We start from the raw sequence: 57,256 nt of genomic DNA on the forward strand, positions 1-57,256 counted from the left end.
CGAGTGCACAGGCGGCCGCGGCGAGGCCGCCCTTCATGTCCACGGATCCGCGACCGTGAAGGGCGTTGCCGTCGGAAGCGCCGCTCAGCGGGTCACGGGTCCACCGGTCAGGGTCCCCGACGGGCACGGTGTCGGTGTGACAGGCGATCAGGGGCACGGGGGTGCCCGTCGGTCCGAGGGAGATCAGCGTCCAGGGTCGTTCCTCGCCGCCGGCGGAGACGCGCGCGTCGGGCGCTCCGGACCGGATCGCATCCACCACGTGCTGCTGGACTGCGCGCATGCCATCTGCATCGCCCGAGGGGCTCGAGATGCGGATCAGGTCGCGGGCGAGGGAAAGGGAGTCGGCCACTGGGGGTCCTTTCGGGCGTCGGTCGATGTCGGCCATTGTGCCCGGTGCGATCGCCGCAGCAGGTCGAGGTCGTCAGCCCACGTCCTCCCACGCCCGCATGCCCACCACATGCGCGGCGGGCGCGCCGTTGGTCTCCTCGACGACGAGCCGCAGGGCAGCGGTCCGCAGTGGTGCCGGGAGGCGGATGCGGCGCAGACGCTGACGATTGTCCTCGAGGTGAGCGACCTGGTGCCAGGCGCCGTCGGTCCATGCTTCCAGGCGCGCGTCGCGCACCAGGGTGGGCATGGCCTCGTCCTCCGTGCGGTGGTGATGGAGGTTGATGAGGTCCACGTTGACGTCGTCGTCCAGGACCAGGTCGATCTGAGCGATGCGCTGCGGGCGCCCCCAGGTCGCGGCGAGCCAGGGCTGCGGGTCCTCGCTCGTAGGGGCCGAGACCCACATCTGCGGCCCGCCGTATGGGCGGGCATGGCCACCGCGGGCGCGGTCCGGCGCATAGACGGCGGTCCCCGGTGCGGCGCGAAAGCAGATGCCCTCGCCGTGCAGCGTCTCCTTCCACTCACGCCACTGCTCGGTGTGCTTCTCATCAGCGGGCATGTCTCGTCGGCGCATGGTCACGGTGCCGGGCTCGACGCCACGTCCCCGGTGGACGCGCAGCGCAGAATTCGCCCGCAGAACGGCGAAGACGTTGCGGGGCGCATCGGGCGCGTAGTCGAGCTGCGCGTGCGCCCAGCTGCGGCCGGCGGGGACGGTCATCTCGAGCGTGCGGACCCGCTCGTGGGGCAGGTAGTTCTGCGGCTTGCCGGTGGTGAAGAGCTCGAGGACCAGGGTGGTGTCCCGATCGGCGTCCAGCAGCAGGTCCAGCCCTTCCAACGACGCTCCGACGGGCAGCACGATCCCCAGGTCGGTCTCGAGGGGGAACTGCCCGGCGCTCGCCGTCGAGGCGAGGGATGTCTTGGTCGAAGAGGCCGTGAACTCGGCCTGGAGTGCGAGGTCCGCCGGGTCCTCATGGGGTGCGCCAAGGACCGATGCGTCCGCCCGCACCAGCGCGCGCCGCAGCGCTGTGAGATGACCGGCGGCGAGCTCGCGCGGCGCGACCCCGAGCCTGCCGGCGAGGGCGGAGGCGATGCCCGCCGCTTCCCCGAGCACGGCGCAGGTCGCCATCACGCGCGTGGAGCCGAAGGCCACATGGCTCGCGCTGATGTCGCGCCCGGCCATCCACAGGTTCGTGACGTTGCGGGAGAACAGGGAGCGCAGGGGGATGTGGTAGTTCCCGTCGGGATGCCAGTGCCGGGAGCCTCGCTCCGAGGCGTAGACGCCGCCCACGGGGTGCAGATCGATCGACCAGCCGCCGAAGGCCACCCGATCCTCGAACTCGGTCTGTCCCAGCACGTCGTGCTGGGTGAGCACGTGGTCGCCCACGAAGCGTCGGTACTCGCGCTTGCCCGGCACCGCGCCGATCCACTCGAGCGAGAGGTTCTCGGCGTCGAAGCGGCCGGAGTTCTTGATGTGGTCCCAGATGCCGTAGCAGACGGCCTGCAGCTCGTCGCGGATCCGCTCGTTGTCGCGCACGATGTCCAGGTCGCCGCCCCATTCGATCCACCAGTAGTCGCAGCCGTTCATGCTCTGGCGGATCACACGGTTCTCGGGGATCGAGGTCTTCTCGATGTCGACCGCGAAGGAGGGGGCGACGAACCTCTGCGGATGGCCGACGTCCTTCGTGTAGAAGAGGATCGTCGAGCCGAGCATGTCGTCCTCGGGATTCTCCGGCGCCCAGGACTCCCCGTAGGTCTCGCGGTCCTCGCTGCCGCGCATGGAGTCGGCTCCGGCGAGGTGTCCGACGAGCCCGTCGCCGCTGCAGTCGATGAACGCGGGCGCGGTGAAGCGGATCCGCCGCTCGGATCCGCTCATCCACCCGGTGACCGATCGGACCGTGCGGCGGTCGGCCGGGCCGTCGGCCTCGACCTCGGTGACATCGGTGTTCAGGAAGAGCGAGATGTTCTGCTCCGCGCGCACGGTCTCGAGCAGCAGGAGGTCCCAGTAGTAGGGGTTGCCGTCGGGGTTGCGGTACTGGTTCTCGACGAACAGCTCGCCCATGATGCCGGTCTCGCGGGCGAACATGTGCACGCCGTGGGCGGTCGCCCCGCACACCCAGACCCGGACCTCGCTCGAGGAGTTTCCTCCCAGCACGGGCCGGTTCTGCACGAGGGCGACGCGGCTGCCCTGCCGGGCGGCGCCGACGGCGGCGCAGATCCCGGCGAGGCCGCCGCCCACCACGACGATGTCCGCCGTGACGGTCTCGGTCGGGATCCTGGGCTCCCTGCGGAGTCCTGCGTCCTCGGGCGGCACCGTGTCGGCGGCGCCCGTCGTCGGGTCGGTCGTGGTCGGGTCCGTGCTCATCGCGCGTTGGTCCTCTCGGGAGCGTCGGGGGCGTCGGGAGCGTCGGGCTCCTCGGGGTCTGCGGGAGCGACGGGGCCTGCGAAGGTGCCGTCGTCGACGTAGCGCTTGGTCGGGTCGACGGACCGATGCTGGGCGACGAGCAGCCACAGCAGGCTGGTGGCGAGGATGTCGCTCGCGCGGCCGGCGTAGTACTGGGTCCAGACGGTGCCGTTGCGGATCCCGGAGTACAGCGGGAGGTCCGCGGCCTCGGCGAGGGGCGAGTCGGGATCACCGTGCAGCGCGATCGTGTCGGCTCCGGCGGTCCGGGCCCGACGCAGGAAGTCCAGAGTCGCCGCGTCGGTGCCGGAGCGGCCCAGCACGATCACGGCGTCGCGCTCGGTGAGCGTGTTGGCGACGGCCCGCAGGGTGTGGCCGCCCGCCTCGTGGAACCAGGCGGCGATGCCGATGCGCAGCAGCCGCATCTGCAGCTCGCGCAGGGCGATCGCATCGCCCCACTCGCCGTGGAGATGGACGTGGTCGGCGCGGGCGATGGTCCGAGCCGCTCTCTCGAAGGCGCGGACGTCGATGGTGTCCGCAGCCTCCCGCAGGGAGCGCGCGGCGGTGCCCGCGAGGGTGTCCAGGACGGTCTCGGGGGAGTCGGACGGGGTGATGGCGGAGCCGATGTCTCGCTCCCAGCCGGACTGGGTGGCGCGTCCGTTCTCCAGGGCGATCGCGGAGCGGAAGGCGGGGAAACCGGGGTAGCCGAGCTTCGAGGCGAGCCGGGAGACGGTCGCGGCGGATGCCTCGGACGCCGCTGCGAGGTCCGTGATCGAGGCGCTCTGGGCCCGCAGCGGATCGGCGAGGATCACCTCGGCGACGCGCTGTGCTGTCGGGTTCAGCCGCGGCGCGAGGTCGCGGAGCCGCTGGAGGGCGGAGGGCTCTCGTGTCATTTCAGGGCGCTCTCGGTCATCGCGCGGATGAAGCGGCGCTGGAAGATCAGGAACACGAGGAGGATCGGGATGATCGAGATGACGGCGGCCGCCATCGAGAGCGCCGGGGCCATCGCGCCCGTCTCGTCGACGAAGTTCGTCAGCCCCAGGGGCAGGGTGAAGTGCTCGGGGTCGGAGATGAACACCAGCGGCGTCTCGTAGTCGTTCCACGACCACACGAAGGTGAGGATCGCCAGCGCGCTGATCATGGGGATCGCGTTGGGGAGGTAGATGCGGAAGAAGATCTGGAACTCCCGCGCGCCGTCCAGGCGCGCGGCCTCGGCGAACTCGTCGGGCTGGGCGATGAAGTACTGGCGCATGAGGAAGGTGCCCAGCACGGTGAACATGCCGGGCAGGATCAGAGCCCACAGGGTGTCGTAGAGCCCGAGCTGCTGGAAGTAGACGAAGCGCGGCACCAGCAGCAGCTGCGCGGGGATCAGGGAGGTCGCGAGGTAGGCGATGAAGATCTTGTTGCGCCCGGGGAAGCGGAGCTTGGCGAAGGCGTACCCGGCCAGGGTCGCCGTGGCCAGCTCGCCCAGCACGCGCACGACCGCGACCAGCACCGAGTTCAGGAACGCGGGCAGGATCGACGCCTCGCCGAAGAGCACCTCGCGGTAGTTCTCCCAGCGGGCCTGGTCCGGGATCCACTGCATCGGGATCAGGAAGGCCTCGGAGTCGGGCTTCAGCGAGGTGGAGATCATCCACGCGAAGGGGAGCAGGAAGAGCAGGGCGAGGATCCACAGCGGGATGCCCCAGGCGAGCCGGCGGATGCGACGGCGCCGCCGATGCTGCACCCTGCGCGCCGTGAACGTGGCCTCCGGGGACACCGCTTGGCCGACGGATGCGGCCCGAGGGGTGCGTGCGCTCTCAGTCATTCAGGGCCCTCCCGCGCTGGGCTCGCCACATGATCAGCATGATGGCGAAGATGCCGACGAACGTCACCAGCCCGACCGCGGAGGCGTAGCCGAAGCGGTAGAACTGGAAGCTGGTCTGGTACATGTAGAACGACAGCGTGGTGGTCGAGTCGCCCGGGCCGCCATTGGTGATCAGGGCGATCATCCCGAAGGTCTGCGAGATGCCCACGAACAGCGTGACCAGCAGGAAGATCGTCGTCGGCAGCAGGGAGGGCCAGGTGATGGTGCGGAAGGCGCGCCACCTGCCCGCGCCGTCGATCTGCGCGGCCTCGTAGAGCTGGGCGGGGGCGTCCTGGAGGGCCGAGAGGTAGATGAGGTTGGCGTAGCCGGCCTGCGCCCACACGGTGACCAGGATCAGCGCCGGCAGCGCCCAGTGCGAGGAGGCGAACCACTGGGGGAGATGCTCGAGGCCGAACATCCCCAGGAACTGGTTCATCACGCCGGCCGACGGGTCCAGCAGCATCTGCCACGTCATCCCGATCGCCACGATGTTCACGATGTAGGGCACGAAGAAGGCCGCGCGCAGCAGGCCCCGCGCAGGGACGTCCCGGTTCAGGGCGAGGGCGAGACCGAGCCCGACGGCGAGCGTGAGCGGCACGGCGGCTCCCGCGTAGATGATCGTGAGGACCATCGCGTGCCAGAACGACGGGTCCTTGAGCACCGCGAGGAAGTTCCCGAGGCCCACGAACCGGATGCCGCCGAAGCCCGAGACCAGGTCCCACTCGGTGAAGGACAGGAGGATCACCGAGACCAGCGGGATGAAGGTGAAGGCCAGCACCCCCAGCAGGTTCGGTGCGATGAACAGCCACCCCACGAGGGGCTTCGGATCGGAGGGCGCGAGCCCTGGTCTGCGCCCGGTGCGGCGGGGCGGGGCGGAGTCGTCGGCGGGCGGGGCCGACGGCGCGAGGGCGGTGCTCTGCGTCTGCATGTCAGGCCTCCTCGTAGCGGTCGATGAGGGCCTGCGCGTTCTCGTCGATGGTGTCGATCGCCTTCTGCGGGCTGCGCTCGAGCAGCCAGCACACGTCCCTCTGCTGCTCGTACTTCTGCGTGATCTCGCTGTAGGCCGTGAGGTCCGTGTCCATGTGCAGACGGGGACGGACGTCGAACAGCGCGTGCTTGAAGGACTCGAGGTCGAAGTACTCCTCGGCTCCCTCGCCCATGATCCCGGAGAGGATGTCGTCCTCGTCCACGTCGCTGATGATCGACATGTAGCCGGCCTTGAGCAGGTCCGGGGCGCCCTCGAGCTGCCAGAACCTGCAGAACTCCCAGGCCATCTCCTGCTTCTCGCTCTTGGCGTTGACCTGGATGAATGCCCCGTACTCGCCGGTGTTCCAGTCGTTCCCGTCGACGGTCGGCATCGGCGCGGCCGAGACCGTGAAGTCGTGCGGGTACGCCTCCTGATCGCTGAGGAAGCGCAGGGAGTAGGGCGCGGTCATCCAGGAGACGAAGTCCTCGGCGATGAAGTTGTTCTGCTGGTAGGCCTCGACGTGGCGGGCGAGCGCCTGCGACCACGGGTAGAGGGTGCCGCTGCGGATCAGGTCCGAGGAGAGCTCGAGGTGGCGCAGGAACGCCGGGTTCTCGAAGTTCGAGTCGCCGGAGTCGGTGAAGCGGTAGTTCGGGCCGAGCTCGATGCGCGCGAGGTCCGGGAGCGTGTAGGACCCGTGGTGGCCCGTGCTCGCGAGCCGATCGAGAACGTCGAGGTACTCCTCGAGATCCCAGGACGAGGGGAGGTCCACGCCGGCCTTCGTGCGCAGGTCGTCGTTGAACAGGATCATGTTGGGGATCCTCGTCGTGGCGAGGGCGGAGATCCTGTCGCCGTCGATCAGCGCCATCGGCTCCTCGGTGTCCAGGAAGCCGGAGAGCTCCGGGGTCTCGCGGACACGCTTCCCCAGATCGGCGGCGAGCTCCGGGCCAGAGCGCATGGCGAGGTTCTCGATGCCGTAGGTGAAGAAGACATCGATGTCGACGTCGCCCTGCAGAGCGGTGTTCACCTTGAGGTTGCCGCGATCGTCATTGACGTACCGGGTGTAGACGACGGGGATGTCCGGGTGCTTCTTCTGGAAGCGGTCCACGACCTGCTGCGGGCCGCTCTCGGCGGGGACGCCGCCCCAGACCTGCAGGGTGTGCGGGTCCTTCGAGGAGCTCGCGCCGCAGCCCGCCAGGGCGGTGGTGGCAGCAGCGGCACCGAGGCCGCCGAACTGCCTGCGGCTGAGCCGCGGGGATGGACGTGCGTGCATGAGTGACCTTCCGACGCGACGGTGCGTGGGGTTGGCAGGTAGCGCATGCACAACATTTGCGCAATCGCGCACTCACGTCAAGGCTTCACGCAAATCCTATGCGCGAAGAGGAGGCCTCTGCTCGGGCAGAGGCCGCCCGAGCAGGGTTCGCTTAGGCATGCCTCTTGCCGCGGAGGGTCAGCCGTCCGAGCGCGAGAACCGGTTCGTCATCAGGTTGGACGCTGTGAACAGCACCGAGCCGAGCAGCTGATCGGTCTCAGTCCGGATCTGCTCGGCGATGTGCGTGTTGGCTTCCGCGAGCAGAGCGGGAACCGAACCCTCTGGCGCGCCCGCCGCGATCTGCTCGTCGGCCACATGCACGGCCGCGTGGCCGAGGGCGAGGGTCTTCTGCTGGTAGCGCTCGATCGTGGGGATGATCTGCGCGAAGTGCGCGTCGGCCAGGGCGGCGATCAGGCGCGAGGACCAGTAGAAGCTGTCCGTGCTGACCTCGGGCGGGGTCGTCGCCAGGTACGCCGGTGCCTCATCCACGTTCGTGAACATGGGGATCAGGGTGTTGAACGGGTTCGAGGCGAAGGAGATCCACTGCAGCGCCCGCGAGGACTCGGGCAGGTCGGGGCGGATCTGGAGGATCGCCAGCGCGTTGTGCCGATTGATGCCGATGGGGCGGAAGGCGCGACGCTCGGCGTCGGTGCCGCGCGGGGAGTACGGGTCGTAGACGGTGCCCTGATAGTGGGAGCTGAGCACGTCCTTGACGTCCTCGACCGTCAGCTTCCGTTCGGGCCGGCGGCTCCACGGCAGGTCGTCCGAGTCCGGGCGGTGCGGGGCATCCGGGGCGTCCCAGTCCTCGCTCGTGGGGTTCAGCGTGCGCTGCATGAACCAGGCGCGGGGCGTGTTGTACATGTGGTCGTGCTCGGTGTGGGAGCCGAAGGCCTCGCGCGGGTTGAAGGTGCTGCCGGCCCCGTCGGACCCCGTCGAGCCGGAGCGGCGCACGGTGAGATCCAGGTGATGGGTCGCGAGGAAGGTGCGCAGGTCGGGGCTCGCGAGGGGGTCGCGGCCCGCGCCCTCGGCGTCCTCGAGGTCGAAGGAGTCGATGCCGAGCTGGTTCGGCATGGTCACGTAGTGGTCCTCGGGCACACGCCGCGCGATCCAGTGGTGGCCGCCCACGGTCTCGAGCCACCAGATGTCCTGGGCGTCGGAGAACGCGATGCCGTTCATCTCGTAGGTGCCGTGCTCGGTGAGCAGGGCGCCCATCCGCTCGACGCCCTCACGGGCCGAGCGGATGTACGGCAGGACCAGCGTCACGAAGTCCTCCTCGCCGAAGCCGCCCGGCTGCTCCGGCCGATGCCCGGGCTCTCCCTCGGCGCCGACGGCGGGGACGAGCTCCACGAGCGGGTCCGCGCCCAGCACCCGAGGGTTGGAGGTGAGGGTCTCGGTCGCGCTCATCGCGACGTTCGCCGCGTTGATCCCTGCGCAGCCCCAGATGCCCTCGTCGGGCAGGGCGTTGGGGACGGACGTGTACCGCAGCGGATCGTCGGGCAGGTCTATGGTCCGATGGCCGAGGACGCTGGTGTACGTGCGCGGCTGATCCTCCGGGCGCACCACGACCACCCGCTTCGGATCGAACGACCCGTTCGAGGAGTCCTCGGTGCGGGCGACGAGCGGCGAGCCGTCGGCGCTGGCCTTCCGGCCGACGAGGAGCGTGGTGCAGGGCATGGGGCCTCCTGGAGATCGAGCGGGGTGGTGCATACGGCTGTGGCGCGGAACCGCGGGAGCCGTCTCTGCGTTCCACGGTAGTCCGGCCCGACTCAGAACACCGCGAGCGGATTCACCGCGAGCCCCGTCGTGCCGAGGATCCGCGGTGGTGCGAGGGCCAGCATGAAGGCCCAGCGCTGCAGGTCACGGCAGGTTCGGGCGAGCTCGTCGAGTCGGGCGACGTCCACGAGCGGCATCCCCAGGCGGGCGAGGGCGACCTGGTGCATGGGCATCGGGAAGCTCGGTGGGCGGGCGTCCCCGATGTCGCCGACGAAGAGCGAGGCGCCGTGCGCGTCGAGCCACTCCACGGCGCTGAGGTCGAGGCCCGGTGCCGGTGAGGTCGTCGACCGGTTCAGGTCCCAGTCCCCTCGCACCACGATCGCGTCGCCCGGGTGGACCTCGACGTCCTGTCGGTCGAGTGCGGCGTCGAGATCGTCGCCGCCGATCCGCTGCTCGGCGCCCAGCGGCGACCCCTGCGGCGCCAGATCGAGCAGGACCCCGCGCGTGATGATCCCGCGGGTGAACGGGTCGGCCGAGCCGTGGCGCACGCCGACGGGCGCGACGGCCTCCTCGAGGGGCACGCCCGGGTAGATGTGGCCGTCGACCGGCATGTGGGAGACGGCGTCGAGGTGCGTCAGCCCCGCGTTGTGCGTGTTGATCAGCAGCGAGTCCGTCGCCGCGACGGGCGTGAAGCCGTTGAAGTTCACCATCTGCATCACGGCCGCGGGGATCATCTCCGGGGCGCCGACGGGGGAGAGGCCCGTGGTCAGCGACACCGGCGAGGTGGGGCGCGCGAGGCTGACCGAGGTGCCGTCGCGCACCTCCGCGGCGGCCCGGGCGCGAGCCGCGTCGTCGATGAGGTTCAGGGTGCCCAGCTGATCGTCCTCGCCCCATCGGCCCCAGTTGGAGGGGAGGTCCTCGCATGCGGGGAGGTCGTTCCGGTTCATCGCCGTCCTCCCGCGGTCACCTGGTCGATCGCCGCGCGCAGTGCCTCATGGCCGACGCCGCGGGCGCTGAGGTAGCCGTCCGGGCGCACCAGGATCCATTCGTCGTCGCCGAGGCTCAGGGTGTCGCTGACCAGCGCATCGGCGTCGGGAATGCGGTGCTCCGCGCCGAGTGAGGAGGGATGCGTGGTGCCGCGGAGCGCACCGGGGTCTGCCGGGCCGTCCGGTCCGGATCCGTCGCGGCCGACGAGAGTCGCCGTCTCGAGCCAGTCGGGCAGTCCCGAGGCATCGGCGGCGCCCCGGGCGCCCTCGCGGACGACGAGGTGCCAGGCGGGGGTGCGCAGCGCCGCGCGCAGCATCGTCCAGCCGGGTGACTGCGCCTGGTGGGCCCAGACCTGCGCGATGCGCTCCCCGGGCCGCGGGCCCGTCGGGCCGTCGGCCGCGTGGGTCGGGTCCGGCTCGCCCGACGCGATGGTCAGCGCGCTGTCGGGGTAGCCGATCGCGAGGCCGGACATGCCGCGGATCAGGCCGCGCTCGAACTCTTTGTGCCTGCGCTCCGCCTCGGCCGCCGCGTCGGCCGCCGCGTCCGCCTCCGCTTCTGCGCCCGCATCCGCCTCGGCCTGCGCACCGGCGCCGGCCGGGGTCTCCTGCGCCGTCGCGCTCGTCGGGTCGTCGACCATGACGGTCGCCATCACACTGCTCGTGGAGGCGAGCAGCGTCTGGCCCACCGGCACGCGCTCCGCGTCGTAGGTGTCCAGCAGCGACGCGTCGGCCTGGCCCCGCAGCACCATCGCGAGCTTCCACGCGAGGTTGTAGGCCTCCTGCACGCCGGTGTTCAGGCCCTGCCCGGAGGCGGGGGAGTGGACGTGCGCGGCATCGCCGGAGACGAAGCAGCGGCCGACGTGCATCGCGGGCACCGCGCGCTGCTGGATCGTGAAGCTGGAGACCCAAGTGGGCGGCTCGACGACGGTTTCGCGGCCGAGGGCCTGCGTGATCTTGGTGCTGAACTGCCGGGCGCTCTGCGCGGGGTCCGCGGGGTCGCCCTCGCCGGTCGTGTCGAGCAGCCGCCACTTCCGCGCCTCGGGGAACGGGAAGAGCATGAGGGCGCCGCCCTCGGGGAACATCCAGTGCACGCCGTCGCGGTCGACGTCGGTGTCGACGACGGCGTCGGCGATCAGCCAGGTGTGCGCGGATTCGCCGGTCAGGGGCAGGTCGAGTGCCTTGCGGACGGTCGAATGACCGCCGTCGCACCCCCACAGGTACCGTGCGCGCACGGTCTCCGACGCGCCCTTCGTGGGGCTGCCTTCTGCGCTCTCCCCGTCGGCCCTCGCGTTGCTCATCGCGTCGGCCCCGGAGGCAGCGGCCCCGGCGGCGGGATCGCCCCCGTGGCGGAGCGCGGCGGTGACGCCGTCAGCGTCCTGTGCGAAGGACTCGAGCGTCGTGCCCCACTCGATCTCGACGCCGAGCGTCGCGGCGGCGGCGCGCAGCGCGCGCTCGAGGACCACCTGGTCGACGTTGAGCATGAAGGGGAAGCGCGTGGCGAGGTCGCCGAAGTCGAAGTCCAGACGGTTGGTGCCCTCCGCCTCGTGGCGGACGAAGGCGTTGACGCGCGTGCCGTGGGGAGCGATCTCGCCGAGGATCCCGATCTGGTCGTAGACCTCCAGGCTGCGGGCGTGGACGCCGAGTGCGCGGCTCGTCGTCGCCGGTCCTCGGGCCGCGTCGACGAGGCGCACGGATACCCCGGCGCGCGCCAGGTTCACCGCTGCCATGAGGCCGACGGGCCCGGCGCCCGCCACGAGGGCATCGACATCGTGATCAGTCATAGACTTCCTGCTTCCTTCAGTGTTAGCTAAGCTGACACCGGGAAGTGTTCCACCAGGAGGGCGAGAGGGCAATGCTGGACGAGACGCAGAAGACATCCGCAACGGGCCGCGATGCGCTCCCGCTGCTCGCGCTCCTGCAGCGCGGCCTGCGCGTGCTGACCGACGAGTTCGTGCAGCGCATGGAGGCCGCCGGCACCGACCCCATCACCCCCGCGCACGCGATCGTGCTCATGCACCTGGGGCAGGAGTCCCCGCTGACCGTCGCCGAGCTCGCTCGGCGGGCCGACGTCACCCGCCAGACCATGCACCGCGCGGTCATGCAGCTGGTCGACGAAGGGATCCTGACCAGCACCCCGGGATCCGGCTTCCCCCGCAGCACGCTGATCGGGCTGATGGAGGCGGGTGAGCGACGCCGCGATCTCGCGCGCGGCATCCTCGACGAGCTCGATCGCGAGCTCGCGCAGGAGGTCGGCGCGGACGCCGTCGAGGTGCTGCGCGGGGTGCTCGGGCGGGCGTGGGGACGGTGACAGAACCGGGGTCGATGGTGAGGTCCGGGCGCCCGCCGGATCGTGACCCATTCGAGACCGTCCACGTGATCCACGCACTACGCGCTGACCAGGAAATTCGCCGACACTGACCCTGAGGGGACCAGCCCGCATCGACGACGCTGCGGGAGCACCGAAGTCGGTGCTGCGGCGCCCTCACCTCTCGTCGTCACTCCTCGTCGAAGGGCTCTGATGTCTCCTCGTCTCGGCGCGCTCACCGGCAAGAAGAAGGTCGGTGCGATCTCCGCGCTCTCCTGCTGCGGCTGCGGCGGCCTCGCCGTCGTCCTGCTCACCGTCCTCGGCGTCATCGGGGCGATCGTCGCTCCGTCGACGCCCGCCACCCCCGGCGACGACCCCACGGTGGTCGCCCAGTCCGCCGATCGCGACGCCCAGGCGTCCCAGGAGGCGGCCCCGTCGGCCTCCGGGTCGGCGACCCCGACCGAGACGCCGAGCGCGAGCGCGACGCCCACTGCCTCGACGCCACCGAGCGACACCGCTTCGGCCACGCCGTCGGCCAGCGCATCGCCGACCCCCGATGCCTCCACCGCCCTCGGCATGCTCGAGACGCTCGAGGTCAAGGGGCGCGCCCCGAAGACCGGCTACGACCGCGACCTGTTCGGCTGGCGCGACGACGTCGACCACAACGGCTGCGACACCCGCAACGACGTGCTTCGCCGAGACCTCTCGAACATCGTGCTCAAGCACGGCACCGACGGCTGCGTCGTGCTGACGGGCACGCTCAGCCCCTCGCCCTACAGCGGCGAGGACGTCTCCTTCGACCAGCAGAACAACAACTCCCTGGACATCGACCACGTGGTCGCGCTCTCCGACGCCTGGCAGACGGGCGCCTCCGGCTGGGACGAGGAGACCCGCCACGCATTCGCCAACGATCCGCTGAACCTCCTCTCGGTCGAGAGCGGCCTGAACCGGCTGAAGAGCGACGGCGACGCCGCCACCTGGCTGCCGCCTCGGAAGGCCTACCGCTGCGAGTACGTCGCCCGCCAGATCGCCGTGAAGTCCGAGTACGACCTGTGGGTCAAGCCCGCGGAGAAGGACGCGATGCGCTCCGTGCTCGAGGACTGCGACAAGACGCCCGCCTTCGCGGGCGCCGTTGCCACGCCCGATCGCTGGGAGGGCGACAACGCCACCGAGGCTCCGGCGCCGACGAAGAAGCCCGCGGAGAGCCCGAAGACGTCGGGATCCGCGTCCAAGGGGTCGTCGTCGAAGGGGTCTTCGTCCTCGAAGAAGTCGTCGTTCTCCACGAAGTCCTCGTCGGGATCCTCGAAGTCCTCGTCCGGGTCCTCGAGCTCCAAGTCGTCGGGCTCGGGCTCCGGCTCTTCAGGCTCCAGCTCCTCGCGGTCGGGCTCGTCCTCCTCAGGCTCTTCCGGCTCCAGCAGCAGCTCGGGGACCGTGTACTACAAGAACTGCGACGCCGTGCGGGCCGCGGGCAAGGACCCGATCCACAAGGGCGATCCGGGCTATGCGCGCCACCTCGACAGTGACGGCGACGGCGTCGGCTGCGAGTGAGCCGGCGGCGCCGGGGGAGATCCCCCGGCGCCGCTCTCACCCGTCGGCCCTGAGCTCCGTGCCGTACGACTGCTCGGGATCGGCGATGGCGACGGCGAGGGTGGTGTCGGACTGGCCGTAGTACGCGAGCCAGCGTCCGCGGAAGAAGACGAGTCCCTCGACGAAGGTGACGTTGGAGACGAGCCCGTGGGTGTCTTCGAAGGTCTGGGGACGCAGCCAAGGGTCCTGCAGGCGGGCGAGGACCTTCGTGGGGTCCGCGGGGTCGATGACGATCTGGCCGCAGCGGTAGTCGACGCCGTGGGTGCCGTCCTCTGCGGTGATGCGCCGGGCGCCGTTGGTGAGCATCAGCAGCAGCCCCGTGTCGGTGAGCACCGGCGAGGTGCCGATCTCGACCAGGGCTTCGTCGAAGGTGCCGGCGGTGGGGGCGTACATGGGCTCGGTGTCCGGGGTGCCCGGGGTCCAGTGGATGAGGTCGTCGCTGGTCGCCCAGTAGATCGCACCCTCTCCGAAGTACATCCACCACATGCCGTCGATCCTCCGGGGGACGATTACCCCGGCCTTCGACCAGTTGAAGCCGCGGGGATCCATGGTCCGGAAGGTGTCGAAGTGCTCGAAGAGCGGGCCGTGCTTGGTCCAGGTGCGCAGATCGGGCGAGGTCGCCAGGCACAGCTGGGCGGATCGGCGGTCCCACCCGGTGTAGGTGAGGTAGTAGGTGCCCTCGATGAACGCGATGCGGGGGTCCTCGCAGCCGAAGCGCTCGTAGTCGTGCTCGGGGGAGAGGATCGGCGCATCCTCGCGCTCGAAGGTGATGCCGTCGTCGCTGACGGCGATGCCGATGTGGGACACGATGTCCTCCGCGTGCGCGCGGTAGAGCAGGACGACCCGGTCATCGACGACGAGGGCTGCGGGGTTGTACAGGTTCGCCGACTCCCAGGAGTCGCCACGGGGGCGCAGGATCGGGTTGTGCTCGTACGGGGTGAACGGGCCGAGCGGGAAGCGGGCATCGCCGAACAGGGAGATGGCGGTCATGGAGGTCCTTCGAGTGGCAGGGATGTCGAGGGCCGACGGATCGGTCGTCGGCCACGGGCGGGCAGGGCCGTCGCTCACCCCTTGACGGCGCCCAGCACGCCGTTGACGAGGTAGCGCTGGATGAAGACGTACCCCACGATGAGGGGCACGGCGACGATGAGGGTCGCCGCTGCGAGCAGACCCCATTGGTTGGAGTACGCGCCCTTGAAGGCGAACAGCCCCACCGTGATCGGGAACTTCTCCTGGTCCGCCAGCAGCACCGTCGCCAGGATGATCTCGTTCCAGATCCACACCGCCTGCAGGATGAAGATCGTGGTCAGCGCCGGCCTGCACAGCGGCAGGGCGAACGTGAGCAGGTACCGCCAGTAGCCGCAGCCGTCGATCGCGGCGGCTTCGTCCAGCTCGAACGGCAGGGACTTCACGTACCCGGTGAAGAGCAGTGGGCCGACGCCCACGCCCACGGCGACCATGAGGACGTATCCGAGCCGCGAGTCGTACAGGCCCAGGCGCAGCAGCAGCTGGAACTGCGTGATGAGGGAGTTGGGCAGGAACAGCAGGAGCGCGAACACGATCGGCCAGAACCGTCGGCCGCCGGCGATGTAGCCGCGTGCGACGGGGAACCCGACGAGCAGCGTGATCACGGTGCCGATGCCCGCGCCGGCGAGCGTGTACAGGATGCTGTTGAGGATGTACGAGCCGAAGTTGCCCTCGACCCACGCGTCGACGAAGTTCTGCAGTCGGGGCGCGGTCGCGAGACCGACGGGGTCGGCGAGGAAGTCCGCGTCGCTCTTGAGCGCCGTGTTCAGCAGGAACAGCAGCGGGAGCACGAAGATCGCGGCGATCACGACGGCGCAGATGTAGGCGCCCACGGGAGCGCGACGGCGTCTGCGTCGACGTGCCGGCGGGGGCGCCGGCTGCGTCGCGCCGTGCGCGGCGTCGGCGACGGGGGTCGGCGAGGTCGTGGTCGTCATGCGCGGGACCTCCTGGGAGCGCGGGGCACGAGGGGGACGACGGGGTCCGGGGCTTCAGGGGCGCGGGTGGTCACAGCCGTGCCTCCCTGCGGCGCAGGTACGCCAGCGTCGCCAGGGCGATCACTCCCACCAGGACGAACTGCACGGTGGCGATCGCCGCCGCATAGCCCTGGGACTGCGAGAGCGAGGTCCCGGACTCGCCGCCGAAGGCCTGGACGTAGACGAGCAGGGACAGCACCTGCGTGGAGCGGTTGCTGGGACCTGCCAGCACGTAGGTCAGCTGGTAGCTGTGCATCGCGTTGACGACGCCCATCAGCACGTTCGCCGTGAGGGAGGGCGCGAGCAGCGGGAACGTCACGTTGCGGAAGCGCTGCCAGGGACTCGCCCCGTCGATGTTCGCGACCTCGTAGAGCTCGGTCGGGATCGCCTGGAGGCCGGCGAGGAAGATGACGACGGAGACGCCCAGCTGCATCCAGACGTGCACGAGGATCACGAGTCCCAGGGCGATCCTGGGATCGCCGAAGAACGCCGACTGCGTGCCGAACGCGTGCAGGAGGCTCTGCATCGGACCGCCCGCCGGGTTGAAGATCAGCGACCAGATCAGGCCGCTGACCGTCACTCCGAGGATGGTCGGCATGAACACGATCGCGCGGAAGACGTTGCGCCCTCGGATGCGCCCGTTCAGGAGGATCGCCGTGGCGAGGGCGAACCCCATCTGCAGCACGGTGCCGACGAGGGCGAACACCATCGTGTTGCGCAGGGCGTTCCAGTTGTCCGACGCGCGGGCAGGGCTGAAGAAGTCCTTGAAGTTCTCCAGTCCGACCCACTGGGTGGGCACGTAGGTGAGTCCGCGCAGGTCAGTGAACGCCACGACGATCACGGCGACCGCGGGGACGAACGCGAAGAGCAGGAGCATCAGCATCCCCGCCCAGAAGGTGACGCGCATGGTCCCGCGATGGGGGAAGGGGAAGGGGGTGCGCGCCGCTGCGGCGCCGGTATGACGTGAGGCCATCGGGTTCCCTCTCGGATCTGCGGCTCAGAAGGCGCCGGCCCAGGCCTTCTGGGCGGCCTCGGCGGCCTGCTCCGGAGTCCCGGAGCCCAGCGGCTTCACACCGGGGTAGTTGAAGGGGAACGCGGCGTCCTGGCCCGCCTTGTTGTTCGCGAACCAGTAGTGGCTCCACGGAGTGCGGAACTCCTTCGTGTACTTCTCGATGGACTTGAGGAATTCCGACTGCTCGATGTCGGGCTGCGCGGAGGAGTAGCCCGCGGTCTCGATGAAGGACGAGTACGTCTCCTTCTCCGAGAAGAAGTCCAGCCAGGCCAGGGCCGCACCCTGGTTCGGCGCGTCGGTGGCGACGCCGAGCATGAGCTCGACCTTCCCGGTGAGGTGGTCGTTGCTCTCGGCGTCGTCACCCATCGGCGTGGGGAAGTACCCGTACTCGAAGGCCCCGTCGACGGCGGCCTCGACGATGGGCTGGTTCCAGGTGCCGTCCGCGATCATCGCGAAGTCGCCCTTCGCGAACCCGCCGGGGATCGCGTCGTAGCTCGCGCCGGCGAAGTTGTCCTGGGCGTGGGTATAGGCGAGGTCCACGCGGTTCAGGATCTCGACGAGGTCGGGGTCGGTGAGCTTGACCTTGTTCTCCCAGAGGTTCTGGGCGAGGGTGCTCTTGTCGTCGTCGCCGGGGAACAGCCCCTCGACGGCGGCGAGCATGTAGAGCCCGGCGGGCCAGCTCTCCTTCCCCCCGATCCCGAGGGGCGACACGCCATCTCCTCCGACGGCGTCCAGCACGTCCTTGAACTCCGAGTAGGTCGTCGGCACCTCGACGCCCGCGTCCGAGAAGATCTTCTTGTTGTAGTACAGCCCGGTCGTGAAGCTCAGCCCGGTGGGGACCACGTAGAGCTTGTCGTCGAGGCGGATGGAGTCGAGGACCGAGTCCTCGAACTTCGCCACGAAGTCCTGGTCGCTCAGGTCGAGCATGCCGCCCGCCTTCGCCAGGCGGACGCTGTCCTCTTCCGAGTCCTCCGCGTACGACGGCGGCTGGGACATGCTCTTGGCCACGAAGATGTCGACGTTCTTCGCCGTCAGGCGCGAGGACAGGGATGCCTCGTAGGTGTCGTTCGGGACCGTCGTGAACTTGACGGTGACATCGGGGAACTTCTTCTGGAACGCCGCGTTGACCGCCTTGAACGCCGCGTCCGAGGCGCTCGCGCTCGAGACCATGATCGTCAGCTCGCCCGAGGGGTTCTCGGAGCTGCTGGCGTCGTTGCCGCTCCCGGAGGAGCACCCGGTCATCGCTGCTGCGGCAGCGCCCATACCGAGCCCTGTCGCGAGGATCTGCCGTCGAGTGAAACCGGACATCGGGTCACGTCCTTCCGCAGGGGGCCGAAGCCCCGCCTGTCATCATTGACACCACAACCGAAACGCTTCGGTCGTGGGGAGCGTAGCACCGTCGGCGCGTCGCGTCACCGGTCGGATCCGGATCTCCCGTCCCTTGATCGGAGGGCGCCGAGGCGCTAAGTTCCTGATCGAGCCGAAACGCTTCGGCAATGGACATGGAGGTCCACGTGCACACCCTGCATCCCGCTCCCCCCGACAGCGCCCGCACTGCTCCCCGCCCGGATCGCCGCAGCTCTCCCGCCCCTGCGCCCGTGCCCCGTCGGACCCTGCTCGGTGCCGCAGCCGGCCTCGGGGTCCTCGGGCTGGCGCCCCTGGGCTCCCCGGCCGCCGCCGAGGGCCGCCGGGACGGCGGCGGGGACGACCATCACGCGGACACCTGGCGCCCCACCGCGGAGTCGCTCCGGCAGACGGGCCCGGACCAGCAGCGCTGGCTCTCGATCCCCCGCTCGCGTCTCGCCCTGAACCCGAACAACTCGACCCTCACCCAGGGCGAGGTCTCCCAGAGCTCCGGGCCGGCCCTGCCGCTCGGCGCGAACTTCATCGCGGGGGACTGGTACAACCAGCACCGCAGCATCCTCTCGACCTCGCTGTCCTCCCATCCGCGTCCGCCGGCTCCGCAGGGGGAGCACCCGTTCCCCGACCCCGGGAAGGCCCCCGCGCTCGATGAGGACTTCTCGGCGCCGGAGGGATGGGAGACCACCAGCGGGTCCGCGACGCTCGAGGGCGGCGAGGCCGGCGGCACCGTCACGATCGGCAAGGACTCGTCCTCCGGATCGGTGACGCGGACCCTCGACGTGGATCTCGACGTCCACCCCCTCCTCGCGGTGGACGTCGCCGACCTCACCGATCAGTGGGCGATCAAGCTGCACGACGAGGAGCTCGACAAGGACTACACGATCCAGGAGGACACCGCCGAGGCGGGGGTCCACGTCTACGACATCCCCCAGATCACGGGGTGGAGCGGGAAGCGCCGGTTCGGCGTGAAGATCTACGCCTGCGGCGGGGCTAAGGGGTCCTCCACCACGTACCGGCGAGCGGCCGTGCTCGCCGCCGGCGCCTCGGGCTGGGACCAGCGCGCGCAGAGCGCGAGCACCACCTGGCAGGCCGACCACCTGAGCTTCGAGGCCGACTACTCCGACGGCTCGCGCCTGACCGGCACCGAGCACCTCCACGACGCGGTCAGCGCGGCGCGCTGCATCGATTCCCATGCCGCCGACGGCTGGGTCGTGCTCGCCGGATCGCTCCTCGGTGCCGCCGAGCTCGATCCCGATGCGAGGGTGCTCACCGTCGTCGAGGAGAACTGCACCAGCGCGATCGCGCTGCCCGACGGGGCGGACCTCGTATTCACGCAGGCCGGCGGCTGGGATCCACACAGCGCCCCGGCGGCCTCGAGCACCTGGTGGAGCGCGAGCGTCCCGGCGGGGCCGCGAGCCCTGGTCGTGGGCCTCGGATTCGCCGTGGGGGAGGACCGCGACGCGGCGGCCGCCGCCGCGGTCGCAGCGCGGCGCGCCTCGCCGACGAAGGACATCGCGGCCCGGCGCCAGGAGGTCGACGACTTCCTCGCGAAGATCCCGGTGCCCGAGGACTTCTCGCTGCCGGGCGTCGACGCGCAGGGCGTCCGCAGCGAGGACGTGCGCTCGGCGTACTACCGCGGCTGGATCAACATCTGGCAGAACGTCGTGCCGGAGACGCCCGAGACCGGCAACGACTGGGCGGCGATCGGGACGGACAAGGCCGACAACTGGATGAAGGGCGTTCCCGGAGCCGCGCAGGTGGCCTGCTGGGATTCGCTGCTCGCGGCGCAGCACCTCGTGCAGGTCGACGCCGACACCGCCTGGTCCACGCTCTCGTGCATCCTGACCCAGGTCCAGGACGATGGCAGGCTCGACGGCCAGAACCTCCCCGCGCGCCTCGCCCAGACCCTCTGGATCCTCTTCCAGGTCAGCGGGGAGCGGGAGTCCCTCGCCGACCTCTACGACCCGCTCGCGCGCTGGCTGCCGTGGGCGGCGGAGAATCCGCGCTGGATCTCGGCGACCAATGACATCCCTGACGAGGTCAACGCGAGCTACGTCATCTCCCTGGCCTACGACCTGGTCTTCGCGCAGAAGATCGCGAAGGAGGTCGGGCACGGGGAGGACGCCGAGCGCTGGGCGGATCTGCGCTCCTCGCTGCTCGATGACTTCGCGCAGTGGTTCTTCCCGGCCGACGGCGGCATGCTGTCCGTCCACTACCTCGAGGGCTCCCACGAGGACGCCCCGGGGGATGCGATCGCGGAGGTCACCGCCCTGGTGCTCGAGGATCTTCCCGCAGGCGCGGACCAGCAGGTGGTCGCGCGCTTCGACGGGGCGTTCGATCCCGAGGCGCAGCTCGCCGGTCTCGGTGAGAACGCGCTCAAGGCCCCGCACTGGCAGCTGGCGCTGTACGGGCTGATCGCCCGCGGCAGGACCGAGGACGCGAGCGTCGTGGCGCGAGCCGTGCTGCGCGACATCGTGCGCTCGGGACGCTTCGCAGAGGTCTACCAGGAGGCCGACGGCACGCTCGGCGACCTGCCCATCGGCCGCGGGGTGTGGCCCTCGACCTTCGGGATCGACGCGATCATCGATGCCGTGTGGGCGAGCAACGGCGTGCTCGTCGACCAGGGGAAGCCGCGCCCGTCCCGTCTCAGTGATGTGCACGGGGGCGTGAGCGGCCTGCGCTACCGGGGAGAGGTCCAGAAGTGAACCGGACGGTGGAGCCGCTGCTGATCGGCACCGACCTCGATGGCACGATCGTCGGTCCCGGCGGGCGGGTGAGCGCGCGGACCGTCCGCGCCCTGCGCGAGCGCATCGGGCGCGGGGATCGGGTCGTCTTCCTCACCGGGAGGTCTCCCTGGGACGACCGGGAGCAGCTTCCTCTCGACCTGCTCACCGAGCGCATGATGGTCTGCGCGAACGGCGCCGTCGACGTCAGCGTGGAGACGGGGGAGATCCTGCGTGCGGAGGTCATCGACGACGAGGTGATGGGACTGATCGCCGAGACCTGTCGTCGGCTCTTCCCCGGCGGCTCGTTCTGCGTGGACGGGATCGGCGGCACGGTCATCGAGCAGGACCATCCCTGGCGCGAGCAGATGAACGCCGCGGCGAGGCCGGTGCGCGATGTCGTCGCGCCGGACGCCCTCGAGGGGATGGGTCCCTTCAAGGTGACGTACCTGCATCCGCGGGCGGGGATCGAGGAGATGCTGGCCGCCGCGGGCCCTCTGCTCTCGGACCGGGTGACGCTGACCTATGGGAGCAGCGTCTCCCCGTGCTTCCTGGAGTTCGCGGCGCTGGGGGCCTCGAAGGGCGCGGCGCTGGAGCGCCGTGCACGGGCGCTCGGCATTCCGCGCGAGCACGTGGTGAGCTTCGGCGACATGCCCAACGACGTCTCGATGTTCGCGAGGTCGGGGCGCTCATTCGCCATGTCCACGGCTCCCGAGCAGGTGCGCCGTGCTGCTGGGGCCGTGATCGGCGACGTGCGGGAGGACGCGGTCGCCGGAGTGCTCGAGGGACTCCATGGTTCTGGGAGTCGCAGGAATCCCGGTGGTCGCGAGGGGCTCGAGGAGGGGCTGGAGGAAGCGCCGGTGCGTCACGGGGAGGCGGCAGAGGCAGCTCGCTGAACGCGGGCCGAAGCGGCTCTCAGGAGCGGGAGAGCGTGGAGACGGGCTCCCTCGTCTCGAGGCGGGCCGGTGCCACCTCGACGTCGGTCACGGTGCGGGGGCCGACGTCGCGGCCAGCGGCGGCGTCGACCAGCTCGAGCAGCAGCTCGGAGGCGTGCAGCGCGAGCTGGCGGGGTGACGTGACCACGGTGGCCAGCGGCGGGTTCGCGTAGCGTCCCAGCTCGATCCCGTCGTACCCGGCGACGGCCACGTCGTGCGGGACGTCGAAGCCCGCCTGCTGGACGGCCGAGGTGAACCCGAGGGCGCTGAGATCGTTCGCGCAGAACATCGCCGTGGGCCGGGACGGCAGCGCCGCCCACTCCTGCGCCGCCTCTGCACCGCCCGCATAGCTGAAGCGACCGTCCAACACCGGACCGGGCTCGAGGCCGTGCGCCCGCATGGCATCCTCCCAGGCCGCTCTGCGCTGGACGGAGTGGATCAGCTCGGGCCGTCCGGCGACGTGGCCGATCCGCGTGTGGCCCTGCGCGACCAGCTGGGTCACGAGGTCGGAGATCGCGGGCGCGTGATCCTGGCGCACCGCGGGCAGCGGGAATCCCGGGTCCGCGTTGATGCCGACAGCGGGAAGCCCGAGCTCGTGGACCAGATCGACACGGGGGTCGTCGCGCGTGAGGTCGGTGAGGAAGACGCCGTCCACGCGCGATTCGCCGGCGAGCCGGCGATACCTCTTCAGGGATTCGTCGAGGTCGCTCCCCACGTGCAGGACCAGCGCGTATCCGCGGGAGTCGATGACCTCCTCGACGCCGCCGATGAAGGCGCCGAAGAAGGGGTCGATCTCGAGGACGTCCGGCGCGCGCTGGATCACGAATCCGAGTGCGAACGCCCGTCGGCCCGAGAGGCTCCGTCCCCGCAGGGAGGGGCGGAACCCCAGCTCGTCCGCGATCGTGCGGATCCGCTCGCGGGTCGCGCTGGAGACGCCGGGGGTCTCGTTGAGGGCCGCGGAGACCGAGCTGATGGACACGCCCGCGCGCTTCGCGACGTCGAAGATCGTGACCTTCTGTGCGTCCATGGCATCTCCTCTCTCAACCCGAGGCGATCGGCGGCCTCGACGATCCGTGCCGTCACGGTCGTCGGCGCGGCGCCTTCTTCGGCTCCGAAGGTCTGCCGGCCCGGTGGACATTACCCGCTGGGGATCGGAGGTGCAGGCCGGATCCTCGGCGTCAGCGCACCTCGTCCACCAGGTGGTCGCCGTGCATAGTGGTCGAGGTCTTCACGCCGATGGTCATCTGTGCGTCGGTCTCGGTGTTCGCATACGTGACGTAGACGTGCCCCGCGGTGCCCTCGGCGTCCAGGCGCTTCCAGTGCTTGGCGGCGGTGGCGTGGTCGACGAGGTCGGCGCGCGCGCTGCTGGTCGTATCGCGCTGCAGGTCGATGTCGTCGCCGGCGCCGAACTCCCGGACCGTGCGGTCCGCGTAGTCGACGGGGCTGACGGTGCTCTGCGAGCTCTGGCTGGTCTCCGAGCCCTGGGCGGTGTCTGCGAGTGCCGGCGCGGCGAGCGCGGCGGGGGCGCTGAGCGCTCCGGCGAGGCCGACGGCGGCGACGATGGCGAGCTTCCGAGTGCGGGTCATGCTGGATCAGACGTTCCTTCGAGATGGCGGGATGCCCCGAGAGGAGAGTCTGGATGTCCGACCCGGCGCATCATACCCTGTCGTTGACCCACTCTTTGCCCGTGTTTGACCTGTTGTCAAATGCCGGGCACGGCATGTGGACGCCCGGGCGGACGTTCGCGTGGACGTTCGGTCGGATCCTAAAGGGCGTCGGCCGTCGCGCCCGTCGAGCCCGACGCGCGCCGATGCACCCCGAACGAGATCCCCACGATCCCGAGTCCCAGCACCGCGAGCAGCACGCCCGTCCAGGCGGGGGCGAGCAGGCCCCAGCCCGCGGCGAGCACCGCGGCTCCGAGGGCCGCGCCGAGCGAGTTGCCGATGTTCAGCGCGGAGTGGTGCAGGGAGGCGGCGAGCGAAGGGGCGTCGGGCGAGGCGTCGAGCAGGAAGAGCTGCAGTGAGGGGCCCATGAGCTGGGACGTCACCGCGATCACAAAGAGCATGATCATGCCCGCGACCGCCCAGTGGGCGACCAGCGCGAACACCGTGAAGCTCGCCGCCATGCCCACCAGGCCCAGCACGATCGTGCCGTAGATCGAGCGGTCGGTGAGGCGCCCGGCGATGATGTTGCCGACGGTCATGCCGACCCCGAAGACGAACAGCGCGAGCGGCACGGCCCGCTCGGAGAGGCCCAGCACGCCGGGCACGATCTCGCCGATGTAGCTGTAGACGGCGAACATGCCGCCGAAGCCGATCGCGCCGATGCCCAGGCCCAGCCACACCTGCGCGCGCCGCAGCGCCCGCAGCTCGCCGAGCATCGAACCGGTCGTGCCCGAACCTTCGGGCTCGGGCACCAGGCGCCAGATCGCGAGGGTGCTCGCGGCGGCGAGGACCACGACGATCCAGTAGGCCGCGCGCCAGCCGACGCTCTGGCCGAGCGCCGTGGAGGCGGGCACGCCGAGCATCGTCGCGATCGTGAGGCCAAGCATCACCTTGGAGACCGAGCGGGCGCGCCGGCCGGGCGGGGAGAGGCGGGAGGCCACGAGCGCGGCCACTCCGAAGAAGGCGCCGTGGGGGAGGCCCGAGACGAAGCGGGCGGTCGCGAGGACCGGGAACGTCGGGGCGATCGCGGAGATCAGGTTGCCGGCGCCGATCAGCGCGATGAGCAGTACGAGCAGTCGGGCGCGAGGCATCCTCGCCGCGGCGATCGTCACCGCGGGCGCCCCGATCACGACGCCCAGGGCGTAGAGGGTGATGAGCAAGCCGGCCTGCGGGACGCTCACGTCGACCGAGCGGGCGATCTGCGGGAGCAGGCCCATGGAGGCGAACTCGGTGGTGCCGATCGCGAAGGCGGCGAGGGCCATCGCGAGGATGACCAGGCGCAGGCGTTCGGGCTCGAGCGGGGCGGCCGACGGGGCCCCTGCGGGCGGGGTCGGGGCCGGCGGGTTCGGGCTCGACGGGGAGGGCGAGGTCACGGCATCTCCAGCGGGACGGGGCGGGTCATCGCTGCCGACGCTGGGAGCGGTGGGGACTGATCGATCGTATAGGCCGGTGCACGGATGCGTCAGCGCCCGTGGAGGGGACGGGACCAGGCGACCTCCCGCTCCAACTGGCCGGTCTCCCGGAACAGGCGCACCTGATGGGTGTGCGCGAGGGCGTCGGCGAGGTCATCGCGGTCTGCGGGGGCGAAGCCGAGACCCTGCCAGAACGGCCCGGAGCGGCGGCTGAACAGCCAGGCGGTCGGGGCTCCCTCCTCCGCTGCGGCCTCCAGGGCGAAGCGGGCGAGTGCGCTGCCGCGGCCCCGGGAGCGATGCGCGGGGCTCACGGCGACGCTGCGGATGAGGGCGTGGCACCCGTCGGTGCTCATCTCGTACCCCGTGCTCGCGACGATCGTCCCGTCCGCGTCGCGGCGGGTCCAGAGCCGGACGGTCGGCTCGTCGAGTCCGCTGAGCGTCAGATCGACCTCTCGCAGGAAGGCGGTGAGTGCCTGCGCGTCGGCCGCGGAATGGGGGAGAAGCTCCATCCGGACGAGTAGATCAGAGTGCGCGGACCGCACCGGCGCCGGTCCGGTCGGCGACATGACCGCCCCGCCGGCCCCATGAGATCCTGGTGACCCACGCCTCGCTCCGAGGCCCCGCCCGGCCTCGCGTCGTTGCGCCCCGCACCTCTCCCTCCGTCCCTCTTCTCGAAGGAAGCACCATGGGCAGCACATTCCTCGGCATCGGGATCATCGGCTTCATCGCCGTGGTCGTCGTCGCCCTCCTCGTCATCGCGGTGATCGCGTTCTTCATCGTCCGCAGATGGATCAAGGTCGCGCGGGCCGACGAGGCGCTCGTGATCTCCGGCAAGAGCCAGAAGAACGAGGACGGCTCGACGTCCGCGACCACGGTGGTCGTCAACGGCAAGGCGATCGTCAACCCCATCACCCAGCGCCACGAGGTCATCTCGCTGCGCCAGCGCCAGGTGAACATGCGCGCCGAGGCGCAGTCGGCGGACAACGTCACGGTCGCCGTGGAGGCGGTCGCGCTGGTGAAGATCGGGTCGGACAACACGCTCGTGCGTCGAGCGGCCGAGCGCTTCGCCTCGCAGGACGAGGCCATCGAGTCCTTCACCCAGGACCAGCTCGAGGGCGTGCTGCGCGGCGTGATCGCCCAGCAGTCGGTCATCTCGCTGATGCGCGACCGCAAGGTGTTCTCCGAGCAGATCGCCGAGACAGTCATCCCCGAGCTGCGCGAGCAGGGCCTGATCCTCGACTCCTTCCAGATCCGCGGCATCACCGACGGCGTCGGCTACATCCAGTCGCTCGGCGCCCCGGAGATCGAGGACAAGCGCCAGGCGGCGGAGATCAGCCAGACCAACGCCGAGCGCGCGGTCGCCAAGGAGCGCATCCGCAACGAGGAGCAGAACCTCGTCGAGCAGCAGGCGCTGGACACGAACAAGGCGAACGCGCAGGCAGAGGTGGGCCGCGCGCAGGCCCAGGCCGAGCAGGCGCAGGCCCTGGCGGGGGAGAAGTCCCGCCAGGAGGTCCTTCAGCAGCAGGCCGAGAACAAGCAGGCGCAGCTGGACGCGGACGTCAAGCGCGTCGCCGACGCCGAGCTCTACCGCCGCCAGAAGGACGCGGAGGCCGCCGCCTTCGAGCAGCGCCGCCAGGCCGAGGCCCGCGCCGAGGTCGCCGAGGCCGACGCCAGGTCCGTGAAGCTGCGCGCCGAGGCGGACGCCGAGTCGCAGCGCCTGGCCGGCGAGGCCCGCGCCGACGCGATGCGCGCCGAGGCGGAGGCGCTGCGCGAGAACCAGGAGGCGCTGCTCGCCCAGCGCGTCGTCGACCAGCTGCCCACCCTCATGGAGACCTTCGCCAGGGGGTACGCGCAGATCGGCGAGATCACCGTGGTCAGCTCGGGCGGCAATGAGGGCGATGTCGCCGGCAAGCAGTTCTCCGGCGAGTCCGCGGGGGCTCTGCGCGGCGTCTTCGACACGGTCGAGGCGACGCTGGGACTCAGCATCCCCGACCTCATCCAGGGTCGTGTAGCCGGCGAGGCGCAGGGCCGGGCCCAGGGCGAGGCGCTCGGAGAGGCGCTGCGGGGATCGGGCGCGGAGCGTGCGACGGGCGCGCATCGCGCGGGCGGGGCCGATGGGGCCGACGTGTCGCGGCCGAAGGACGCATCGGGTACGCAGGGCACGGACGGCGCCCCGTCGCCGACGCGTCCGGAGCAGAATGGGACGGACGCCGACTGATCGGTCTGCCGGGCCCCGCACTGCTGCGGGCCCGGCGCCGCCGTCGGACCGTCCGCCGCTGCCCGGCACGAACACGCGGGCACCCGCCACCGCCCGACCCCGAGAGGACGCACCCGTGGAACACATCTCCGTCGCAGGCCATCCCGAGCCGATTCCCGCATCCGCCGCCGCCGAGCGCATGCTGCACCAGCGCCTCGACGCGGCCCGCGAATCGCGAGGCCAGGAGGCGGCCGACGGGCTCGAGGTGCTGGTCGGCCGGCGGATCGGCCAGCTGCTCGCCGGCGGCGCGCCCAGTATCGACGTCGCCACCATGCGCGCGATCGTCGACCATGTGGAGCTGCCCGCCGAGGACGAGGACCAGCCCACCGGCATCAAGGGCGCCTTCCAGGGAATGAAGGACAAGCTCGCGCAGCGAGGCGGGCCGGCGCGGTAGGGCTCGCGCGCTCTCGGGCAGGTGGGCCCGGACGTGCCGGCGACCGGGGGCGTCGTCGCGCAGGACCCGGTGCACCTCTCTATCGGCCTCGATGTGACCCGGGTGGGATCCGCCCATGGACATCAGGGCTGAACGCCGGGCGGGCGGGCGGCCTCCGCGCGCATGCGGGCCACCGACTCGAGGAGGCCCCGCGGCCTCAGTCCGTCGGCTCGTGCGGGTACGCGCTCGCGCGACCTTGGAAGTCGAGGATGCTGGGGTTCTCTATGACGCCGTCGCGGATCTCGATCGCGCGGGTGATCGTCGCGCTCCTCTCCCAGGCGGCGGGGCCCGACATCACGGTGCGCAGGAACGGCAGAAGCGCCTCGCTGATCCCCCAGGTCGCGGAGTTCCACAGGTAGGACGGGCTGTGGTCGACGGCGTAGTAGTGCACGTTCTCGCCGATCGTGAACATCGGGGCGTCGAACGTGGTGGGCAGGGCCCACTCGAACCCCATCCCCTCATCGCACGAGACGTCGATGATGAGGCTGCCCGGTGCGAACGGCGCGAGGTCGGCGGTGCGCAGGAAGGTCACCGGTGCGGCGACGTCCTGCAGGGTGCAGTTGATGACGATGTCGTGCTCGGCCAGGAACTCCGGGAGCGGGACGGGACCCTGCTCGGTCGCGACCTCGCTCAGGGGCGTCGGCCCCTCATCGGTGGACAGCCGGATGATCCGGGCGGTGCGGATCGGGGCTGCGACAGCGGCGACGCCCCGGTGGGTGAGCACGTCGATCGCGGCCACGCCCTGCGAGTGCAGGGCGGTCACGGCGCCGCGGGCCGTGGAGCCGAAGCCGATCACGGCGGCGCTCAGGCGGGGCCCGTAGTCGCCGCTCAGTCCGAGCAGCGAGAGCGCGTGCAGCACCGAGGCATAGCCCGCGAGCTCGTTGTTCTGATGGAAGACGTGCAGGCCGAAGTGGCCGTCGGCCGTCCAGTGGTTCATCGCCTCGAAGGCGATCAGCGTCAGGCGGCGGTCGATCGCCGTCTGCGTCACGGCGCGGTCCTGCACGCAGTGCGGCCATCCCCAGACGATGCCGTGCTCGGGGACGGCGGCCAGCTCCTCGGGCTGCGGCTTGGGCAGCAGCAGGATGTCGGCCGCCTCCATCACCTCGGCCCGGGAGGCGACCCGGCCGACGAGCGCGCCGAGGCCCTGGTCCCCGGTGGGGAAGTCACGGGCGTACCCATCCTCGACGATCATGCGGGCGCGGATGTCCGGGTCGATGCGCGCGAGGTGCGAGGGGTGGATCGGAAGTCGGCGCTCGTTCTCCAGTGACGAGCCGGCCAGGAGACCCAGGGTGAGCAGCTCGCCGTCCTGCGAGGGATCGTGCCGGGTACCCGGTGAGGGTGCGGGACGTGCTGCGGCGGATGCTCGAACAGCGGCTGACATAGGGCCTCCCGTCATGGGGACCGTCGTCGGCCCCCTGAACGGACTGTAGCCGCAGCGACGCGTGTTCGCGTTTCCGGGCGTCGGTCAGGAGCCGCCCTCGATCAGACTCCCCGCCGGCAGCCAGTCCGCCCCGAAGAGCTGGGCGACGTCGGCCAGCTGCTCGGTGTCCCCGCCCACGTGGACCAGGAGGTGCACGATGGACACATGACTGATCCGAAGAAGACCCTGACCGCATCGGAGATCAGCGAGGCCGCCCCGGCGGGGTGGACGCTCGACGGCGAGCAGCTCACCGCCCGCTTCGCCACGGGAGACTTCGCCACCGGTCTCGCCCTCGTCGACCGCATCGGCGCCTCGGCAGAGGAGGCGAACCACCACCCGGACATCGTGCTGACGTACCCGGAGGTCACGGTGACGCTGTCCAGCCACGACGTCGGCGGCATCACCTCGCGGGACATCGACCTCGCACGGGTGACCAACGGGCACGCAGAGGCGCTGGGAGTCGCCGTGGGCGAGGGGTGACATAGCTCGTCGTCATGCTTCGAATGCTCCTCGAAAATATCGACTGTGCGGCTAGATGCAGGAGTGCTCGGGCAGACTACGCACATGACGCACACCCCGCTCGAATCCGACGATCAGGACCTCCTCGATCATTCGCGACCTGAGGCATTCACGGCGATAGCCCATGAGGTCAGTGAGGTGTTCACCCACATGCTGGGTGACGGACGATCCATCATCGATCCGGCGACAACGATCTGGACTGCTGAGGCCGCGGAGGATCTCCGAGCCCGTGTAGCGGACAATCCGATCGCGGGGAATGCTCAAGGCCAGTGGGCGAAGTTCGACCTACAGCTGCAGGGCGCTCCTCGCGAGGTCGTGCTCCTCGCGGCCGAGCTCGTGTTCCTTCGCGAACACGCGATACGAAACCTCACGCCTGAGAAGCGAAGGTCGCACGTAGACAGCGTCCTCGCGCACATCGAGCCAGGCACCGCTCTTCCGGCGCGCATGGCCGAATGGCTTGCGCGCCCGACGGGCAGTGCGGGCGCAAAGGTGGGGCAGGCATACTTCGGTCGGATGTGGCGGCACATCATCTGGGGTTCGACCTTCGTTCGATACTGGACCTCGCTCGATGAACCCGAACGCGAGGCGGCGCGTAGGGACCCGTGGGAGCTCCAGCGCGTCATGCTCGACTCGGGTGAGGACGAAGCCGACTTCCGCAACGCCCTGCAGTTCTTGATTCGTCCGGACGTGTTCGAGCTGATCACGGCGCCAGATATGAAGCAGCGCGTGCGCAACGGCCTTGCCGCCCGGATCGGCGGTGGATCCGGCGCCGCCCCAGACCGCGTCGATCGCGACTTGCTTGGCATCCGCCTCGCCCTCGCCCGCGAGGCGAAAGAGCCGTTCAACTTCTGGGACCCCTGGGTTCGAGGCCTCTGGGATCCGTTGTCTATTGCCGAGGACGCGGAGGCAGATCCGGCGGCTGAGCCGCGCGAACGCCACTATTGGCTATTCGCCCCTGGTCGTGAGGCCTCGAAGTGGCCAGAGTTCTCGTCCGAAGGCATCATGGCGATCGGATGGGATGAACTCGGAGACCTTGCTGAGTACTCGAGCAGGGAGGCCGTGCGTCATGCGCTTGATCCCGAGGGGAACCAGGGATCGATGAAGAACGACGTCCTTGCTGTCTGGCAGTTCGAGAACGAGATGGAAGTCGGCGACATCATCTACGCCAAGCGCGGGCGCAGGGAGCTCATCGGCCGAGGGGAAGTCATCTCTGAGGCTCGGTTCGAGCCCGAGCGCGAGTCGTACCGGAACGTCCGCTCGGTGGAATGGACGCACGTGGGGACGTGGGAGCATCCCGGGGATGCCGCGCTCAAGACGCTCACCGACATCACGAAGTACTCGGGCTACGCGGAGAAGCTCGAGGTGCTCTTCACGGAGGACGAGGACGTCGAGCTGCGCTCGGTCACCACTGATCCGCTTCCTGCCTACGGCAAGGCGGACTTCCTCAAGGAGGTCTACCTGCACGAGGAGCGCTATGACCGGCTGCGCTCCCTGCTGGCGCGAAAGAAGAACGTCATCCTCGCCGGGCCTCCCGGCGTCGGCAAGACGTTCGCCGCGAAGCGCTTGGCGCAGTCGATCATGGGGGTGAAGGACCCGAGCCGGATCCGAGTGGTCCAGTTCCATCAGAGCTACTCGTACGAGGACTTCATGATGGGGTACCGGCCCAACGAGGACGCCGGCTTCACGTTGACTGAGGGGCCCTTCTACGAGTTCTGCGAAGTGGCACGGGCGGACGACACCGATCGCCCCTACTTCTTCATCATCGACGAGATCAACCGCGGCAACATCTCCAAGATCTTCGGAGAGCTGCTCATGCTCATCGAGGCTGACAAGCGCGGACACGATCTGCGCCTGCTGTACAAGAACGAGCGCTTCTCCGTGCCACCCAACCTCCACATCATCGGCATGATGAACACGGCCGACCGCGGCCTCGCCGTCCTGGACTACGCCCTGCGTCGACGCTTCGGCTTCTTCGAGATGCGACCGAGTTTCGAGTCGGAAGGGTTCAGAAGGTGGCAGCGAGGTCTCGGAAGCTCGTCGCTGGACGCTCTCGTCGAGACACTCGTCGCTCTGAACAGGGTCATCGCCGACGATCCCGCGCTCGGTCAGGGGTTTGCGATCGGCCACAGCTTCCTCACAGGGCCCGCTGCAGGCGAAATGCTTGGAGACTGGCTCGTGTCCGTCGTCGAGGACGAGCTCATACCTCTGCTCGATGAGTACTGGTTCGACGAGCTGACCCGGGCCGAGGAGTGGGCCGAGAAACTCAGGATCGCCGTCGCATGACGGCCAGTCCGATCGCCATCCGCAACGTCTACGTGATGATGGCATACGCCTTCCGCGCCATGCGCAACGAAGGGAGCGATCGGATTGCCGCCGAGTCGTTCGACCACCTCCACGATCTGCTCGCAGAGATCCTGATCCGAGGAGTCGGCGCACAGGTGAAGCGCGGTCTGCACCATGACTACCGTCGCAACCGGGAAGAGCTGGCGACCGTGCGCGGTCGTATCGACATCACGGGTACGGTCGCCGCTCGCTCCATGGTGCGGGGGAGGCTGGTCTGCGAGTTCGATGAGTACGAGGTCGACACTCTGCACAACAGGGTGCTGAAGTCGGTCATCGTCCTGCTCATCCGGAGCGGCCAGATCTCGGCGACGCGCAAGGCGGAGCTGCGGCGACTTCTGCCCTACTTCGACGACGTCACTCTGATTGCTCCGACGGCGATCCGTTGGGCGGCGCTGACCTACCACCGCGCCAATGCCGCGTACCGGATGCTCATGGGGACCTGCGAGCTGATCGTGCGTGGTCTGCTCCCCACGCAGTCCCCAGGTTCTACGGCCATGACCACGTGGGTCTCGGACGAAGCGATGAGCACCCTCTACGAGAGGTTCCTCCGCGAGTACTACACCGTCCACCATCCGGAGCTCTCGCCGGGTGCGCCGCATGTGCCCTGGGACTATGACCGTGAGTCCGCCATCGGCGCTTTGCAGCTGCCTGCCATGCGCACCGATGTCACCCTGCGGCGTGGAGACCGCACGTTGATCATCGATGCGAAGTACTACAGCCGGACGTTGCAGGTCAGGTGGGACAAGGAAACCGTCCACTCGGGAAATCTCTATCAGATGCTGGCGTACGTGAAGAACGCCGACACCGATCGCGACGGCTCGGTCAGCGGCCTGCTGCTCTACGCCCGCACCGACGCGTCGACTCAGCCCGATCTCGACGTCATGGTCCAGTGCAACCGCATCGGAGCCCGCACTCTCGACCTCGACACTCCTTGGGACGACGTCAGGGCCGAGCTCGAGGCCATCCTGGGGTGGCTCGAGACCTGAGGAGCCTTCGGCGATCGGCGCCTCCACTCACTGTGCCGCGATCTCTTTGTGAGTCGCCGGTCAACCCTCCGTCAGACTCCCCGCCGGCAGCCAGTCCGCCCCGAGCAGCTGCGCGACGTCGGCCAGCTGCTCGGTGTCGCCGCCCACGGTGTCCGAGGCCGCGGCGATGCGCTCCACCATCACCTTGCTGACCTGCTCCTCGACGGTGTCCTGGGCATAGGCGATATGCCAGGGGGAGACCTGGTGGTCGCGATGGGTGCGGCCGGTGACCTGGCGGCCGGCGATGCCCGAGAAGCGGGCCTGGTGGAAGACGCCGACGCGCGGCTCGGTGCTCGCCTGCTCGCCGCCGGGGAGCTGCTCTCCGGCGTGGAGGCTGATCGAGGCGACCGAGGTGAACACGCAGATCTTCGCCTCGCCCCGCTGGAACCGCAGACGCTCGGCCTCGACGTCGAACCTGTCGCGTCCGAAGATCGTCGCGACCTCGAGGCCCGCATCCTGCAGACGCTCGGTGATCGGGTCGGCCGCGGTGCCCACGAACTCGACCGAGCACGCGACCTGCCGCTCGGCCTCGACCTGCTGGGCGATCCAGGCGACCGTGGAGTCGACGCGGATCAGCCCGGCCTTCTGGCGGAAGCGCAGCAGCGCCGCGCGGCCCTTGGCGGTGTTGCGCCCGCGCCGTGCCACGTCCATCTCGCGGCAGAACTCGCCCCATTCGGCCTCGTACGCGGCGCGCTCGGCCTGCGTGAGCGCGACCGGCATCCCCGAGATCGGCACCGGGCCCCAGGGCGCGGCGCGGTGCAGCATGGCGGGCGGTCGGGCGTCCTCGAGCCAGGTGCGCACCCGCGCGAGGTCCTCGGCCCGGCGGGCGGGATCGGTGGTCCAGGCGGCTCCGTAGCGCCCGCGCTCCAGGCCGATCCCGTGGCGCTCGAGCGCGCCGGCGAAGGTCGCGTCGGTCTGCTTGGTCGACGTCCACTCCTTCATCGACTCGCCGTGCACCTGCGCGTAGGCGGGAGCCAGGTAGGGCAGCTCGAGCGGCGTGTGGCCCGGAGTCGCGGTGGTCGCGATGACGAACGGCGCGACGTCGTGCGACCGCGCGTGCCCGGAGATCTTCGACCAGAGCTTCCAGCGTTTGGTGGTGGTGCGGCGCAGGGCGTGCGCCTCATCGGCGATGATCACGTCCCAGTCGTAGTCGGCGACCTTCTCGAGGCGGTCCCAGGTGATGACGACCCACTCGAGGCCGCTGTCGCCGAGCGCCGTGATGGTGCGGCACCAGTGGCCGATCGTGATCGCCGCCGGACGGTCCGCCACCACGAGCACGCGCCGCGCATCGTGCAGGGAGCCGACGGCGCTCGCGCCGAGCACCGCGGAGATCGTCTTGCCCACGCCCGGCTCGTCGGCCAGCAGGAACTGCCGGCCTCCGGCTGCGGCGCGCTCGGCGATCGCGTCGGCCGCCTCGTACTGGTTCTGCCGGGGTTCGAACTCCTCGGCCGGCTCGGGGATCGGCGCAAGGGAGTCGGGGTTGAGCTCGTTCTCGAGGAATCGGCCCAGGGTGTGCGGACCGGGTGCGAACGGCGCGAGATGCGCGGGCAGGGTGCGGCCGACGTGCAGGTGCATACGCACCGCCGGATGCCAGGACACGCCCTCGACCTGGGTGCCGTAGGGGACGTCGAGCACCCAGAGCCGCTCGCCGGGGCCGACGAAGGGCAGCTCGCGCTGGGCGCCCCTGCTCCGCGAGCCGCCCGAGGACTTCCGACGGGTCGATCCGTTGCTGCGGCGGGAGGATCCGCTGCGCCGACGGGTGGTGGAGCGACGGGAGGTGGGCACCGTTCGAGGTTACCGGGCGACGCGCTCCTGCTCGGCGAGGGCAGCGTGCGACGGCAGTCCGCGCCGGAACAGCGGCGAGGTCATCGTGCCTCGTCGGCGAGAGCCTCCACCACGGTCTGCGCGAGCAGGACCGCGCCGTCGCGCACGGCCCGATCTGCGGCCGGGGTGGCAGCAGCGTCCGCGAACTCGGGCTGGTGGTTCACGGCGGGCAGGGAGTCGATGCCGAGGTAGGGGTGGATCGCCCGGACGCGCTGGGACACGTTGCCCATGTCCGTCGATGCCGTCGCCATGCCGCGCGGCCCGTTCTCCGCAAGGTCCATGTCCCGCCCTTGTGCGGCTGCGAGGCGGGTGAAGATCTCGGCGAGCTCGAGGTCGTTGCGGAACTCAGCGTAGCGAGGGCTCGTCTCCCGCAGTTCCCACGTGCACCCGGTCGCGATCGCCCCGGCCTCGAAGCAGTGCCGGACGCGCTCGAAGGCGACGTCCAGCTCCTCGAGGGTGTCCGCGCGCACGTACCAGGAACCTCTGGCGCTGCCGGGAATGGCGTTCGGGGCGGTGCCCGCCTCCTGGACGATCCCGTGGACGCGGAGGGAATCGGGGAGCTGCTGGCGCAGCAGGCCGATGGCGACCTGGGCGAGGGTGAACGCATCGGCGGCGTTCACCCCGAGGTGCGGGTAGGCGCCGGCATGGGAGGCCGTCCCCTGGTACTCGACGTCGAAATGGGCGACGGCGCGGGGCCGGGCGAGGACGGCGTCCGCCGGGCCCGGGTGGATCATCAGGGCGGCCTCGAGGCCGTCGAAGCATCCGGCCTCGAGCATCGGGATCTTGCCGCCCCCGCCCTCCTCCGCCGGGGTGCCGATGACCCGGATGCGCAGGTCGAGGTCGCCTGCCACGGACTGCAGGGCATGGGCGGCGCCGAGTGCGGCTGCGGCGATGACGTTGTGTCCGCAGGCGTGGCCGAGGCCCGGCAGGGCGTCGTACTCGGCGACCAGGCCGATGGTCCTCGAGCCCGTGCCGTGCTCGGCCGTGAAGGCGGTGGGCAGGCCCGCCGCACCCCGGGTGACCTCGAAGCCCCACGACTCCAGCGTGCCGGTGAGCAGCGCGGCGGAGTCGTGCTCCTTCCAGGCGGTCTCCGGGTGGGCGTGGAGTCTGCGGCTGATCTCCAGGAGCTGCTCGCGCATGCCGTCGACATCTGTCTCGACGTCGCTCAGCAGCTCCGAACAGACCAGACCGTCGGCGGCTGCCGTCATCACTCGTCCCCCGGGACGCCGTACGACGGGGCTGCGGTGGGGTCGAGGGCACGGACGCGGTAGTCCGCCTTCTGGGGCATCCACAGCTCGAGCAGCCGGCCGATCTCGCCCAGCGGATCCTCGGCGTCGTCGACGCGCAGGTCGGTGGTCCGCCAGGGCACGTCGTCGACGACGGCGAGGCCGGCGGAGCGGATCTCTCCTGCCTCGCCGCCCGCGTCGACGGCGGCCCGGAAGGCCGCGAGCAGGCGCCGCTCGAGGTCCTCTCCCTCACTCGCCTCGAATGCGGCGACCATCGCAGGGATCACGGACTCGTCGGCGAGCAGGTTGCCTGCGGCGACGCACTGGTCGCCGATCCGGGCCGCGCGCGTTCCCAGCGCATTCGCCCCGGAGTGCTCGGCGGTGCGGCCGGCGGCATCGATCACGGTGAGCTGCCGGTAGTCGGCATGCGGCTCCTCGGCGAGGACGGCGCCGAGAGCCGCGTCCGCGCGATCGCCCGCCTCGAGCCGATCGAGCACGGCAGGGCCGAGAGCGGGATTGGTGACGTTCTGGGAGGCGACGGCGCCGACGCCCGAGCGCAGGTGCAGGCAGCGGGAGGCGACGGCGGGGCTCGAGGAGCTCACCACCATGCCCAGTGCGCCGGTGCGGGCGTCGCGCCCGACGATCGAGAAGGTCACCGGGCCGCCTCCTCGTGATCGTCGGCCGGGTCGCTGATCACCGCGGTGGCGTCGATCTCCACGAGCCATTCGGGCCGGGCGAGCGCGTCGACGACGAGGCCGGTGGACACGGGGTGCACCCCCTTCAGCCAGCGGCCCATCACCCGGTACACGGTCTCCCGGAAGCGGATGTCGGTGAGGTACACGGTCACCTTCACGACGTCGGCGAGGCGGCTGCCGGACTCCTTCAGCAGCATGTCGATGTTGGCCATGGCCTTCTCCGCCTGGGCCTCCACGTCGCCGATCCCCACGGACTCGCGGGTGTCGAGGTCCTGTCCGATCTGGCCGCGGAGGTAGACCACGCCCCCGGCGACGACGGCCTGGCACAGGTCGTTGTCGAGGTTCTGCTCGGGGTAGGTGTCCTTCGTGTTGAAGGGGCGGATGCGCGTGTGCGTTGTCATCGGGTGATCTCCTCCAGAAGATGCTGAGCGGGGTCGGACGAGGCCGACGAGGGCGACGGGGCCGACGGGGTCGGCTCGGGCGACGAGGGCGATTCTGTCCGGGCGGACGTGGAAGACGTCGTCGGCGATCCCGCTGATCCGGCCGGCCCGGCCGAGGGGGCGTGCGCGGCCGGCGCGTACTGCGCGTACTGGCGCCGGGTGGCGATGTGGTCGGCGACGTGCATCGCGTCGTGCCAGGTGCCCCAGATGAAGCTGGAACCGCGGCGCGACAGCCACGGCAGCCCCAGGAAGTAGATGCCTGCTTCCGTGGAGACGCCGCGCAGATGAGCGGGGCGGCCGGTGGTGTCGAAGGCGTCGACCTGCAGCCACGTGAAGTCCTGCGCGTATCCGGTCGCCCAGATGATCGAGGTGATGCCGACCTCGCGCGGATCGACGGAGCGCACGGGGTCGGTGACGCATGCGGGCAGGGGACCCAGGCGGTGCGCCTCTGGCTCCTCGGGGAGGTCCAGCCCGTTCGCCTCGACGTAGGCGTCGGCCTCCTCCAGGAGCTCCAGGAGGTTGGCGTCACCCGCGGTGATGTTGCGCCGGAGGTCGTCGGCGAAGCGGATCGTGCCGTCCTGCGATGCCTCGGTGCGTCCCACCAGGGTGATTCCCGCGGCGGCGAGCTCCCTGAAGTCGACGGTGTGACCGCCGCGGGCGCCGCTGACGGCGATCGTGACGTGGTCGGAGTCCGGTGCGGTGGCGTCCCACTTGCCCAGCACGCCGAGCCACCAGACGAAGTCGCGGTCGCGGTAGCTGCGTGGCGGCCTGTCGTGCGGGCCGACGGACAGGTGCACCTGGCGGCCGCTCGCACGGAGCTCCTCGGCGATCTGAGCACCCGAGGAGCCGGCGCCGACCACGAGCACTCCGCCTTCGGGGAGCTGCTCCGGGTTGCGGTACGCCGCGGAGTGGATCTGGTGCGGCACCAGGTCCTCGCCGATGATGCGCGGCGCGACGGGGACCTGGAACGGGCCGGTCGCGGCGATCACGTTGCCGGCGGCGATGGTGCCCTCGCTGGTCTCGACGAGGAAGCCCGGGGCGCTCTCCCGCCGCGTCACGGAGCGCACCTCGACGCCGGTGCGCACGGGGGCGTCGAAGCTGCGCGCGAAGGCGCCGAAGTAGTCGGCCATCTGGTCCTTGGTGGCGAACTCGTCGGGTCCGACGCCGGGGATCTCCATGTCGGGGAAGCGGTCGTGCCAGGCGGGGCCGTTGGCGACCAGGGAGTCCCAGCGGCCGTGGCGCCAGCGATCGGCGATGTCCGCCTTCTCCAGGACGATGTGGGGGATGCCCAGGCGGGTGAGATGGGCGCTCGCGGCGATGCCGGACTGTCCGGCGCCGACGATCACGACCTCCGTGGATTCGGTGGTGTCGCTGGAATCCACGGAACCCGTGGCCGTGGTGGAGGGGATGGGCATGAAGTCGGCCTCCTCAGGGAGATTGCGGTGCGGTGCGGTGAGGTGCGGAGAGGTGCGGTGAGGTGCGCTGCGGACGCTCGTCGTCGGACTCAGACGAGCGGGGCCGCGGGCGGAGGAGTCGGGAGTGCTTCGCTGCCCGGGACGGCGGACGGCGCGTCGGCCGGTGCGTCGGCCGCCCCGGCACGGGCGGGGCCCAGGTCCTCGTCCTTCATCAGGTCGATGCCGCGGGACTCGCGGATGGTGGCGACGGTGACGATGCCGATCACACCGACGACGGCGAGGAAGAAGCCGGGCATCATCGTGCTGCCGGTGGCATCGATCAGCCAGGTCAGCAGGTACGGGGCGGTTCCGGCGAAGAGCGCTGCGGTCAGGGCGTAGGCGATCGACAGGCCCGTCTGCCGGGTGCGGGTCGGGAACAGCTCGACGACGGTCACCGCGTGCGTGCCCAGGATGATCGCGAGGATGAGGGCGAGCCCCATGGTCGAGACGAGCGCTGCCCAGGTGGTGCCCACCTGCATCAGGGCGAACAGCGGCACGGACAGGACGGTGAGCGCGATCGCGGCGGTGAAGAGCACCGGGCGTCGACCCACCCGGTCAGAGGCGGCACCCGCGAGCGGCACCACCACGAGGGCGAGGGCCGAGCCGAGGGTCGACAGCAGCGCGGCGCGACCGGCGTCGAACCCGAGATTCACCTCCTGGTATGTCAGCAGGTAGACCAGCACCACGTAGAACGTCACGTTCATGAAGATCTCCATGCCGCAGGTCTTCAGGAACTCACGCCAGTTGGAGCGGAACACCTCCCGCACGGGGGAGGAGGAGACGGTCTCGAGCTCCTGCAGAGCGCGGAACTCCGGGGTGTCCTCGATCCGGCGGCGGATGTAGAACCCGATGAGACCCAGGGGGACGGTGATGAGGAACGGGATGCGCCAGGCCCAGCCGGTGATCTGCGCGCTGCTGAACACCGTCTCGAGGATCAGCACGCAGAAGGAGGCGAGCAGGAAGCCCAGCAGGCTGCCGAACTCCAGCCAGCTGCAGCCGAACCCGCGGCGCTTCGCGGGGGAGAACTCACCCAGGAAGGCGGCGGCGCTGCCGAACTCGCCGCCGGCGGCGAGTCCCTGGACCACGCGGGTGACGATCAGCAGGATGGGGGCCAGGATGCCGATGGTCGCGTAGCCCGGGAGGACGCCGAGCACGAGCGTGGACAGGGCCATCGAGAGGATGACGACGGTGAGGGTCGTGGTGCGGCCCAGCCGGTCGCCGAGGCGGCCGAAGATGACGGCCCCGACGGGACGGACCAAGAACGAGATCGCGAAGACCCCGAAGGTGGCGAGCAGTCCGGCGGTGCGGTCGGCCTCGGGGAAGAAGACGGCGGAGATCGTGGTCGCCATGTAGGCGTAGACCGCCCAGTCGAACCAGTGGACGAGCACGCCGATCGACCCGGCGACGGTGCTGGTGCGGATGGAACGGCGGTCGACCTGAACGCTGCGCGGGTCCGGGGCGGCGGTGGCGGTCATGGTGATTCCCCTTCCTCGGGGTGATGGGTCCGACCAGAATCGGGGTCGCCGAGGAATCTCGCAAATAACCGAATGCGGGGAAGTTCTTCTGTTCTTCAGATGCTGCGGTCCGATCGGCCTCGTGATCGAAACGTGACCGTCCATCTCATGAAACCTCGGGGCGCAGGCTGTTGTGTCACCGGCGCACGGGGAGTCAGGGAATGTCGCACCTGTTCAGAGGCACTCTTCACCCTCGGTCGTGGCGTCCGCCCCACCGATGACGGCGCGGCAGGTGTCGGCGAAAGCGCGCGCTCGGCGCGTGGGAAGAGCGCCGTCGTCATTCCAGGCGAGCACGATGTCGAGGGAACGTGTCGGCTCCAGAATCGGAATGTGGTAAAGGCTCCCGCCGGCATATGTGGATTCGATCTTGGGCTGCTGGTTGAGAAGGGTGAATCCGTGCCCCATCGCGACCATGGCCCGCACCGCCTCGTAGCTCTCGAACCGGTAGCGCACCGTCGGCTGGAGGCCGTGATCGGTGAACGTGCGCAGGAAGTAGTCCCGGCTGAGCGGGAGATCCAGCAGCACCAGCGGCTCCTTCGCGAGCTCGGCGAGGCTCACCGACGTGCGGTGCGCGAGCGGATGATGCTGGGCGACCGCCGCATACAGCGGGACCTGCGCGAGATGCTCCCGGCGCACCGTGGCATCCAGCCCGAGGTCATAGGTCAGGGCGACCTCGACCCGATGCGCGGTGAGGGCGGGCGCCACCTCGTCGGCGGTCAGCTCCGTGACGTCGACATGGAGCTGCGGTGCCCGCTCGCCCAGATCGCGTACGAGCGTGGGGAGGAAGAACGGGGCGAGCGTGCGGAAGCACCCCACGCTCACCCGGCCCGTGAGCGACTCGGAGTGCACGGAGGCCACGGCGTCGTCGAGCTCCGCGAGGATCTGCCGCGTCCGCTGCAGGAAATCCTCGCCCGCCGCGGTCAGCTGGAGCCCCCGGGCTCGCTGCCGGATCATGAGCTGGACGCCAAGCTGGCTCTCCAGGTGCGTGATCGCCGTGGAGATCGCGGACTGCGCGATGAACAGCTCATCCGCCGCGGCGGTCATGCTCCCGTGCTCGGCGGCCGTCACGAAGTAGGTCAGTTGGGTGAGGGAGACGTCCCTTCGGCTCGTCGGCATACGACCTCCTGACGCGAACGAGGTGTAGGCAGCGGATCGCGCATCCGCGTGCAGGGTCATTCTGCGCGTTCAGGGTGGGGAGCGCGCCCCTGTCCCGACCGAGAGCGATGGTGCGGGGTGCCTCGGATGCGCAATGCTGTGCGCGCGGGGAGGGCGTCATCCGGGTCTCGGAAGCCAGATCCATCCTTCCTCCGTTGCTGCCCAGCTGAGGTGCGCTGGCGGCGGCACGGCGCGCTCATGATGCACCTCGCGAGCGACCACAGCGGCGATCACCGCGTCCAGTGCGTCGTCGGAAGCAGTGCACTCGTCCCGGTGCCCCGTCCAGTCCAGCCACGGCCAGCGCGCGGCTAGCTGCTCGACGAGCTCTCCGCGCACCAGGGCGCCACCGGCCCTCTTGTAGCGGGGTGCCCCGAATCCCCACGCGGCCAGCGCGGCGCCCGGATAGACCTCGCAGGCCACACCGGTGCCATCGCGCGGGGTGGCGAGGCCCTGCTCTCGCAGCGCCGCCACGATCCCCGCCCAGCGAATGGCCGGGGAGGCGATCTTGTCCGCTGCGACGCTCAGCGGCGTCTTGCCCACGAGGCGATGGACCTCGCGATCCGTCTCCCGGAAGAGCACGCTTCGCCGCCAGTCAGGACCTGTGTCCGGCGGGGCAGGGAGGGCATCCGCTCGGTGCGCGCTGACCACGTCGATGAAACGACTCGGCCAGCCGAAGGGAACGTCCACACCGGCCTTGGACGCATGCGTGATCGCTGCGATCAGATCGCCATCGTCTGCCCCTACCCGCACGTCCTCGATGCGGGCCCCGTCCTCGTGCTCGCGGAGCACCGCGAGGCCCGTTCTGCGCGGTTCGGACGCGAGATCGACGCCGACGAACACACCCATCGCCATCGTGTTCACACCTCCCACTCGACCACGCTCACCGAGTGCGCCGGCGCCGTGAACCTCCCGCCCTCCAGCACCAGCGACCGCTCCCGCAGGGCGACGGTGTCCGGGACCTCGATCGTGTTCACCGCGAAGAGGTCCTCGACCCCGTCGCCGAGACTGTGCACGGTGACGAGCCCGGTCACGAGCTCACCTTCCACGCTCAGCACAGCATCGATGTCCTGGTCGGCCGAGCGGTTGATCACCGCGAGATAGCGGCGCGAACCGTCGGCCGATTCGGTGGCGCTGACGTCCAGCAGCGCGACGGAGGTGAGCACATCGACGCACTGCGCCTCGCCGCCCCAGCCCTGCTCGTGGCGCACGGGCAGAGTCACGGCGGGGCCGGCGACCGAGGCCAGCAGCGGACGGGTGCCGAAGTGGTTCAGGTACAGGTCCCACACGTGGAAGGTCGAGGACCTGACCAGCCCGCCCTCGCGCACGGCGAGCAGGCCGTTGGCGTTCACGAGGTTGACGGTGTTCGCCATGGTCACCGGCACGCGGTTGCCCGCGGTGCGGTGGATGGCGTGGAAGACGCCCGCGTAGAACAGGGCGTCGGCGAGGGTCCTGGGGGAGTAGCGATTGACCTTCCAGCCGACGTCGCCCGCGACGCCGGGAGCATCGGCCGGACCGGAGGTGTCCCGGGGCGCGATACCGCCGTCGGCCCCGGGGTGCGGCTCGGGCCAGCTGCGCGGCTCGTAGTGGCGCATGTTCCACTCGTCGAAAGCGATCTGCAGGGGGCTGGTGATGCCGTGCCTGTGCGCCGCGGCGGCGACCTTCTGCGAGAAGCCCTGCAGCACCTGCTCCATGTGGACCGCCTGGGCGACGATCGCGTCGAACTCCTCGCGGCTCGGGTCCACCAGGTGGAAGCCGGCGCCGTAGGCGTGCACGGAGAACCAGTCGGTGAGCTCGCCGAGCTCGCGCACCACCACGTCCGTCCAGCGGTCGTCGTCGAGGCCCACGCACACGAAGCGGATCGAGCCGTCCACGGCGCGCATGAAGCGGGCGTGCTCGCGGGCATCGTGCGCGTACTGCTCGGCGCTGCGATGGCCCATCTGCCAGGGCCCAAAGACCTCGTTGCCGATGCCCCAGATCGGCACGGGACGCGGGGAAACGAGGCCGTCGGCCGAGCGCTTGCGGGTCATCGCGGTGTCGCCGGCGTGGTTGCAGTACTCGACCCAGCGGGCGGCGTCCTCGACGCTGCGGCAGCTGTGGGCGAGGTACGGGGTCGCGCCCGTCGCCTCGCACCAGGCGAGGAACTCCGGGGTGCCGAACCTGTTCGTCTCCTCCGAACCCCAGGCCAGCTCGAGCCGGCGCGGGCGCTCGTCCCGCGGCCCGGTGCCGTCCTGCCACCAGTAGGCCGACGTGAAGTTCCCGCCCGGCCAGCGCACCACGGGCATGCCCAGCTCGCGGCAGGCGTCGATCACGTCCTGTCGGCAACCGTCGAGCGGGCCATCGCTGGTCACCGAGAGCGGCGAGCCCTCGTCGAAGACGCCGCCCTCGATGTTCCCGAAGAAGGCGGACTCGAGGAAGTGGCCGTAGATCTTGGGGTCGAGGGCGGGGGAGTCGGGGGAGTGGGTGAGAGCGATCTGGGCGGTGGGGGTGTCTGTGGCGGTGGCGGGGGGATGCACGGGGTCCTCTCCGATGCGTGGTGGGAAGGGGCATCGTGCAAGCTCTTGTTGCGTCTCCGAGCTACCCACCATCGGGTTGTACAGGGTACTGATTCTCTGCCGTGATTGTCGATTTCGCAGGTGAACTGCGTGCCTGTGCGAAATCGCGTTCCCATCCTGCACGGGCGCTCATTACAAAAGAGCTCCTTGACGCTTGTCAAGGCGAGCACGGGGTTGCTGTCGGCGGAATCGACAATCCAATTCGGAGTTGCCCGGCCTAAGAATCGGCACTCTTTCGCGCTTCAGTAATTCCAAGCCCTCTGTATAAACTTTGATGGATGTAGGCGGCGCCGGAACTCGGTAGCGTCAAGTCACTGTCCTCGGCTTTGAATTTGGTAGATCCCTGATTGGAGACACGAACCCCGATTACGGAATACTCAAATAGACGCTCAACCAGCGCCTGCGTACCGTATTGCTCAGCGAGTCCGGGGTCGCGCTCGCGAATTAGATCATGCAGGTCGCTGATGGAATCGTAACGGTGAACCTGCTGCCGCAAGCATTCAAGTAGCCGACCAAAGTCCGGAAACGCCTTAGCGAACTCCTGCCGAAGATCATCGACCTTCCACTTGCTGTACCGCTCTTCAGCGCCACGGATGTCGTCCTTAGAGATTTCAAAGGCCGCATCCCCCGCCTTCCTCTGTGCTTCGTCAAGAAATTGGATGACCTCGCGTGGGCGCAAGAAAGTTCTCTTAACGATGTAATTGAAGGGCGTAATTGACCCCCGCATGTCACCGGCTTCGAATACGTCGTCAATCGATAGGTCGCTCGGGAGGCGCCTGTCAACCATTTCGCGAAGCAGATCAGGGGTCCACAGGAGCCACTCTTCGAGTTGACGATGCTTGTCCTTCTCGTCAAATTTGAGTGAATCGTATATGTCTGATCGCAAAAACACGTTGACGCGCAAACGTTCGCCGCTAGAAACGGAACCCAATCTGTCATTCAAATCCTTTGCGGCAATTACAAGTCCGACCATTAGCGAGCGGGCTCGATCCGAGCCATCCCAGGAGTCGTCCAACTTGTCCAGCGCAACAATGACTGGTTGTTGTTCCAAGACCGGGGCTAGCAGGGATACAAGCTCTTCAAGTACAGCAGGGGTGAGAACTTGCTGCTCGCGGTCAGAGCTTGCGCCGATGCCGAACCCGAAGGCGCTAAGGTTGAAGGACTGGAGCCCGCTCACTATGGAGGTTGCAGATTTGAGGAATCCGGGAGAAACTTTCCCAAAATTATCCTTGAGAAATTGTCTAAGAATGCCGATTGCGCGCTTGGCTTCCCCCGTCCAGTCGACGCGCGTTTCGAGCAGAGCGCCCACGATTTCCACGATTAATGTAAATTTCCAGGCGTTTGCGTGCGCCTGCTCTTCGGAGAGACCCTGCTCCTCGTATTGCTTTAGGGTTGACCAGGCGTATTGGTTAGGGGTCAATAGCACGGCAATTGGCGATGTGGGTAAATCGGAGGTTATGCGCGGGATTTGCGTGAAAAGTGCCGACTTGCCGCTCCCCTTCCTCCCTATCAGCTGCGTCCTTCTGCCAGAATAGAGATACTTCACGTGCGGCGTGTTGATGAAGTAGTTGCTAAGTTCCCTATCGGATTCTGCATCAATGCTTCCGAAGTCGAGATCTCCAACTCTAATGCCTAGCTTTTGAAGCTTGGTGGTCATTTAGGCTGCTCCTTGTCAGAACGATGTCTATTGCCGCCGGGAGTGCTTACCGACTCGTATCAACTGCACTTAAATAGTGGCCCTGATTGATCGCGGTAAGGACAATTGCGCGCTCATTTCGTATTTTCAGCAGGAACTCTCCAAAGACGACCTTAGTTTTTGTTTAAGAGCGCCGTCGCAGATGTAGACATAGGTCCCCTTAATCCCTCGCGTCATCAGTACTCGGTAGATGTTCTGCACGTAGCGCAACAGGTCCTCGTTGGTTGTCACCTGCCCCCGCATCACGTTGTTTGCTTTACCCTTCGTATCGAAGTACGAGTCCCGATCTACGCATAGCTCACCGGTCGTCGGGTCGACCGTGAGGTCGCCACCGATGATGACGCCGGCGTAGTTGAGGTCGTAGCCCTGGACAGTATGGATGGATCCGACCTCGTGGAGAGAGGTAGGCGAGTTGATCCAGTCCGTGGGATTTCGATTCCACGGCAAGCCGATTCCGTCGATTTCTATGTCGGGCAAGCTGCGATCTTTTTTGGAGCGCCACGGCCACGCGTAGCCGGCGACGAGCCTGGATAGGCCGAACTCGGCATCTCGGGCAAGAATTGAATCCACCATTTCTCCGAAGTCGTCGAACAACTTCAGCTCATATTCTCCGAAGTCTGGACGGGTTTGTGGTGGTTCGTCCGAGAGGAGTGCCCTGACAAATGAGATGTAGTCATTGCCGCCAGCTACACGCATCTGGGAGTGCAACGGGAACAGACGGCCGTCACGGCGAGATGTGTCCACGAGTCGGGTGAATACGCCGGGAGAGATATCGGTGGGTCGGACGCTCTGCTCGGAATCTAGGAGCGCGATCACGTGTTTGCTGCGAATCTGCAGCCAGTCGAGCTGGGTTTTCGACTCGTCGCCGCCGAACAGGCGCGAATTGATTTCGCGGAAATCGCTAGTGAGTGTGCCCATTGCCTGGGCTGCAAGCTGTGTCAGCCGGTGAGCCTCGTCCACAACGAGAATGTCGTACGGTTCCGGATCCTTTCCGACCTGGAAGGGGGTCACCACTTCGGCGGCGTGGAGCGAAGGCGTACGTTTGAACACTCGTCGTATGGATTCGCGCAGTGACTGCTGGGGCACGACGAGGCCCACACGGAGCCCCTCGAACAGTTGTCGATTCTCTTCGAGGAACAGGTCGGCGAAGATCGAGTCCGGCTGGGCATCCTCGACGTCGCGAGCATCCGCGATGTCGCGGAGTAGCTTCATGATGTATATGCCAACGATCGTCTTCCCTGTACCCGGGTCACCTTGGATGACCGACATGCTGGGAAGTCCCGCCTCGAGGTCCGCTGCGAGCCCCTCCATGACAGCGTCGACCGCGACTGCCTGGTCCCTGTTGAGAGACTTGAACGGCGAGAGCTTGAAGAGGTCGCTGTTCTCGATGTGAGGAATGCTGCGGGTGAACATGCCCGCCTGATGGAGTTCCTCGAAGACGTCGCGGAAGACCTCGCGATAATCGGAGCGTCGGTAGTAGTCGGAGTCGATGATGCCGTCATTGCGATTCATGACAGCGAACCGGCCATCCCCCGCGAACCACCGGATGAGGTGGGATTCAAGATCCAGGCATACGGACTTGTTGAAGGTGTCGTCCAGGATCACTCGGATGCCGCGAAGTCCCTGCTTCGCTTGGCTGTCAATATGCTGGCGCATCCGTGTGGCTGCGCCGATGGACTCTCCCACGTAAATCCTACGAGCATCGTCAAGGAGGTACACGACCGGCCAGTTCTCGAGTCGCGGATCCAAGCCTGGCATGCCCGCGATGGACGGGCGATCGAACGCTAACTCCTCGATTTCAAAGCTGGTCATACTTCGTGCTCCGCCCTCTGGCCTTCTCGACGGGGTACTTGCGCCCCGTGCGCTCGAGCTTGTCCAGAATGATCTGCTCGGGATCGAGGTCGAGACGGTCCGCCAGGAGCAGCGCATAGGTAAGCACGTCGGCGAGTTCGTCGGCCACGTTGCTCTCTGCCGCGTCGACGTTCCACTGGAAGCACTCGAGCAACTCGCCCGCCTCGATCGACACCGATTTCGCGAGATTTTCGGGGGAGTGGAACTGTCCCCAGTCCCGTTCGGCCACGAATGCCCGCAGAGCCTTGATCGTGCGCGTGGTGGACATGGTGGTGAATCTAACATCATTGGCGGACGCCTCGGAAGCCGTCCGGCCCGGAGCTGAGACGAGCACCTACTGGCCCACAGAACTGTGGTGTCCCCGACGTCAGATCACCTCCAACAACCCCCGGATGAACTCCTCGTACGTCCCCGCCCGCACCGCCAGCCGCTCGACGTTCTCCCGCTTGGACAGCACCCGGATCAGCGCCTCGAAGAGCTCACCGAACTCCTCGCGGCTGTCCTTGCTGAAGGCCATCATGGCGACGATCGAGACCTCGTCCTCGCCCCACACGATCGGCTCGGTCGGCACGTAGACGGCGATCGAGGAGGTGTGGGCGTCGATCACCATCGAGTGGGGGATCGCAACGCCCGTGCCCAGCGACGTCGAGGACATCTCCTCGCGCTCGAGCACACCCCGGTGGAAGCCCGGCTCGACCATCCCCGCCTCGCCGAGGGCCGCGCACATCTGCGCGATAGTGTCCTCGCGGGTGGTGGCCTCGAGGTCCAGGAACAGCTGCGGTTCGATGAGGTTCACGAGGGAGGCGCCGACGCGGCTGCGCCGCTTCTCCGCGGCGATCTCGAGGACGCTCCTGCGCACCTGCTCGAGGTCCTGCGCTCCGGGCAGGGCGCTCAGGTGCAGCACGGGGGAGGCGAGCTCCCGCTGCAGGCCCTGCAGCGGAACGGTCGAGACGATGAGGTCGGGCGCGGAGGGCCCGGTCGTGATCTCGGCCTCGTCGAAGGCGATGGTCTCGATCTCCCCGACGCCGGCGATCGCCGACTGCAGGAGGCTGCGCGCGGAGTCCTGCAGGTCGAGGTACGTCGGCGAGATCATCGCGATCCGCACCAGGCGCTCGCGCGCATACACGCTCTGGAAATGCGCGCCCACGTGGAAGGAGATGAGGCCGATCTCGTCGGCCCGGATCTCCACGCCGAGCGCCAGCTCGAGCCGGCGCGCGATGAAGATCCCGACCTCGTAGATGAGTGGGTGCGTGTCCTTGATCGACTGGCCGACGGGGATGTGGGCGCTCTGGCGCCGCCGGGCCCGCCGCACCAGGTTCCGCGCGTGAAGGCTGAGGAAGGCGATGAAGCGCTCGTTGTCCAGGTCGATCAGGTAGTTCTCGCCCACCTGGGCGACGATCCGCCGCACCACGGCCACGAAGTCGACCTCGGCGTCGGCCGTCGTGTCCGGCACCCGCTCGCGCGGGGCGAGGCGTCCGGCGACCACGAGCGAGAGGTCCTCCGGGGTCGTGTTCTCGTCCAGCAGCCCCACCAGGTAGTCCTCCTCGCCGGTGGGGAGGCGCAGCTCGAAGGTGGTCTCGATGAGCTCGGCGATGCGGTGGGCGGCGTCGCGGCGCAGGTCGTCGGCGGTGCTGCTGGATCCAGGCGCGTCGAACTGGTGGCCCTGGCGCACGCGTCCCACCATCACGGCGACGTGCGCGAGGATCGCGTGCTGGTTGTTCTCGGTGGCGAGCAGACCCAGCTCGCGGAGGATCCGCGTGAGGCCCTCGCGGAACCCCATGAGCGACGGCTCCGAGGACTCGATCGCGAGCTCGCGCACGGAGACGAACTGGGCGCGCGAGCGGGCGGCGTCGGTCATGATCTGGCGGACCAGGCGGCGCTTGGCGAGCTCGGGTCCGACGATCCGCACGCGGGGGCCGCTGCGCTCCAGGCGCAGGTGGTGGATGGCGAGGAGGGCGCGCCCCTTGGTGAGGTCGGCCTCGAGGGTGGAGTCGCTGACGCGCAGGTCCTCGGCGAGTTCGAAGACGTCGGCGCCGTCGTCCGCGGTGACGATCGAGCGCAGCAGCGCGGAGAGCCGCTCCCCGGGGCTCAGCACGCGCCGGCCCGGATCGGGGCGCTCAGTGCCGGCGCCGGCCGAGGCGAGACGCGCGTGGTCCAGGGTGTAGCCGGCGCGGGAGGAGGAGACGACCTCCGCGTCGTGCTCGGCGTTCAACCGGGAGACGTAGTTGCGGATGCTGCGGGTGGAGACGCCGAGACGCCGGGACAGGCCCTCGGCGGAGACCGCGCCCGGTCCCGCCTCGACCAGCGCGCCCAGCAGGCGCTGGCGCGTGGCCTCCCAGGGCTCGCGACGGGTGGGCGCGGGTGCGGCAGAGACGGTGCGGGACGGGGTCATGGTGTGTGCTCCGTCCTCTCCGACGTCGTGCGCGTCCCGTTCTGCGATGATGCGTCCTGGTTGTCGGCTCCGTTGATCGCGCCCTCCACGCGCTCCACATCCGCCGCGGCCTTCGCGCCGTTCCCGTCGCCCCGGCGGACCGCCGCGCCGATCCGAGCGAGCACGTCGGCGTCGTCGACCTGTGCGAAGTCGGTGGTGTCGATCTCGACCAGGTCGCCGAGAATGAACTCCCCGTAGCCGCGGTGCAGGTAGCGGCCGAGGAACACCTCGACGCTGAGCAGCTGCGGAGCCGCACGGCGATCAGCCAGCGTATCGCCGTGCTCGTAGGCGTCGACGAGGTGTCCCAGGTGGCGGGTCGGATCCAGATCGCGTCGCCGCTGGCGCTCGAACAGCACCTCGAAGTCCGCGACCAGCCGCACCGTCACCGGCCGATATCCATAGCGGCGGTAGGCGGCGGCGAGCACGTCCTTCTGCTTGTCACTGAAGGGGTACTCGGCGAGCACCCGCACCCCGTCCGCCATCGCCGCATGCACCCGGGCGAAGAACAGTTCGAGCGCGGCGCGATCCAGGTGGGCTTTCGCATCGGCGTCGGCGAAGCCCTCCTGCTCGTACAGCTGCTCCTTGAGGTCATCGATGGAGACGGCGCGGAAGGGCCCCAGATGCTCCTGCACGAGATCGGCGATGCGGCTCTTGCCCGTGCCCGGGTAGCCGGCGATCAGCAGCAGGAGACGATCGTCGGCCGACGAGCCGGCGTCGGCCGAGCCCGCACCGACGGCGGGCGCCCCGTCGGCCGCTTCCCCGCCTGCCACCGGCCCCGCCCCGTTCACGAGATCCGGGCGGGCAGCAGGCATCCGATCTTGTGCCGGACGATGCCGGCGACCGCGTCGTTCGCGGGGACGATGTTGTTGCGCAGGGAGGCGTTCACCTCGGTCGCCCCGAAGGTCTCCTTCGCGGCGCGGGTCCAGCCGACGATGAGCTCGGTGCCGATGTTGAACTTGCGCACTCCCGCGCGGCGCAGGGCGTCGTAGTCGGCCTCGTCGACCCCGGTGCCGCCGTGTACCACGAGCGGCACGTCGACCGCGGCGTGGATCCGCTCGACGAGCCCCACGTCGATCTGGGTCTTCCCTTTGTACGAGCCGTGATGGGTGCCGATGGAGACGGCGAGGGCGTCCACGCCGGTCGCCTCGTGGAAGGCGCGCGCCTCCTCGGGGGAGGTGAGCGCGCCCTCGGCGACGGAGATGCCGTCCTCAGTGCCCCCGATGGTGCCGATCTCGCCCTCGACGCTGACGCCGCGCTCGCGGGCGAACTCGACGACGCGGCGGGTCTTCAGCACGTTCTCCGCGAACGGCAGGGAGGACCCGTCGAACATGACGGAGCTGTACCCGGCGTCGATCGCGTCGCGGATGTCCTCGAGCTTCGTCGCATGGTCCAGGTGGAGCACCACGTCGACCGGCTCGCGCTCGGCCATGCCGCGGCACAGGGCCACGAGGTTCTCCATGCCGATGTAGCGGGCGGTGCCCACGGAGGTCTGGATGATGATCGGGCTGCCGGCATCGCGCGCGGCCAGGATCATCGGCGGGATCATCTCGAGGTTGTGGGCGTTGAAGGCGCCGACGGTCGAGCCGATGCGCTCGGCCTCGGTCAGGACTTCGCTGAGGGTGACGTACACGGGTGCTCCCTGGGTCTCAGTAGTTCTCGCGCATGATGCGCTTGGAGGTGGCCAGCAGCGCGTCGATCTTCGACATCCACTGGTTGATCGCGGCGCCGTCTCCGGCCGAGGCGGCCTGCGCACGGCGCGTGTTGTACAGGTCCATGAGGCGGTTGTACGAGGTGCCGTAGCGGGGCCTGGCCTCGAGCGACGCCTCGAAGGCGGTGATCGCGGCGCCCGTGTCCCCGAGGCGCTCGTGCAGGATCCCGAGCTCCTCGTGGAGGTCGGCGGGATCGGATGCAGGTGCGGCCGACGGGGCGGATGCGGAGGCGAGCGCGCTGTCGATCTCCGCGATGCGCGCGGTGGTCTGCTCGCGCTCGGCATCAGTCAGCTCGGGCGCGGGGGCGGCGTCCGCCGACGTGCGGGCCGAGGTACGAGCCGAGCTGCCGGCCGTGCCGTCGGCCGTGCCGTCGTGCCGGCCGCTGGCCGAGCCCCCGTCGGCCGCATTCTCGGTGCTCGCGCCGGGTCGCGTGCCCAGCAGGCGTTCGAAGAATCCCATGACGTCTCCTGTCTCGTGGAGGGAATGGCGGTGCGGACGTCAGCCTCAGAAGGCCTTGATGATCGGGCCGATGACCCAGGCGAACAGGAGGGCGGCGACGATGGTGTCGGCGTCGGTCGCCGAGAGGCTCGGGAAGCCGAGGGTCTGGAACGTGCCCACCAGCAGCGCCGGCAGCAGCGTGATGAAGAAGCCGTGCACGATGCCGCCGATGATCGCGCCGCGCCTGCCGCCCACGGCGTTGCCGAAGATGCCCGCGGTGCCGCCCGCGAAGAAGTTCGTGAGCATGCCCGGGACGATCACGGCGAAGCCCGCGAGAGGCAGCACGAACATGGCGATGACGGTGCCGATCGTGGTGGTGAGGAAGCCGATGATCACGGCGTTCGGCGCGTAGGGGAACAGCACCGGAGCGTCGAGCGCGGGCTTGGAGTTCGGCACGAGCTTCATCGAGATGCCGCGGAAGGCGGGGACGATCTCGCCGAGCAGCAGGCGCACGCCGGCCATCAGCACGTACACGCCCACCACGAACTGCATGGCCTGCAGGAACGCGTAGACCAGGAAGTTCGTGTCCCCGGCGGCGTCGGCCGAGGCGGCCGGGCCCGCGAACAGCGCGGTGATCAGGAACAGCGGGATCATCACGACCGCGAGGGACATGTAGGTGTCCTGCAGGAACTCGAAGGCCCGCGGGAGCTTGAGGTCCTCGGTGGTCTTGCGATCGGGCCTGCGATCGCGCACCAGGTAGGCGACGCCCGCCTCGACCATGTAGCCGATGGTGCAGAAGTGCCCGAGGGCGATCGCGTCGTTCCCGGTGACCTTGCGGATGATGGGCTGGGCGATCGCGGGCATCGCCACGCAGAAGATGCCGCCGACGACGCTGCAGGCGATGATCAGCCACACTCCGCTGAGGCCCATGGCCGAGCCGAACACGACGGTCATCGTCGCCATCCACAGCAGCGCCTGACCCGTGAGGAAGATGTACTTCCAGGGCGTGAAGCGGGCGAGCAGCACGTTCACGATGAAGATGCCCAGGAAGGCGATCGCGATCGGCCCGCCCAGCTTGAGGTCGTTCGTCGCGAAGCCGTTGACCGCTTCGATCGACGGGACGATGCCGGTGAGGTTGAAGGCCGCTTCGAACTGCGTGCCGAAGTAGGTGAGGGTCGCGACCAGCACCGCGGAGCCGGCCGCGAGGACCATGAATCCCAGCAGCGTCTTGAAGGTGCCGGCGACGATCGAGCCGACGTCCTTGCGCTGCAGGATCAGGCCGATCATCGCGATCAGGGCGATGACGATCCCGGCCTGCGTGAAGATGTTGGAGATGATCCAGTCGAGGACGCCCATCTCAGGCCTCACGACCCTCGAGCGCGGGGATCAGCTTCTGGGTGATCTCGTCCTTGTCCACGATGTTGTGCAGGTAGACGAGGGTGATCGACGGGTCGATGTCGTACTTCTCGATCTGCGGGCGGAAGCTCTCCGCTGAGACGATCACGTCGGTCTTGATGCCGCCGACCGAGGAGACGGACTCGTGCTCGGTCTTCGCGCGGATCTTGTGCGAGGCCAGGACCTCCTCGGCCTCCATCTGGCAGGCGAGGCTGCTGCCCAGTCCTGCGCCGCAGATGAAATAGATCGTGGGGGTGTTCGCCATGGTGGGTCTGCTCCTTTGCAAGGGCCCGGTGGCCGGGCGGGTTCTGGTGAGGTGGCGCCGGTCAGTCGACGGGCGCGGGGGTGAGAGCGCCGCGGAAGTCCGCGGGGGAGCGCGCCGCGACGAGCCGGTCGACGGCCGACGGGTGGCGGATGATCTGCACGAATCCCTTGAGCGCCTCGAGGTGCGAGGTCGCGTCGGCCGCGGCCAGGCACAGCACGAGGCGGACGGGGTCGTTCTCCTCGTGGGAGAAGGCGATCCCGCCGGGAATGGTGAGGGCGCTCATCGCCGTGCGGGCGACCGAGCCGTCGGGCTGGGCGTGCGCGAGCGCGACGCCCGGGGCCAGCACGATGTACGGGCCGAAGCGGTCGACGACCTCGATCATCCGTTCCACGTAGCCCCCGCCGATCGACCCGGAGGCCAGCAGTGGCGCCGCCGCCTCGCGGATCGCGTCCTGCCAGGACGCCGGCGATGCCCCGAGGACCACGTGGTCCTCGGTGATCAGCTGGGGAAGCGATGTCGGCACGATGCGACCTCTCTGTCGGGTGGAACGTCCCGATCAGCATGCGAGGTGCGGGGGAGCGGGGGCCAACAGATGTTCTTCCGCGTGGGGCGGGGGTGGCGGAAGACGTGCCCGCCAGGGAACAGGAAGTAGGGTCTTGCGCGCCACAAGGGGTGATGCTTCCGGCGACGCACGAGACGCCGGCTCGAACCTTATGGGAGGTTGCAAACTTAGAGGTGACCGAAAAGGTGTCTTCCCTTTCGGGTCAGCAAGAGCCTGTTTCTGGAGCGCAACTAGAGACGTCTTTTCCGAAGCGATCTAGGGGAGCAATAGTCGCGAATTACCTTTGTCGCATGCCGCGTTGCGAATATGTAGGGCTTTTGAACTCGGGGCCGCGCCGAGGCCTCCGGGTTTCCGCGAGAGAACCCTGGATGAGCCAGGGTGCACGGAGTCGATTCCGCAATTCAGGCGAGCGTTACTATCCGTTCATGACGAATCTCCTTGGCAACATTCAAGGCGAAGCCTTAGCGGTGTGGCCGCAATATTGGTGAGGGTCAAGGTGTTAACAATTTGGCGCTCGTCCCGCATTTCCGCGACGCCTTGGATATGCTGAAATCCGTGGCTGCGTATGCCGGATCGGCGGATTCGGCTAGGTCTACCGCTAGCATCTTGTGGAGATACTGCAGATCCCGTCTTGTCTCGGATCGATTTTGTTGAAGAAGCTTACATATTGCGCCGCACAGCATTTCTGATCTTCCCAAGGAGTCGGCTTCCGGTCCGGATTCCAATTCCGGCCGAGGCCGAATTGTCGAACTGCAGATCTGCATGGATTATGTTCGGTGTGTGTTCGATGAGTCGACATAGGGTGTCCAGAGCCTTCATTCTGGCTGCGTGACGTTCGGTAGCGTCGCGTTCGGCTGCGGTTGACTCGGCAATCGCAGAGCGAGCAGCACGCAACCCTTCAACGTTAACGGCGTGCCACCGCCTCGCGTAGTTTCCGCGAGCGAGGGCATAAAAGGCTAGAATGATAATGCCGACTCCTACCAGTGCCGAGAAGGTGAGTAGGATGTGCACGGCATTGTCGATTCGGAAGTCGGCCTCCTCTAGCGCAAGCAATGTGACGCCGACGATATACGTTACGCACATCAAGACTGGCCAGCCTGCGCGAATCTTGAATGCGGCGCATGCGAACCAGTAAATTGACCAGGAACTAAGCAATGCCTGAACGAAAGTGCGGTCGTGAAGTGAAGATTCCAGCCGCGAGTTCAGGGCTGGTGTTGCGTGGTTCCCTGAAAATTGGAGCGCCCGGCATCCGATGGAGGCTTCCCATTGATCCAATTGCTTGGATAGGCGAGCGGAGGGGACTGGCGGCTCCTCAGGGTTGCGGACGACCTCGCGCGCCGCCGCCTCTATGGTGTGAGGATTGCGCGCCAGGCCCTCGGCAGACCCTCCGTCTTTGAGTGAATAGTGCAGCGTGGCTCCGAGCGTGATGGTGGCCGCGGCGAAAAATATCATCCCCCAGACCTGAAGTGCGCGAGAGTGGTCGGAGCCGATAGAGTCGTAAAAGTACGATGCCGAGACGCTTACTAGAACTCCCGAGAAAAGTGCCGCCATTGCAGGCGCTATGATGCCCCTGAAATCCAAATCGCGAGATCTGATTTCAGAGAAATCCATAGGTCTTGGCGCTTTGATCGATTGCGCCGTGCAAAGTTGCGCTATTCCGATACAAAGCTGGAAAAAGAGTCCCATGAGTCCGATCAAAAGTGGCAGTTCCCAGAAGTCCATGGAGGGTCCATTGTGCTATAGGTGGCAGAGCGGGCACCGTAACAGCATCCAGGATTGTCGGTCGTGGGTCAATCCCCTTCCGTGCGTTGAAAGGACTTTGGGGGGGCAATTGGAGTTGAGTGCGGCGCGGTAGTGAGGCTTGTCTTCGCGGACTTGCATGACTTGTCGTAGGGAGGTTGGGCCTTGAGGGCTCGGACATGTTTGCTCCCTGGGTTCAACAGTCGAGGGGCTGGGGAGCCTTCGGTCCTCGTGCTTACTCTGGCCCCATGCCCCCGCTGCTCTGCCTCGACCTCGGCACGTCCTCCGTGAAGGCCGCGTTGATTGACCTCGACGGCCGGCCCCTCGCCACTGCGCGCGTCCCGTACTCGACCACCTCGACGCCCGACGGCGGCTCGGAGCAGGAGCCCGAGGACTGGATCCGCGCCGCGCGCACGGCGATCGCGCAGATGCTTTCCCGAGCGGCCGACGTCTCCGCGCTGTGCCTCACCGGCCAGATGCAGGATCTGATCCTCGAGGGCGAGCACGCCCCGGTGCGACAGGCTGTTCTCTACACAGACCTGCGTGCCGCCTCCGAGACCCGCGAGATTCGCGAGATCCTCGCCCATGATGGCGAGGACTGGGACGCGCTCGCGGGGAACCGGCAGGACGCGAGCAGCTGCGCCGCCATGTTCCGACGCCTCGCCCGCACCGAGACGTCGGCCGCCGAACAGACCCGCGGAATCACCTTCGGCCCCGCCGGTCACCTCGCGCATCGTCTCGGAGCCGACCGGTGGTGCGACCTGACCACCGCGTCGACGACGGGCCTGTTCGATGCCCGCACCCGAGAGTGGTCGCCCGCAGTGTCCCGGGCGGCGGGCCTCGACGGGGCGCTGCTGCCAGGTCTCACGAGCGGTCTCGGCCAGGTCGTGGGCCGCACAGGGGCGAGCGCGCGCGAGCTGCTCGGGCTCGACGAGGGAGTGCCGATCGTCCTCGCTCCGGGCGATGCCGGCGCCGCAGCTCTCGGCGTCACCGGAACGTCCCCCGGGCGCGACCACGCCTCGCTCGGCACCAGCGGCTGGATCGCGAGCATCCGCTCCGTGCAGAGCCAACGTCCTCGCCCAGCAGATGCCTCCCACCTCCTCGCCCTCGGAGACCACCAGCTGCGCATCTCCGCTGTGCTCTCGGCCGGCGCGGCGGCCGCCTGGGCGCGGGAGACGTTTCTGTACGGAGCACGAACTGATGAGGCTGATGCGCTGCTCGAGGCGCGGGAGAGCGAGCACGGGCGGGGGCCGACCGGGCTGCTGGTCCTGCCCTCGCTCGGCGGCGAGCGCTACCCCGTGCGGGACGACGCCCTGCGCGGTGCAGTGCTCGGCATGGACCATTCGACGCGGCCCATCGACCTGTATGCGGCGACCCTCGAGGGCGTCGCGTTCGCACTCTCCCATGCGCTCGAGCCCGCAACGGGCGAAGGTGACGCGCTCACTGTCGTCGGCGGTGGAGCGGCCTCGAGGCCATGGCGGCGGATCCTCGCGGACGTCACCGGGCGCCCGGTCCGCGGTATCGAGAGCAAGGATTCAAGTGCCGGGGCGCCGGCCGAGGACGCCGAGCTGGCCGACGCGACACTGCTGGGCGCGGCGATCACGGGTGCTGAGGCCCTCGGCCTCGAGCACCGCATCGCGCCGCTCGCGGAGCGCGGTGGGGGCCTGAACGCCCCGGACCCGGTCGCTGCGACCGCCTACGCCCGGCTT

The 57,256-nt window shown here is 69.0% G+C and carries 48 protein-coding genes (2 of these 48 cut by a window edge); 10 read left to right on the top strand and 38 right to left on the bottom strand.

Going from position 1 to position 57,256, the window contains the following annotated elements:
- The 9 genes from ACFQ53_RS05285 to ACFQ53_RS05325 form a co-directional block, all read right to left on the bottom strand.
- Positions 1 to 349: the start of a M20 family metallopeptidase gene (locus tag ACFQ53_RS05285; protein ID WP_377856365.1), read on the bottom strand. Its footprint begins 725 nt before the window's first position; 349 of the gene's 1,074 nt are visible here — the first part of the coding sequence; the start codon lies at positions 347 to 349; its stop codon lies off the left edge, out of view.
- 72 nt (positions 350 to 421) lie between these two features.
- Positions 422 to 2,746: an FAD-dependent oxidoreductase gene (locus tag ACFQ53_RS05290; protein WP_377856368.1), complete on the bottom strand. Its 2,325-nt coding sequence runs from the start codon at positions 2,744 to 2,746 to the stop codon at positions 422 to 424.
- The gene (locus tag ACFQ53_RS05295) at positions 2,743 to 3,675 is read right to left on the bottom strand and encodes a MurR/RpiR family transcriptional regulator (protein WP_377856371.1); all 933 of its coding nucleotides are present in this window, start codon (positions 3,673 to 3,675) and stop codon (positions 2,743 to 2,745) included. Before ACFQ53_RS05295 ends, ACFQ53_RS05290 begins: the two co-directional genes overlap by 4 nt.
- Positions 3,672 to 4,589 (bottom strand): carbohydrate ABC transporter permease, encoded by a 918-nt coding sequence (locus tag ACFQ53_RS05300; RefSeq protein WP_377856375.1) that lies wholly within the window; start codon positions 4,587 to 4,589, stop codon positions 3,672 to 3,674. The genes ACFQ53_RS05295 and ACFQ53_RS05300 overlap by 4 nt, the downstream gene beginning before the upstream one ends.
- Positions 4,582 to 5,556, bottom strand: coding sequence for a carbohydrate ABC transporter permease (locus ACFQ53_RS05305; RefSeq protein ID WP_377856378.1), 975 nt, complete (start codon positions 5,554 to 5,556; stop codon positions 4,582 to 4,584). Before ACFQ53_RS05305 ends, ACFQ53_RS05300 begins: the two co-directional genes overlap by 8 nt.
- Before the next feature lies 1 nt (position 5,557).
- Positions 5,558 to 6,865, bottom strand: a complete 1,308-nt coding sequence (locus tag ACFQ53_RS05310) for an ABC transporter substrate-binding protein (RefSeq protein ID WP_377856381.1) — start codon at positions 6,863 to 6,865, stop codon at positions 5,558 to 5,560.
- Between the two features lie 177 nt (positions 6,866 to 7,042).
- Entirely contained in the window at positions 7,043 to 8,578 is a 1,536-nt protein-coding gene (locus tag ACFQ53_RS05315) for a C69 family dipeptidase (protein ID WP_377856385.1), read from the bottom strand.
- Between the two features lie 92 nt (positions 8,579 to 8,670).
- Positions 8,671 to 9,564 carry a cyclase family protein gene (locus tag ACFQ53_RS05320; RefSeq protein ID WP_377856388.1) on the bottom strand — a complete coding sequence of 298 codons (894 nt, stop codon included), beginning with the start codon at positions 9,562 to 9,564 and terminating at the stop codon, positions 8,671 to 8,673.
- Positions 9,561 to 11,384: an FAD-dependent monooxygenase gene (locus tag ACFQ53_RS05325; RefSeq protein ID WP_377856391.1), complete on the bottom strand. Its 1,824-nt coding sequence runs from the start codon at positions 11,382 to 11,384 to the stop codon at positions 9,561 to 9,563. The genes ACFQ53_RS05320 and ACFQ53_RS05325 overlap by 4 nt, the downstream gene beginning before the upstream one ends.
- 71 nt (positions 11,385 to 11,455) lie before the next feature.
- Here ACFQ53_RS05325 and ACFQ53_RS05330 point away from each other — a divergent pair, with 71 nt between their 5' ends.
- Together ACFQ53_RS05330 and ACFQ53_RS05335 are read left to right on the top strand one after the other, a co-directional pair.
- Positions 11,456 to 11,911: a MarR family winged helix-turn-helix transcriptional regulator gene (locus ACFQ53_RS05330; RefSeq protein ID WP_377856394.1), complete on the top strand. Its 456-nt coding sequence runs from the start codon at positions 11,456 to 11,458 to the stop codon at positions 11,909 to 11,911.
- Between the two features lie 210 nt (positions 11,912 to 12,121).
- A complete protein-coding gene (locus ACFQ53_RS05335) occupies positions 12,122 to 13,456 on the top strand; it encodes a DUF1524 domain-containing protein (protein WP_377856397.1) in 1,335 nt (444 codons plus the stop codon).
- Positions 13,457 to 13,492: 36 nt separating this feature from the next.
- Here the strand turns inward: ACFQ53_RS05335 and ACFQ53_RS05340 are convergent, their stop codons facing one another.
- The 4 genes from ACFQ53_RS05340 to ACFQ53_RS05355 form a co-directional block, all read right to left on the bottom strand.
- Positions 13,493 to 14,485, bottom strand: coding sequence for a glycoside hydrolase family 130 protein (locus ACFQ53_RS05340; protein ID WP_377856400.1), 993 nt, complete (start codon positions 14,483 to 14,485; stop codon positions 13,493 to 13,495).
- A gap of 74 nt (positions 14,486 to 14,559) precedes the next feature.
- A complete protein-coding gene (locus tag ACFQ53_RS05345; RefSeq protein WP_377856403.1) occupies positions 14,560 to 15,456 on the bottom strand; it encodes a carbohydrate ABC transporter permease in 897 nt (298 codons plus the stop codon).
- A 70-nt stretch (positions 15,457 to 15,526) separates the two neighbouring features.
- On the bottom strand, positions 15,527 to 16,468 hold the full coding sequence (locus ACFQ53_RS05350) for a carbohydrate ABC transporter permease (RefSeq protein ID WP_377856407.1): 942 nt from the start codon (positions 16,466 to 16,468) through the stop codon (positions 15,527 to 15,529).
- 24 nt (positions 16,469 to 16,492) lie between these two features.
- Positions 16,493 to 17,815: an ABC transporter substrate-binding protein gene (locus ACFQ53_RS05355; protein ID WP_377856410.1), complete on the bottom strand. Its 1,323-nt coding sequence runs from the start codon at positions 17,813 to 17,815 to the stop codon at positions 16,493 to 16,495.
- Positions 17,816 to 18,003: 188 nt separating this feature from the next.
- On the opposite strand from ACFQ53_RS05355, the gene ACFQ53_RS05360 reads away from it, so the two are divergent.
- Both ACFQ53_RS05360 and ACFQ53_RS05365 read left to right on the top strand, forming a co-directional pair.
- The gene (locus ACFQ53_RS05360; RefSeq protein WP_377856413.1) at positions 18,004 to 20,574 is read left to right on the top strand and encodes a hypothetical protein; all 2,571 of its coding nucleotides are present in this window, start codon (positions 18,004 to 18,006) and stop codon (positions 20,572 to 20,574) included.
- Positions 20,571 to 21,488, top strand: coding sequence for an HAD hydrolase family protein (locus ACFQ53_RS05365; protein WP_377856416.1), 918 nt, complete (start codon positions 20,571 to 20,573; stop codon positions 21,486 to 21,488). The genes ACFQ53_RS05360 and ACFQ53_RS05365 overlap by 4 nt, the downstream gene beginning before the upstream one ends.
- 19 nt (positions 21,489 to 21,507) lie before the next feature.
- Here ACFQ53_RS05365 and ACFQ53_RS05370 read toward each other — a convergent pair whose 3' ends face one another.
- The 4 genes from ACFQ53_RS05370 to ACFQ53_RS05385 form a co-directional block, all read right to left on the bottom strand.
- Positions 21,508 to 22,554, bottom strand: a complete 1,047-nt coding sequence (locus ACFQ53_RS05370) for a LacI family DNA-binding transcriptional regulator (RefSeq protein WP_377856419.1) — start codon at positions 22,552 to 22,554, stop codon at positions 21,508 to 21,510.
- Positions 22,555 to 22,705: 151 nt separating this feature from the next.
- The gene (locus ACFQ53_RS05375) at positions 22,706 to 23,113 is read right to left on the bottom strand and encodes a hypothetical protein (RefSeq protein WP_377856423.1); all 408 of its coding nucleotides are present in this window, start codon (positions 23,111 to 23,113) and stop codon (positions 22,706 to 22,708) included.
- A 179-nt stretch (positions 23,114 to 23,292) separates the two neighbouring features.
- Positions 23,293 to 24,564 carry an MFS transporter gene (locus ACFQ53_RS05380; RefSeq protein WP_377856426.1) on the bottom strand — a complete coding sequence of 424 codons (1,272 nt, stop codon included), beginning with the start codon at positions 24,562 to 24,564 and terminating at the stop codon, positions 23,293 to 23,295.
- Between the two features lie 89 nt (positions 24,565 to 24,653).
- Complete coding sequence (locus tag ACFQ53_RS05385; RefSeq protein ID WP_377856429.1) at positions 24,654 to 25,112, bottom strand: GNAT family N-acetyltransferase; 459 nt, start codon at positions 25,110 to 25,112, stop codon at positions 24,654 to 24,656.
- 176 nt (positions 25,113 to 25,288) lie between these two features.
- On the opposite strand from ACFQ53_RS05385, the gene ACFQ53_RS05390 reads away from it, so the two are divergent.
- Both ACFQ53_RS05390 and ACFQ53_RS05395 read left to right on the top strand, forming a co-directional pair.
- On the top strand, positions 25,289 to 26,821 hold the full coding sequence (locus ACFQ53_RS05390; RefSeq protein WP_377856432.1) for an SPFH domain-containing protein: 1,533 nt from the start codon (positions 25,289 to 25,291) through the stop codon (positions 26,819 to 26,821).
- Positions 26,822 to 26,936: 115 nt separating this feature from the next.
- A complete protein-coding gene (locus tag ACFQ53_RS05395; RefSeq protein WP_377856435.1) occupies positions 26,937 to 27,254 on the top strand; it encodes a hypothetical protein in 318 nt (105 codons plus the stop codon).
- A 196-nt stretch (positions 27,255 to 27,450) separates the two neighbouring features.
- Here the strand turns inward: ACFQ53_RS05395 and ACFQ53_RS05400 are convergent, their stop codons facing one another.
- A complete protein-coding gene (locus tag ACFQ53_RS05400; protein ID WP_377856438.1) occupies positions 27,451 to 28,674 on the bottom strand; it encodes a N(5)-(carboxyethyl)ornithine synthase in 1,224 nt (407 codons plus the stop codon).
- Between the two features lie 204 nt (positions 28,675 to 28,878).
- Between ACFQ53_RS05400 and ACFQ53_RS05405 the strand changes: the two genes are divergently transcribed.
- The 3 genes from ACFQ53_RS05405 to mcrC all read left to right on the top strand — a co-directional run bounded on the left by ACFQ53_RS05405 (position 28,879) and on the right by mcrC (position 32,561).
- Complete coding sequence (locus ACFQ53_RS05405) at positions 28,879 to 29,193, top strand: 4a-hydroxytetrahydrobiopterin dehydratase (RefSeq protein WP_377856440.1); 315 nt, start codon at positions 28,879 to 28,881, stop codon at positions 29,191 to 29,193.
- A gap of 84 nt (positions 29,194 to 29,277) precedes the next feature.
- Positions 29,278 to 31,515, top strand: a complete 2,238-nt coding sequence (locus ACFQ53_RS05410; RefSeq protein WP_377856443.1) for an McrB family protein — start codon at positions 29,278 to 29,280, stop codon at positions 31,513 to 31,515.
- Positions 31,512 to 32,561, top strand: coding sequence for a 5-methylcytosine-specific restriction endonuclease system specificity protein McrC (gene mcrC, locus ACFQ53_RS05415; protein WP_377856446.1), 1,050 nt, complete (start codon positions 31,512 to 31,514; stop codon positions 32,559 to 32,561). The genes ACFQ53_RS05410 and mcrC overlap by 4 nt, the downstream gene beginning before the upstream one ends.
- Before the next feature lie 60 nt (positions 32,562 to 32,621).
- Here the strand turns inward: mcrC and ACFQ53_RS05420 are convergent, their stop codons facing one another.
- The 20 genes from ACFQ53_RS05420 to ACFQ53_RS05515 form a co-directional block, all read right to left on the bottom strand.
- Complete coding sequence (locus tag ACFQ53_RS05420; protein WP_377856449.1) at positions 32,622 to 34,385, bottom strand: helicase; 1,764 nt, start codon at positions 34,383 to 34,385, stop codon at positions 32,622 to 32,624.
- Positions 34,386 to 34,465: 80 nt separating this feature from the next.
- Positions 34,466 to 35,632, bottom strand: a complete 1,167-nt coding sequence (locus ACFQ53_RS05425; protein ID WP_377856452.1) for a M20 family metallopeptidase — start codon at positions 35,630 to 35,632, stop codon at positions 34,466 to 34,468.
- On the bottom strand, positions 35,632 to 36,306 hold the full coding sequence (locus ACFQ53_RS05430; protein WP_377856455.1) for a DUF1028 domain-containing protein: 675 nt from the start codon (positions 36,304 to 36,306) through the stop codon (positions 35,632 to 35,634). The genes ACFQ53_RS05425 and ACFQ53_RS05430 overlap by 1 nt, the downstream gene beginning before the upstream one ends.
- Positions 36,303 to 36,746, bottom strand: a complete 444-nt coding sequence (locus ACFQ53_RS05435; protein ID WP_152354687.1) for a RidA family protein — start codon at positions 36,744 to 36,746, stop codon at positions 36,303 to 36,305. Before ACFQ53_RS05435 ends, ACFQ53_RS05430 begins: the two co-directional genes overlap by 4 nt.
- A complete protein-coding gene (locus ACFQ53_RS05440; protein WP_377856459.1) occupies positions 36,743 to 38,200 on the bottom strand; it encodes a flavin-containing monooxygenase in 1,458 nt (485 codons plus the stop codon). Before ACFQ53_RS05440 ends, ACFQ53_RS05435 begins: the two co-directional genes overlap by 4 nt.
- A gap of 89 nt (positions 38,201 to 38,289) precedes the next feature.
- Positions 38,290 to 39,714, bottom strand: a complete 1,425-nt coding sequence (locus ACFQ53_RS05445) for an MFS transporter (protein WP_377856462.1) — start codon at positions 39,712 to 39,714, stop codon at positions 38,290 to 38,292.
- Between the two features lie 213 nt (positions 39,715 to 39,927).
- On the bottom strand, positions 39,928 to 40,869 hold the full coding sequence (locus ACFQ53_RS05450; RefSeq protein WP_377856466.1) for a LysR family transcriptional regulator: 942 nt from the start codon (positions 40,867 to 40,869) through the stop codon (positions 39,928 to 39,930).
- Positions 40,870 to 41,025: 156 nt separating this feature from the next.
- Positions 41,026 to 41,760, bottom strand: coding sequence for a DUF429 domain-containing protein (locus tag ACFQ53_RS05455; protein ID WP_377856696.1), 735 nt, complete (start codon positions 41,758 to 41,760; stop codon positions 41,026 to 41,028).
- A gap of 5 nt (positions 41,761 to 41,765) precedes the next feature.
- Entirely contained in the window at positions 41,766 to 43,421 is a 1,656-nt protein-coding gene (locus tag ACFQ53_RS05460; protein ID WP_377856469.1) for an alpha-L-arabinofuranosidase C-terminal domain-containing protein, read from the bottom strand.
- A 256-nt stretch (positions 43,422 to 43,677) separates the two neighbouring features.
- Positions 43,678 to 45,117, bottom strand: coding sequence for a P-loop ATPase, Sll1717 family (locus ACFQ53_RS05465; RefSeq protein WP_377856472.1), 1,440 nt, complete (start codon positions 45,115 to 45,117; stop codon positions 43,678 to 43,680).
- Between the two features lie 126 nt (positions 45,118 to 45,243).
- Entirely contained in the window at positions 45,244 to 46,968 is a 1,725-nt protein-coding gene (locus tag ACFQ53_RS05470) for a DNA/RNA helicase domain-containing protein (protein ID WP_377856475.1), read from the bottom strand.
- Complete coding sequence (locus tag ACFQ53_RS05475; RefSeq protein WP_377856478.1) at positions 46,955 to 47,275, bottom strand: nucleotide pyrophosphohydrolase; 321 nt, start codon at positions 47,273 to 47,275, stop codon at positions 46,955 to 46,957. Before ACFQ53_RS05475 ends, ACFQ53_RS05470 begins: the two co-directional genes overlap by 14 nt.
- 99 nt (positions 47,276 to 47,374) lie before the next feature.
- Complete coding sequence (locus tag ACFQ53_RS05480) at positions 47,375 to 49,399, bottom strand: BglG family transcription antiterminator (protein WP_377856481.1); 2,025 nt, start codon at positions 49,397 to 49,399, stop codon at positions 47,375 to 47,377.
- Positions 49,396 to 50,208, bottom strand: coding sequence for an AAA family ATPase (locus ACFQ53_RS05485; protein WP_377856484.1), 813 nt, complete (start codon positions 50,206 to 50,208; stop codon positions 49,396 to 49,398). The genes ACFQ53_RS05480 and ACFQ53_RS05485 overlap by 4 nt, the downstream gene beginning before the upstream one ends.
- 14 nt (positions 50,209 to 50,222) lie before the next feature.
- Positions 50,223 to 51,068 carry a ketose-bisphosphate aldolase gene (locus ACFQ53_RS05490; RefSeq protein WP_377856487.1) on the bottom strand — a complete coding sequence of 282 codons (846 nt, stop codon included), beginning with the start codon at positions 51,066 to 51,068 and terminating at the stop codon, positions 50,223 to 50,225.
- 16 nt (positions 51,069 to 51,084) lie between these two features.
- A complete protein-coding gene (locus tag ACFQ53_RS05495) occupies positions 51,085 to 51,606 on the bottom strand; it encodes a hypothetical protein (protein ID WP_377856490.1) in 522 nt (173 codons plus the stop codon).
- Between the two features lie 45 nt (positions 51,607 to 51,651).
- Positions 51,652 to 52,941, bottom strand: a complete 1,290-nt coding sequence (locus ACFQ53_RS05500; protein ID WP_377856493.1) for a PTS sugar transporter subunit IIC — start codon at positions 52,939 to 52,941, stop codon at positions 51,652 to 51,654.
- Between the two features lies 1 nt (position 52,942).
- Positions 52,943 to 53,245 carry a PTS sugar transporter subunit IIB gene (locus ACFQ53_RS05505; RefSeq protein WP_200502169.1) on the bottom strand — a complete coding sequence of 101 codons (303 nt, stop codon included), beginning with the start codon at positions 53,243 to 53,245 and terminating at the stop codon, positions 52,943 to 52,945.
- Between the two features lie 61 nt (positions 53,246 to 53,306).
- Positions 53,307 to 53,768: a PTS sugar transporter subunit IIA gene (locus ACFQ53_RS05510; RefSeq protein ID WP_377856497.1), complete on the bottom strand. Its 462-nt coding sequence runs from the start codon at positions 53,766 to 53,768 to the stop codon at positions 53,307 to 53,309.
- Between the two features lie 699 nt (positions 53,769 to 54,467).
- The gene (locus ACFQ53_RS05515) at positions 54,468 to 55,529 is read right to left on the bottom strand and encodes a hypothetical protein (RefSeq protein WP_377856500.1); all 1,062 of its coding nucleotides are present in this window, start codon (positions 55,527 to 55,529) and stop codon (positions 54,468 to 54,470) included.
- A 266-nt stretch (positions 55,530 to 55,795) separates the two neighbouring features.
- On the opposite strand from ACFQ53_RS05515, the gene ACFQ53_RS05520 reads away from it, so the two are divergent.
- Positions 55,796 to 57,256, top strand: the 5' portion of a protein-coding gene (locus ACFQ53_RS05520; protein WP_377856503.1) for an FGGY-family carbohydrate kinase. 63 nt of this gene lie beyond the right edge of the window; 1,461 of the gene's 1,524 nt are visible here — the first part of the coding sequence; its start codon is at positions 55,796 to 55,798; its stop codon lies beyond the right edge, outside the window.

Source organism: Brachybacterium sp. NPDC056505, assembly GCF_042794925.1.
Classification (GTDB): Bacteria; Actinomycetota; Actinomycetes; order Actinomycetales; family Dermabacteraceae; genus Brachybacterium; species Brachybacterium kimchii.

Excerpts from the sequence above, each read along its gene's own strand:
- ACFQ53_RS05360 (WP_377856413.1), top strand. The coding sequence starts at position 18,004 with ATGGACATGGAGGTCCACGTGCACACCCTGCATCCCGCTCCCCCCGAC.
- ACFQ53_RS05465 (WP_377856472.1), bottom strand. The coding sequence starts at position 45,117 with ATGACCACCAAGCTTCAAAAGCTAGGCATTAGAGTTGGAGATCTCGAC.
- ACFQ53_RS05375 (WP_377856423.1), bottom strand. The coding sequence starts at position 23,113 with ATGACCCGCACTCGGAAGCTCGCCATCGTCGCCGCCGTCGGCCTCGCC.
- ACFQ53_RS05410 (WP_377856443.1), top strand. The coding sequence starts at position 29,278 with ATGACGCACACCCCGCTCGAATCCGACGATCAGGACCTCCTCGATCAT.
- ACFQ53_RS05315 (WP_377856385.1), bottom strand. The coding sequence starts at position 8,578 with ATGCCCTGCACCACGCTCCTCGTCGGCCGGAAGGCCAGCGCCGACGGC.
- ACFQ53_RS05495 (WP_377856490.1), bottom strand. The coding sequence starts at position 51,606 with ATGGGATTCTTCGAACGCCTGCTGGGCACGCGACCCGGCGCGAGCACC.
- ACFQ53_RS05405 (WP_377856440.1), top strand. The coding sequence starts at position 28,879 with ATGACTGATCCGAAGAAGACCCTGACCGCATCGGAGATCAGCGAGGCC.
- ACFQ53_RS05330 (WP_377856394.1), top strand. The coding sequence starts at position 11,456 with ATGCTGGACGAGACGCAGAAGACATCCGCAACGGGCCGCGATGCGCTC.
- ACFQ53_RS05455 (WP_377856696.1), bottom strand. The coding sequence starts at position 41,760 with ATGGCGATGGGTGTGTTCGTCGGCGTCGATCTCGCGTCCGAACCGCGC.
- ACFQ53_RS05500 (WP_377856493.1), bottom strand. The coding sequence starts at position 52,941 with ATGGGCGTCCTCGACTGGATCATCTCCAACATCTTCACGCAGGCCGGG.
- ACFQ53_RS05370 (WP_377856419.1), bottom strand. The coding sequence starts at position 22,554 with ATGGACGCACAGAAGGTCACGATCTTCGACGTCGCGAAGCGCGCGGGC.
- ACFQ53_RS05450 (WP_377856466.1), bottom strand. The coding sequence starts at position 40,869 with ATGCCGACGAGCCGAAGGGACGTCTCCCTCACCCAACTGACCTACTTC.
- ACFQ53_RS05480 (WP_377856481.1), bottom strand. The coding sequence starts at position 49,399 with ATGACCCCGTCCCGCACCGTCTCTGCCGCACCCGCGCCCACCCGTCGC.
- mcrC (WP_377856446.1), top strand. The coding sequence starts at position 31,512 with ATGACGGCCAGTCCGATCGCCATCCGCAACGTCTACGTGATGATGGCA.
- ACFQ53_RS05350 (WP_377856407.1), bottom strand. The coding sequence starts at position 16,468 with ATGGCCTCACGTCATACCGGCGCCGCAGCGGCGCGCACCCCCTTCCCC.
- ACFQ53_RS05320 (WP_377856388.1), bottom strand. The coding sequence starts at position 9,564 with ATGAACCGGAACGACCTCCCCGCATGCGAGGACCTCCCCTCCAACTGG.
- ACFQ53_RS05345 (WP_377856403.1), bottom strand. The coding sequence starts at position 15,456 with ATGACGACCACGACCTCGCCGACCCCCGTCGCCGACGCCGCGCACGGC.
- ACFQ53_RS05440 (WP_377856459.1), bottom strand. The coding sequence starts at position 38,200 with ATGCCCATCCCCTCCACCACGGCCACGGGTTCCGTGGATTCCAGCGAC.
- ACFQ53_RS05435 (WP_152354687.1), bottom strand. The coding sequence starts at position 36,746 with ATGACAACGCACACGCGCATCCGCCCCTTCAACACGAAGGACACCTAC.
- ACFQ53_RS05515 (WP_377856500.1), bottom strand. The coding sequence starts at position 55,529 with ATGGACTTCTGGGAACTGCCACTTTTGATCGGACTCATGGGACTCTTT.
- ACFQ53_RS05390 (WP_377856432.1), top strand. The coding sequence starts at position 25,289 with ATGGGCAGCACATTCCTCGGCATCGGGATCATCGGCTTCATCGCCGTG.
- ACFQ53_RS05325 (WP_377856391.1), bottom strand. The coding sequence starts at position 11,384 with ATGACTGATCACGATGTCGATGCCCTCGTGGCGGGCGCCGGGCCCGTC.
- ACFQ53_RS05300 (WP_377856375.1), bottom strand. The coding sequence starts at position 4,589 with ATGACTGAGAGCGCACGCACCCCTCGGGCCGCATCCGTCGGCCAAGCG.
- ACFQ53_RS05385 (WP_377856429.1), bottom strand. The coding sequence starts at position 25,112 with ATGGAGCTTCTCCCCCATTCCGCGGCCGACGCGCAGGCACTCACCGCC.
- ACFQ53_RS05475 (WP_377856478.1), bottom strand. The coding sequence starts at position 47,275 with ATGTCCACCACGCGCACGATCAAGGCTCTGCGGGCATTCGTGGCCGAA.
- ACFQ53_RS05295 (WP_377856371.1), bottom strand. The coding sequence starts at position 3,675 with ATGACACGAGAGCCCTCCGCCCTCCAGCGGCTCCGCGACCTCGCGCCG.
- ACFQ53_RS05310 (WP_377856381.1), bottom strand. The coding sequence starts at position 6,865 with ATGCACGCACGTCCATCCCCGCGGCTCAGCCGCAGGCAGTTCGGCGGC.
- ACFQ53_RS05355 (WP_377856410.1), bottom strand. The coding sequence starts at position 17,815 with ATGTCCGGTTTCACTCGACGGCAGATCCTCGCGACAGGGCTCGGTATG.
- ACFQ53_RS05335 (WP_377856397.1), top strand. The coding sequence starts at position 12,122 with ATGTCTCCTCGTCTCGGCGCGCTCACCGGCAAGAAGAAGGTCGGTGCG.
- ACFQ53_RS05290 (WP_377856368.1), bottom strand. The coding sequence starts at position 2,746 with ATGAGCACGGACCCGACCACGACCGACCCGACGACGGGCGCCGCCGAC.
- ACFQ53_RS05505 (WP_200502169.1), bottom strand. The coding sequence starts at position 53,245 with ATGGCGAACACCCCCACGATCTATTTCATCTGCGGCGCAGGACTGGGC.
- ACFQ53_RS05425 (WP_377856452.1), bottom strand. The coding sequence starts at position 35,632 with ATGACGGCAGCCGCCGACGGTCTGGTCTGTTCGGAGCTGCTGAGCGAC.
- ACFQ53_RS05340 (WP_377856400.1), bottom strand. The coding sequence starts at position 14,485 with ATGACCGCCATCTCCCTGTTCGGCGATGCCCGCTTCCCGCTCGGCCCG.
- ACFQ53_RS05445 (WP_377856462.1), bottom strand. The coding sequence starts at position 39,714 with ATGACCGCCACCGCCGCCCCGGACCCGCGCAGCGTTCAGGTCGACCGC.
- ACFQ53_RS05305 (WP_377856378.1), bottom strand. The coding sequence starts at position 5,556 with ATGCAGACGCAGAGCACCGCCCTCGCGCCGTCGGCCCCGCCCGCCGAC.
- ACFQ53_RS05470 (WP_377856475.1), bottom strand. The coding sequence starts at position 46,968 with ATGACCAGCTTTGAAATCGAGGAGTTAGCGTTCGATCGCCCGTCCATC.
- ACFQ53_RS05400 (WP_377856438.1), bottom strand. The coding sequence starts at position 28,674 with ATGTCAGCCGCTGTTCGAGCATCCGCCGCAGCACGTCCCGCACCCTCA.